The 56,044-nt window shown below is 69.4% G+C and carries 52 protein-coding genes and 4 pseudogenes; 15 read left to right on the forward strand and 41 right to left on the reverse strand.

The window, feature by feature from the left end; translation table 11 throughout:
* Positions 1 to 273: 273 nt before the first annotated feature.
* Positions 274 to 888, forward strand: a complete 615-nt coding sequence (locus tag ABZ192_RS29560; protein ID WP_356927532.1) for a methyltransferase domain-containing protein — start codon at positions 274 to 276, stop codon at positions 886 to 888.
* On the opposite strand, the gene ABZ192_RS29565 is transcribed toward ABZ192_RS29560, so the two are convergent.
* The 6 genes and pseudogenes from ABZ192_RS29565 to ABZ192_RS29590 form a co-directional block, all read right to left on the reverse strand.
* Complete coding sequence (locus ABZ192_RS29565; RefSeq protein ID WP_093600738.1) at positions 885 to 1,535, reverse strand: DUF3159 domain-containing protein; 651 nt, start codon at positions 1,533 to 1,535, stop codon at positions 885 to 887. The two genes, ABZ192_RS29560 and ABZ192_RS29565, sit on opposite strands and share 4 nt — an antisense overlap.
* Positions 1,532 to 1,894, reverse strand: coding sequence for a hypothetical protein (locus ABZ192_RS29570; protein WP_356927533.1), 363 nt, complete (start codon positions 1,892 to 1,894; stop codon positions 1,532 to 1,534). Before ABZ192_RS29570 ends, ABZ192_RS29565 begins: the two co-directional genes overlap by 4 nt.
* 621 nt (positions 1,895 to 2,515) lie before the next feature.
* Entirely contained in the window at positions 2,516 to 2,902 is a 387-nt protein-coding gene (locus ABZ192_RS29575; protein ID WP_356927534.1) for a hypothetical protein, read from the reverse strand.
* 514 nt (positions 2,903 to 3,416) lie between these two features.
* A pseudogene (locus ABZ192_RS29580) lies at positions 3,417 to 3,779 on the reverse strand (hypothetical protein); the annotation flags it as partial.
* Positions 3,780 to 3,858: 79 nt separating this feature from the next.
* Positions 3,859 to 4,302 (reverse strand): hypothetical protein, encoded by a 444-nt coding sequence (locus ABZ192_RS29585; RefSeq protein WP_356927535.1) that lies wholly within the window; start codon positions 4,300 to 4,302, stop codon positions 3,859 to 3,861.
* 441 nt (positions 4,303 to 4,743) lie between these two features.
* Positions 4,744 to 5,148 (reverse strand): annotated as a pseudogene (locus ABZ192_RS29590) (mobilization protein); the annotation flags it as partial.
* 57 nt (positions 5,149 to 5,205) lie between these two features.
* Between ABZ192_RS29590 and ABZ192_RS29595 the strand changes: the two are divergent.
* Positions 5,206 to 6,102, forward strand: coding sequence for an IS982 family transposase (locus ABZ192_RS29595; protein ID WP_356927536.1), 897 nt, complete (start codon positions 5,206 to 5,208; stop codon positions 6,100 to 6,102).
* 21 nt (positions 6,103 to 6,123) lie between these two features.
* Here ABZ192_RS29595 and ABZ192_RS29600 read toward each other — a convergent pair.
* From ABZ192_RS29600 to ABZ192_RS29640, 9 genes and pseudogenes are all read right to left on the reverse strand, one after another.
* Positions 6,124 to 7,467 (reverse strand): annotated as a pseudogene (locus ABZ192_RS29600) (relaxase/mobilization nuclease domain-containing protein); the annotation flags it as partial.
* Positions 7,464 to 7,772 carry a mobilization protein gene (locus tag ABZ192_RS29605; RefSeq protein WP_356927537.1) on the reverse strand — a complete coding sequence of 103 codons (309 nt, stop codon included), beginning with the start codon at positions 7,770 to 7,772 and terminating at the stop codon, positions 7,464 to 7,466. The pseudogene ABZ192_RS29600 and the gene ABZ192_RS29605, both read right to left, overlap by 4 nt.
* A 317-nt stretch (positions 7,773 to 8,089) precedes the next feature.
* Entirely contained in the window at positions 8,090 to 8,323 is a 234-nt protein-coding gene (locus tag ABZ192_RS29610) for a hypothetical protein (protein WP_356927538.1), read from the reverse strand.
* A gap of 85 nt (positions 8,324 to 8,408) precedes the next feature.
* Positions 8,409 to 8,600: a hypothetical protein gene (locus ABZ192_RS29615; protein ID WP_057608355.1), complete on the reverse strand. Its 192-nt coding sequence runs from the start codon at positions 8,598 to 8,600 to the stop codon at positions 8,409 to 8,411.
* Positions 8,597 to 10,237, reverse strand: coding sequence for a hypothetical protein (locus ABZ192_RS29620; protein WP_356927539.1), 1,641 nt, complete (start codon positions 10,235 to 10,237; stop codon positions 8,597 to 8,599). Before ABZ192_RS29620 ends, ABZ192_RS29615 begins: the two co-directional genes overlap by 4 nt.
* Positions 10,234 to 10,875, reverse strand: a complete 642-nt coding sequence (locus ABZ192_RS29625; protein ID WP_356927540.1) for a WhiB family transcriptional regulator — start codon at positions 10,873 to 10,875, stop codon at positions 10,234 to 10,236. The genes ABZ192_RS29620 and ABZ192_RS29625 overlap by 4 nt, the downstream gene beginning before the upstream one ends.
* Before the next feature lie 160 nt (positions 10,876 to 11,035).
* Positions 11,036 to 11,752, reverse strand: coding sequence for a hypothetical protein (locus ABZ192_RS29630; RefSeq protein ID WP_356927541.1), 717 nt, complete (start codon positions 11,750 to 11,752; stop codon positions 11,036 to 11,038).
* A gap of 2 nt (positions 11,753 to 11,754) precedes the next feature.
* Complete coding sequence (locus ABZ192_RS29635; RefSeq protein WP_356927542.1) at positions 11,755 to 12,651, reverse strand: helix-turn-helix domain-containing protein; 897 nt, start codon at positions 12,649 to 12,651, stop codon at positions 11,755 to 11,757.
* Positions 12,648 to 12,794 (reverse strand): hypothetical protein, encoded by a 147-nt coding sequence (locus ABZ192_RS29640; protein ID WP_210964443.1) that lies wholly within the window; start codon positions 12,792 to 12,794, stop codon positions 12,648 to 12,650. The genes ABZ192_RS29635 and ABZ192_RS29640 overlap by 4 nt, the downstream gene beginning before the upstream one ends.
* A 747-nt stretch (positions 12,795 to 13,541) precedes the next feature.
* Between ABZ192_RS29640 and ABZ192_RS29645 the strand changes: the two genes are divergently transcribed.
* From ABZ192_RS29645 to ABZ192_RS29660, 4 genes are read left to right on the forward strand one after another with little or no spacing between them, the layout of a single operon-like run.
* Positions 13,542 to 13,973 (forward strand): helix-turn-helix domain-containing protein, encoded by a 432-nt coding sequence (locus ABZ192_RS29645; protein ID WP_356927543.1) that lies wholly within the window; start codon positions 13,542 to 13,544, stop codon positions 13,971 to 13,973.
* 34 nt (positions 13,974 to 14,007) lie between these two features.
* On the forward strand, positions 14,008 to 14,520 hold the full coding sequence (locus ABZ192_RS29650) for a hypothetical protein (RefSeq protein WP_356927544.1): 513 nt from the start codon (positions 14,008 to 14,010) through the stop codon (positions 14,518 to 14,520).
* Complete coding sequence (locus tag ABZ192_RS29655; RefSeq protein WP_356927545.1) at positions 14,517 to 15,725, forward strand: MAB_1171c family putative transporter; 1,209 nt, start codon at positions 14,517 to 14,519, stop codon at positions 15,723 to 15,725. Before ABZ192_RS29650 ends, ABZ192_RS29655 begins: the two co-directional genes overlap by 4 nt.
* Positions 15,722 to 17,128, forward strand: a complete 1,407-nt coding sequence (locus ABZ192_RS29660) for an amidase family protein (RefSeq protein WP_356927546.1) — start codon at positions 15,722 to 15,724, stop codon at positions 17,126 to 17,128. The genes ABZ192_RS29655 and ABZ192_RS29660 overlap by 4 nt, the downstream gene beginning before the upstream one ends.
* On the opposite strand, the gene ABZ192_RS29665 is transcribed toward ABZ192_RS29660, so the two are convergent.
* Both ABZ192_RS29665 and ABZ192_RS29670 read right to left on the reverse strand, forming a co-directional pair.
* Complete coding sequence (locus ABZ192_RS29665; RefSeq protein WP_356927547.1) at positions 17,125 to 18,783, reverse strand: hypothetical protein; 1,659 nt, start codon at positions 18,781 to 18,783, stop codon at positions 17,125 to 17,127. The two genes, ABZ192_RS29660 and ABZ192_RS29665, sit on opposite strands and share 4 nt — an antisense overlap.
* Before the next feature lie 43 nt (positions 18,784 to 18,826).
* Positions 18,827 to 19,656 (reverse strand): annotated as a pseudogene (locus ABZ192_RS29670) (IS5 family transposase).
* 464 nt (positions 19,657 to 20,120) lie between these two features.
* On the opposite strand from ABZ192_RS29670, the gene ABZ192_RS29675 reads away from it, so the two are divergent.
* Together ABZ192_RS29675 and ABZ192_RS29680 are read left to right on the forward strand one after the other, a co-directional pair.
* Positions 20,121 to 20,993 (forward strand): hypothetical protein, encoded by an 873-nt coding sequence (locus ABZ192_RS29675; RefSeq protein WP_356927548.1) that lies wholly within the window; start codon positions 20,121 to 20,123, stop codon positions 20,991 to 20,993.
* Positions 20,990 to 25,270, forward strand: coding sequence for a caspase family protein (locus ABZ192_RS29680; RefSeq protein WP_356927549.1), 4,281 nt, complete (start codon positions 20,990 to 20,992; stop codon positions 25,268 to 25,270). The genes ABZ192_RS29675 and ABZ192_RS29680 overlap by 4 nt, the downstream gene beginning before the upstream one ends.
* A 5-nt stretch (positions 25,271 to 25,275) precedes the next feature.
* Here ABZ192_RS29680 and ABZ192_RS29685 read toward each other — a convergent pair whose 3' ends face one another.
* From ABZ192_RS29685 to ABZ192_RS29695, 3 genes are read right to left on the reverse strand one after another with little or no spacing between them, the layout of a single operon-like run.
* Complete coding sequence (locus ABZ192_RS29685) at positions 25,276 to 25,842, reverse strand: class I SAM-dependent methyltransferase (RefSeq protein WP_356927550.1); 567 nt, start codon at positions 25,840 to 25,842, stop codon at positions 25,276 to 25,278.
* Between the two features lie 29 nt (positions 25,843 to 25,871).
* Positions 25,872 to 26,075 (reverse strand): hypothetical protein, encoded by a 204-nt coding sequence (locus tag ABZ192_RS29690; protein ID WP_356927551.1) that lies wholly within the window; start codon positions 26,073 to 26,075, stop codon positions 25,872 to 25,874.
* A gap of 41 nt (positions 26,076 to 26,116) precedes the next feature.
* Positions 26,117 to 26,353: an NUDIX domain-containing protein gene (locus tag ABZ192_RS29695; RefSeq protein ID WP_356927552.1), complete on the reverse strand. Its 237-nt coding sequence runs from the start codon at positions 26,351 to 26,353 to the stop codon at positions 26,117 to 26,119.
* On the opposite strand from ABZ192_RS29695, the gene ABZ192_RS29700 reads away from it, so the two are divergent.
* Positions 26,343 to 26,672, forward strand: a complete 330-nt coding sequence (locus ABZ192_RS29700; RefSeq protein ID WP_356927553.1) for a hypothetical protein — start codon at positions 26,343 to 26,345, stop codon at positions 26,670 to 26,672. The two genes, ABZ192_RS29695 and ABZ192_RS29700, sit on opposite strands and share 11 nt — an antisense overlap.
* Before the next feature lie 225 nt (positions 26,673 to 26,897).
* Here the strand turns inward: ABZ192_RS29700 and ABZ192_RS29705 are convergent, their stop codons facing one another.
* The 21 genes from ABZ192_RS29705 to ABZ192_RS29805 form a co-directional block, all read right to left on the reverse strand.
* Positions 26,898 to 28,166, reverse strand: coding sequence for a M15 family metallopeptidase (locus tag ABZ192_RS29705; RefSeq protein ID WP_356927554.1), 1,269 nt, complete (start codon positions 28,164 to 28,166; stop codon positions 26,898 to 26,900).
* On the reverse strand, positions 28,163 to 29,653 hold the full coding sequence (locus ABZ192_RS29710; protein WP_356927555.1) for an NUDIX domain-containing protein: 1,491 nt from the start codon (positions 29,651 to 29,653) through the stop codon (positions 28,163 to 28,165). Before ABZ192_RS29710 ends, ABZ192_RS29705 begins: the two co-directional genes overlap by 4 nt.
* 57 nt (positions 29,654 to 29,710) lie before the next feature.
* Positions 29,711 to 30,799 carry an NUDIX hydrolase gene (locus tag ABZ192_RS29715; protein WP_356927556.1) on the reverse strand — a complete coding sequence of 363 codons (1,089 nt, stop codon included), beginning with the start codon at positions 30,797 to 30,799 and terminating at the stop codon, positions 29,711 to 29,713.
* Positions 30,800 to 30,908: 109 nt separating this feature from the next.
* The gene (locus ABZ192_RS29720) at positions 30,909 to 32,849 is read right to left on the reverse strand and encodes an ABC transporter ATP-binding protein (protein ID WP_356927557.1); all 1,941 of its coding nucleotides are present in this window, start codon (positions 32,847 to 32,849) and stop codon (positions 30,909 to 30,911) included.
* Between the two features lie 234 nt (positions 32,850 to 33,083).
* Positions 33,084 to 34,196: a hypothetical protein gene (locus tag ABZ192_RS29725; RefSeq protein ID WP_356927558.1), complete on the reverse strand. Its 1,113-nt coding sequence runs from the start codon at positions 34,194 to 34,196 to the stop codon at positions 33,084 to 33,086.
* A 4-nt stretch (positions 34,197 to 34,200) separates the two neighbouring features.
* Complete coding sequence (fxlM, locus tag ABZ192_RS29730; RefSeq protein ID WP_356927559.1) at positions 34,201 to 36,240, reverse strand: methyltransferase, FxLD system; 2,040 nt, start codon at positions 36,238 to 36,240, stop codon at positions 34,201 to 34,203.
* Between the two features lie 36 nt (positions 36,241 to 36,276).
* Positions 36,277 to 37,347 (reverse strand): lanthionine synthetase C family protein, encoded by a 1,071-nt coding sequence (locus ABZ192_RS29735; protein WP_356927560.1) that lies wholly within the window; start codon positions 37,345 to 37,347, stop codon positions 36,277 to 36,279.
* On the reverse strand, positions 37,344 to 39,383 hold the full coding sequence (locus tag ABZ192_RS29740) for a lantibiotic dehydratase family protein (RefSeq protein ID WP_356927561.1): 2,040 nt from the start codon (positions 39,381 to 39,383) through the stop codon (positions 37,344 to 37,346). Before ABZ192_RS29740 ends, ABZ192_RS29735 begins: the two co-directional genes overlap by 4 nt.
* Before the next feature lie 88 nt (positions 39,384 to 39,471).
* The gene (locus ABZ192_RS29745; protein WP_142157630.1) at positions 39,472 to 39,660 is read right to left on the reverse strand and encodes an FxLD family lanthipeptide; all 189 of its coding nucleotides are present in this window, start codon (positions 39,658 to 39,660) and stop codon (positions 39,472 to 39,474) included.
* Positions 39,661 to 39,792: 132 nt separating this feature from the next.
* Positions 39,793 to 40,260, reverse strand: a complete 468-nt coding sequence (locus tag ABZ192_RS29750) for a DUF6082 family protein (protein WP_031103939.1) — start codon at positions 40,258 to 40,260, stop codon at positions 39,793 to 39,795.
* A 74-nt stretch (positions 40,261 to 40,334) separates the two neighbouring features.
* Positions 40,335 to 40,910, reverse strand: coding sequence for a DUF6624 domain-containing protein (locus tag ABZ192_RS29755; RefSeq protein WP_356927562.1), 576 nt, complete (start codon positions 40,908 to 40,910; stop codon positions 40,335 to 40,337).
* Complete coding sequence (locus ABZ192_RS29760; protein ID WP_356927563.1) at positions 40,907 to 41,536, reverse strand: hypothetical protein; 630 nt, start codon at positions 41,534 to 41,536, stop codon at positions 40,907 to 40,909. Before ABZ192_RS29760 ends, ABZ192_RS29755 begins: the two co-directional genes overlap by 4 nt.
* 17 nt (positions 41,537 to 41,553) lie before the next feature.
* Positions 41,554 to 42,045, reverse strand: coding sequence for a DNA-binding protein (locus tag ABZ192_RS29765; RefSeq protein WP_356927564.1), 492 nt, complete (start codon positions 42,043 to 42,045; stop codon positions 41,554 to 41,556).
* 128 nt (positions 42,046 to 42,173) lie between these two features.
* Positions 42,174 to 43,427, reverse strand: a complete 1,254-nt coding sequence (locus ABZ192_RS29770; RefSeq protein ID WP_356043871.1) for an acyl-CoA dehydrogenase — start codon at positions 43,425 to 43,427, stop codon at positions 42,174 to 42,176.
* 86 nt (positions 43,428 to 43,513) lie between these two features.
* On the reverse strand, positions 43,514 to 44,155 hold the full coding sequence (locus tag ABZ192_RS29775) for a GAF domain-containing protein (RefSeq protein WP_356927565.1): 642 nt from the start codon (positions 44,153 to 44,155) through the stop codon (positions 43,514 to 43,516).
* Entirely contained in the window at positions 44,155 to 44,742 is a 588-nt protein-coding gene (locus ABZ192_RS29780; RefSeq protein ID WP_356927566.1) for an ATP/GTP-binding protein, read from the reverse strand. Before ABZ192_RS29780 ends, ABZ192_RS29775 begins: the two co-directional genes overlap by 1 nt.
* 52 nt (positions 44,743 to 44,794) lie before the next feature.
* Positions 44,795 to 45,208, reverse strand: a complete 414-nt coding sequence (locus tag ABZ192_RS29785) for a DUF742 domain-containing protein (protein WP_356927567.1) — start codon at positions 45,206 to 45,208, stop codon at positions 44,795 to 44,797.
* Positions 45,205 to 45,720 (reverse strand): roadblock/LC7 domain-containing protein, encoded by a 516-nt coding sequence (locus ABZ192_RS29790; RefSeq protein ID WP_356927568.1) that lies wholly within the window; start codon positions 45,718 to 45,720, stop codon positions 45,205 to 45,207. Before ABZ192_RS29790 ends, ABZ192_RS29785 begins: the two co-directional genes overlap by 4 nt.
* A gap of 35 nt (positions 45,721 to 45,755) precedes the next feature.
* Positions 45,756 to 47,270 carry an ATP-binding protein gene (locus tag ABZ192_RS29795; RefSeq protein ID WP_356927569.1) on the reverse strand — a complete coding sequence of 505 codons (1,515 nt, stop codon included), beginning with the start codon at positions 47,268 to 47,270 and terminating at the stop codon, positions 45,756 to 45,758.
* 127 nt (positions 47,271 to 47,397) lie between these two features.
* A complete protein-coding gene (locus ABZ192_RS29800) occupies positions 47,398 to 49,335 on the reverse strand; it encodes a glycoside hydrolase family 15 protein (RefSeq protein WP_356927570.1) in 1,938 nt (645 codons plus the stop codon).
* A gap of 233 nt (positions 49,336 to 49,568) precedes the next feature.
* Complete coding sequence (locus ABZ192_RS29805) at positions 49,569 to 49,952, reverse strand: DUF6415 family natural product biosynthesis protein (RefSeq protein WP_356927571.1); 384 nt, start codon at positions 49,950 to 49,952, stop codon at positions 49,569 to 49,571.
* Between the two features lie 300 nt (positions 49,953 to 50,252).
* On the opposite strand from ABZ192_RS29805, the gene ABZ192_RS29810 reads away from it, so the two are divergent.
* The 6 genes from ABZ192_RS29810 to ABZ192_RS29835 all read left to right on the forward strand — a co-directional run bounded on the left by ABZ192_RS29810 (position 50,253) and on the right by ABZ192_RS29835 (position 55,833).
* Positions 50,253 to 51,641: a Tat pathway signal protein gene (locus ABZ192_RS29810; protein ID WP_356927579.1), complete on the forward strand. Its 1,389-nt coding sequence runs from the start codon at positions 50,253 to 50,255 to the stop codon at positions 51,639 to 51,641.
* Positions 51,642 to 51,714: 73 nt separating this feature from the next.
* Positions 51,715 to 52,197: an SAM-dependent methyltransferase gene (locus ABZ192_RS29815; protein WP_356927572.1), complete on the forward strand. Its 483-nt coding sequence runs from the start codon at positions 51,715 to 51,717 to the stop codon at positions 52,195 to 52,197.
* Between the two features lie 289 nt (positions 52,198 to 52,486).
* Entirely contained in the window at positions 52,487 to 52,954 is a 468-nt protein-coding gene (locus tag ABZ192_RS29820) for an NUDIX hydrolase (protein WP_356927573.1), read from the forward strand.
* 159 nt (positions 52,955 to 53,113) lie between these two features.
* Positions 53,114 to 53,239, forward strand: coding sequence for a helix-turn-helix domain-containing protein (locus tag ABZ192_RS29825; protein ID WP_356927574.1), 126 nt, complete (start codon positions 53,114 to 53,116; stop codon positions 53,237 to 53,239).
* 36 nt (positions 53,240 to 53,275) lie between these two features.
* Positions 53,276 to 54,286, forward strand: a complete 1,011-nt coding sequence (locus ABZ192_RS29830) for a hypothetical protein (RefSeq protein ID WP_356927575.1) — start codon at positions 53,276 to 53,278, stop codon at positions 54,284 to 54,286.
* A 1,373-nt stretch (positions 54,287 to 55,659) separates the two neighbouring features.
* Positions 55,660 to 55,833, forward strand: a complete 174-nt coding sequence (locus ABZ192_RS29835) for a helix-turn-helix domain-containing protein (protein WP_356927576.1) — start codon at positions 55,660 to 55,662, stop codon at positions 55,831 to 55,833.
* Positions 55,834 to 56,044 lie beyond the last annotated feature (211 nt).

Here is a 56,044-nt window from a genome sequence, read left to right on the forward strand (position 1 = left end):
TCGAACCCACGAGCTCTACGAACAATTCGCGATCTTGGATGGTTGTCGAACTACCTTGCTGCATACCCGCCCCCTTGATCGGTGATGCAAAGTTCCAACAGTGTGACCGAGTGCACCATGAACTGTCCATATGTGCTGAGTAGTTCGATTATCTGAGATCGGAAGTGCACAATGATGCGGGAAGTTCACCGGAAAGATCTCGATCGCTCACGGCAAACGATCAGAACCGGGCGGGGAACCAGGGAGTTCTACGCAGATGTGTTCGGTTTGGAAGTGGTGGACCGTGCGGGTCCGATTCTCGACATCGGCGCCGGCGACTCACCCTTCGGGCGTGAGCGGCTGGATGTCGTCCGAGTCGACCCCGCGTACGCGGACGAGCCCCCGGCGGGTTCGAGGGCGGTCGCCGCGCTCGGGCAGGCCCTGCCCTTCGGTGACCGCACGTTCTCCGTCGTCCTGGGTAGCTTCGTCGCCCAGCATGTACGGGACGTCGACGAACTGCTGACCGAGTTGCTCCGGGTGCTACGGCCGGAGGGCTTGCTCGCGCTGCACCCGGTCTGGCGGTCGTCCGCCGGGCGCCGCGCGGTGAACGAACTGGACGGGCATGCCCGCTTGTTGCCGTCTGCCGACATCCGGGCATCCTGGTACGGCGATCTGCGCCTGCCCCCGCGACGGACGCGGTGGAGGACGCTGCCCTCCTTGGTCCTGCGCCGGCCACTGCACGGGTCGCCGGGGGAACTCGGCCGGATCGCGGAGACGATCGCCCTGAGCCGCGCACTCGTCCCCCCTGCCGTCATCGCCGTACCGGCGCGCTGGGGCATGCGGGCCCTGGTCCACGCAAGGGGCACGACACGGCTCCCCCTGCCCGGCAACCGGGACTCGACTCCCTAATTCCCGGCAGCCTTCGGCGAGTCGGTCTCCGCCTTACGCTGCCGGGCAGCGCCGTGAGCCAGGACGGCGAGCGTCACCGCAGCGCAGGCGATCTGCAACGGCGCGCGCAGCACGAAGCGCGCCACGAGCAGGACATCGGTGTCGCCGCGCAGGTACAGGACGGTCATCACGACGGCTTCCGCGGCGAACCGTGCCGCCCACAGCAAGGTGAGCAGTGCGTGCGCCCGCTTCGAACCCGGAACCCGGAACCGCCATCGCCCGGCGACGGCGCGCAGCACCACGCCGATCAGGGGCCGCCGCAGCGCCACGCTCGCCGACAGCACCACCGCGTAGAGCGCGTCGATGAGAATACCCGGCAGGAAGTAGTCCTGAGCTCGGCCTGTGAGCGCCGCGAGAGCCACAGAAAGGGCTAGCAATCCCAGGGCCGCCAGCATCTTCCGCGCATGCCCCAGGCGAGAGGCGATCAGCGTGGCGGCACAACCGACTGCCAGGGCGACGCAGGCCGCCACGGCCAGGGACGCCGATGCGAAGCGCCAGGCGCCGTACCAGACGAGGGTCGGTGTGCCGACCAGAGCCACCAGGCAGGCGTCGCGGGCCATCACCGAGCGCCGCGACTGCATCGGCTCCGTCGAATCCGGTGACGTCACGGCAGAGTTGCCCCTCTTCTATCCACTGACGCGTTCCATTCGCGGTCGTGCGGCCTCGAAGGGGCCGGCTCCCCGAAGAGCAGCATGCCGAGGAACAGCACGCCCACGATGCCGCCCGCGACGGCTGCCGCCTGTGTCCCCGACGTCATGAAGACCGCCAGGAGGAGCCAGAGGACAAGGAACATTACCGACGCGATCATCAGAGGGAAACCGAGATCGCTAGGTTTGGCCCGGGCGAGGGCCGACAGATTCTCGGCGACCTTCGCGACGATCGCGAAGAGGATAATGCCGCCCAGAATCACGCTGACGACGGTCGTGGCCACCGTCTGACTGCCGTCCGCGAGCCGCACGTACTCCACCGATGCGTCCCCCCTTCCCGCTGCCAGTTAGCTTCTCGATGCCGGCCAGTATGGAGGGATCGATCGCCACGCGTCGACATCAGAGGCTTGTTACCCGTTTCGTGACCGAAGGAACTCGAAGCGTTGCCGCAGGAGTTGGTACGGGGCATCGAGGCAGACGATCGAGCGTGAGGAAGGCGTGTCGAGAGCGCGCTTTCTCCTCGTTGGCTTGCCGTTACTCAGGCTGAACTCGTAGAGCTTGTGGGGTCGTGATGGTTCGGGGCGGTGCGCGCCCGGCGGTCTGGGTACGCGGTCAGGGGAACGGCCGCCTCTCCGGGACAGCTGAACAGCGAACTTGCCCCCTCTTTCCGGACTGGCCACCATCAAGACGACCCATCAGATCCCATGAGTCGCGGTACTGCTCCATCTAGCCCAGCGCGGCCTCAGCCACGGGGAAGTTGTAGGCCGGGAGCAGACGTCTCATCCTGCTGTCCTTGTGTGCCGCTCGTTCCCACAGGTCGACCGGGACAAGATCAGCAGACACCCGACAGATCCTGCCGACACAACACCCGACTACCAAGCCCCACAACGACCTTCATGCTGAACGATCAGTTAGGGCTTCCTATCGGTAACGCGGCGCTGTTAGCCGATCATGTGGTCGTTGTCGAAGTACTCGTCGCCGCGGCAAGCCGAGCAGGTGTCCATCCATTCGCTGGTCCGGGTATTCCACGAGCATGGCCTCACCTTGCACCCCTCGCAGGTCGGAGAGAGTGGCCGGGCGTAAGCCTCCCGGAGCCCTTCATGGTAGCGACGGACTGCGAAGACCTGTTGGACGAGCGACAGGCCGTAGACCGTGGGTATGGCGATCAGCACGGCCGCAGAACCCAGGGCCCAGTTGGTTTCGACGTTCCACGGGGGCCTCGACATGTCCCAGTAGGCATAGATTCCGAACGGCGTGAACCACACCTGAAGCGCAGCCCAGGCCAGCCACTGGGTAGGTCGCACCGGCTTGGGTGCATTCTCATGCATGACCGCCTTACCCCCTAGGCGTGCGTGATCTGGTGCAGCTTCACCGAAGGAACCTCAGCGCCGTTGGAGAAGCGGACAGTAACGAGCCCGTGGAAAAGCGACACCGAAGAGACCGTTCCGCGCATGCCTTTCGTGACCCCTCGGCCCAGGTCGACCAGGGCAGTGACCTGGTCCCCGACAACAAAGTTCCTACCCATGCATGCCTGCCTGCCTCATCAGCAAGGAGCGAGGGGGATGGGCTGCGGGAAGCCCTGGCGATCCCCCGGTGGCCCCGAAGGTCCACGCGCGCCCACCGCGTCGCCGGACGAAGAGCTGTCTAAAGAGTCTGACATAGGGGGATCGGGTCTGTGTGTGGATCAGGGCAAGCGCGTTGGGGACGTTCTGTCGGCGGCGCCTGCGAACCTCATTCCGAAACGATCAATTAGAGCCAGAGTGCCCACTTTCGTCACACAGCGTAGCCAGCACGCTAGTGGAGACCGCGAACTGGCGACAGTTGAATACGCGAGCCCACCAGTGAGGAGCTGCCGCCGTAGGTGAAGTCCGCCTTCGCCTTGTGCGGGAAGGCGAGCGTGCCGCCAGTCGCCGCATCGCCGCCCAGCTCGCTCAGGGCGGGGCAGCCGATGACGGTGACGTCGTCGTGCTGGGCCGGACGCTCCGGCTTGGGAAGGTAGCCGCTGCCGAGGTCGCGCGGGTCGAGCAGGCGGGACTCGAGCGCGGCCGAGGAGAGCGCGGCCGGCTTCTGGACGGCGTCGGCCGGCCTTCCGGTGCGGGAGGAGGGGGTCTGGTGCTTGGACCCGGTGGTGTCGGTGGAGCAGGCGGGCACGGCGAGGAGGGCGGCGGTGATGCCGAGTACGGTGGTGGCGACGCGAACGCGCATGACGGAACTGACCCCTTGGTGCTAGGCGACGGGTGGTCAGTGCGGGCCCGCGGGCCCGGTGGGGTCGTAGGAGCGGTGGTCAGTGCCCGAGGTGGCGCAGGCAGTCCTCGAACGTGGCGTGCGTCGCGTCCGCCGGCCCGGAGTGCCGGTTGTACCAGGCGGTGTCGATGCGGGTCTCCTGCTGCTGGTGTCCGGCCCTGCAGCGCAGCCAGATCTCACCGCGGGTGGAGAGGATGAGCCAGTCCCGGTATGCGCCGCACTCGGTGCAGGCGGCCATCTCGCCGTCGAGGACGAGGGGCTGCTTCCAGGGCATCATCTTGCCTTCAACCTGGTCGTGGCTCGGCACCCGCAGTTCCGGCGGGAGGAAGTCGTCCACGATGGCGGCTGGCTCGGCGGACTCCGGCTCAGGCGCCGGCACTCCGAAGCCGGGCGGGACTTGGCCCTGCAGCTGCACGTACAGCTCGGCGAACTGTCTTTGAGCTTCGCTCGGTTCCTTGGCCCTGCGGCGTATCCGGTGAAACACCTTGGCGTCCTCCTCTACCTCAGCACCTCGTCCTGCGCGTTTCATGATCGTGCCCCACGCCCCCGGCGGTTTCAATTCACAAAGTCCACAGTCACCTCCGGCCAGGTCAGCAGAGGTCTTCGGCTTCTCGGCTGCCCAGATGACGAGTTGGCCACGATGCGTGTCTCCGTGCGCCGGGGTGGCCATGCCAGGGTGTGCCCGATCACACGCCATCGTCTCCCTCGACCGCTCAACTTCGCGACGCCTACTGGCTCGACTCGCCCCACCTGCGCCACGCCCGTCCGTCCTGCGGGTGCACGGATGCCGACAGCCTCCACATCGGACCTGGTCGCCACCGAGGTTCGATGTGGCGCACGACCATGCTCTGGATTGCGGGCGAAGCGGTGGCGCTGCCCCTTTTCTCGGTGATGCACTGAGTCCGAGTGCAGGCACCCGGCGGGCTCACAGGGTCTTACGTGATGTGTCCTCTCCGCTGCGCTGCCTGCCGGGCGCGGAGGGCGGCCTGGTGGTCGTCCCGCGCGTTGCGGACTGGCGCCCTGCGGTGCTGGTCTCGGACAGGTGGGAGGCGTCGGCGGGCAGATCGGCGGTCCGCCGCATCCGCCACACGAGCACGTCGCTGACGGAGTCCGCGGTGCCGAGTTCGCGGCGGCCGGCAACGTCGGACAGAAGGACGGCCGTGTCGTGGCCGGCGGCTTCGGCTTCCGCGATGGTCGCCGCCAGGGCGTACCAGCCGGGTTCGGCGAGGATCTGCTCGGCCAGCTCCGGCAGCGCCTCGCGCAGCAGCACGGTCTGCCGCTGGAGCATCGGTCGGCTCAGGCGTCGGCCGCGCTGGTAGAGCACGCCTAGACGAGTAGTTCCGATTGCGGGGTTCACGAACGGAGGGAGGGTGTCCAACATCGGGTTGTGACGACCGATTTAGACACCCTCTTGACGGCACTGTACGTGCATGTCGATGACCGTTTGAAGACCCCGCGGTGGCGTGGACGTCCGCCGCGGCTGACTGATGCCGAGCTCGTGACCCTGGCGGTGGCCCAGGCCGTGCTGGGCTTCCACTGCGAGGCCCGATGGCTGCGCTTCGCCCACGCGCACCTGCACCGCATGTTCCCCTACCTGCCCCAGCGCCCGGCCTACAACAAGCGGCTGCGAGCCGCTCTGCCCCTGGTCAAACGGGCCATCCGGTCGCTGGCTGCGGACACCGACCTGTGGCTGGACGATGTGTGGATCGTGGACTCCACTCCCGTCGAGTGCGCCCGTTCCCGCGAGACCGTCAAACGCTCCGACCTGGCCGGCTGGGCCAATTACGGCTACTGCCGGTCCCATTCCCGCTTCTACTGGGGCCTGAAGCTGCATCTGGTGTGCACCCCGGCAGGCCTGCCCGTCACCTGGGCCCTGGCCGACCCCAAGGTCGACGAACGGCAGGTCCTGGCCGCGCTGATCGACGACGAACCGCATCTGGCAGCTGCCCGGCCGGGGCTGATGATCCTTGCGGACAAGGGCTACATCGCCGCCGAACTCGACCGTTTCCTCGCCGCTCGCGGCATCAGCCTGCTTCGGCCGTCCTACCGCAACCGCGGCACCCCACAGCCCGCAGAAGCCCTGCTCAAGACGGTCCGGCAGCTGATCGAGTCGGTCAACGACACCCTCAAGGGCCAGCTCGACCTCGAACAGCACGGCGGCCGCACCATCGAGGGCGTCGCAGTCCGGGTGGCCCAGCGGATCCTGGCGATGACCTGCGCGATCTGGCACAACCGAGCCATCGGCGCACCCATCACCAGGTCACTGATCGCCTACGACCACTGAGCCACTTCGGAACTACTCGTCTAGGGGCTGGGCGGCGGCGGCCTGGTAAGCGGTGCGCAGGTGCGCGGCGGCCCGGGTAGCGGCCTCGGCCTGCTGGGCGTGCCCCTTCCTGGCGTGCCAGTGCGCGGCGGCGGTGATGAGGAAGAACAGCATGTCGATGGCCATGGCCGTGGTGGCTCCGTCCTCGCCGCGGCCGAGGGCCGGGCCGCCTTGGACGAGGTCGCGGGCGGCCTGCCGCAGGGCTCGATCGTGCCCGCGCACGGCGCGGACGTGAGAGCGCGAGGCCCGTTCGAAAGCCGCTGCAGCGTCGCGCAGTTCGCGGCGAGTGTGGGCGGCGGAGGTCTTCGCAAGGGCATCCAGGACCTCGCCAGCCGCTGCGATGTGGGCGGCGGCGACCGCGTCCTCGCCGTGCTCGACGACGAGCACGGCCTGCCACACGGCCGACGCCGTCCCGCGGCGTGCGGCGGCCGGACTGCCCGGCCCCGTACGGATCGCACCCTCCCGCCGGGCAGCCGCAACGTCCTGCGCGTCACCGGCCCAGCGCTCGCGGATGCGGGGCAGCGACAGGTCGGGGGCCAGGCGCGCGCCGGGGTAGAACACCGGCTCGCCGTCCTTGTTCAGGTCATCGGGCAGGGCGACCTTGTATCCGAGGAGGTCGCCAGAGGGAGCGGCGCGCTTGCGGATCAGGAGGCCGGCGGTGGCGAGCCGGTCGAAGAACTCCTCGTCGCTCCTCGCGCCGGCCACCGCCCGTCGTACGGTTTCGCGCAGTTCCTCGCGGGCGGTGCGCTCGCGACCCTGCCGCTCGGCTTTGTGGCGTTCGGCGCTGGTGGGCCGTTGGGCTGCGGTGCCGTCGCCGGGTGCGACCTGGTGGAGGCCGAGTTCCTTCTCGATGAGCCGGGCTTCTGCCTGGGCGCGGGCGCCGGAGCGGTAGTCGTCGGGGCGGTGGCCGTCCTCGGTGACGAGGGTGGCGACGATGTGGATGTGGTCGTCGGCGTGGCGTACAGCGGCCCAGCGGCAGCCGGGCTGTCCGTCGCCGGGGTCGATGCCGGTGGCGGCAACGATGCGGCGGGCGATGTCGGCCCACTCCTCGTCGGACAGGATCCGGTCGCCGGGGTCGGCGCGTACGGAGGTGTGCCACACGTGCTTGGCCGGGCGGGCGTGCTTGGCGAGGGCCATCACGGGCTGGTCGAGGAGCTGCTGGAGGTCTGTGAGGGTGGCGCTCGGGTGGCGTCCGGGGTCGGGGGACATGCCGTCGAAGGAGGCGACGAGATGGGGGTCGGTGTGATCCTCGTACTTGCCGGTCTCGTAGAGGTAGTAGAGGAGACCTCTGGTGTCCGACCCGGACGGGTTGACGCTGGGGATCATGAGCCGTGGTGCTCGATCAGCCGTGTGGCGGCTTCGTGGGCGGTGTCGGCGGCACGCCGTACGGCGGCGACGGCCGCTTCGAGCTGAGGAACGTCTGCACCGGAGTTGAGCGCCTTGACTGCCTGGTTGAGATTACTGCCGGCCCAGCCGAGCCGACGTCGGCTGTCGAACAGGGCTGTGATGACTTCGCGTTCGTCGGCGATCTCGGCACTGGCGCGGTTGAGGTCGCGGGCGGCGGCGAGCGCGGAGCGGGCGAGGAACCCGGCGACGGACAGATTGCACTGGGCGGCGGCGGACTTGATCACGGCGAACTCATCATCATTGAAACGTGTGTTGGGCTGGTGGAGGCGCTTCTTCTCGGGCGACTGGCGCGGACGCTGGCGGGCGCGAGGAGCGCGCTGTCGGCGTACACGCGGTTCAGTCTGCTTCTCCTCCTGCCCTGGCTTCGATCCGCCCCCGGTCGAAGCCTCAAGGACCTGCGCCCCCCGGCGCAGGTCCTCTCCCGCCCCCGAGGGGGCGGGTTCGGCGGAAGCTACGCTTCCGCCCCAACTTGCTCGCCCCGAGACCGAGTTGGAGTCGGGATCAGGTTCCGGGGTGGTGCCGTTCTTGCGTGCGTTCGTCATCAGGATTCGGGCCTCGTAGAGCGGGTGCGCTGCTGGATGGTTGCGGCCAGCGCGAGGACACCGGCTGGGCTGGCAAGGACGCGGACCGGCCCGTCGGGGCGGTCCTGGACGAGCCACTGCCCGGTCGGCGTGAGGACGACGGCGTGTAGGAGTTGCCGGCGGACCAGCACGTCCGCCCAGGCATCGGCCTCGGCGACGGTGGGCTCGGAAGAACGAGGGGGACGCCAAATCACGGCGTACCTCCTAAGCGGGGCGGTGGCCCGGCACGGAGCCGGGCCACCTTTGCGGGCACGGGCTTTGAACTGGGGCTTTGCCTGTTCAGCCGCACTCGGGGCAGCGCCCGACGTGGCTATTGAGCGCGCGAGCCATCCGCTGTTTCGCCGAGGCAGCTTGCTTCGCGCTGGACTTCGCCGCCGGCCTGCCCGCGTGCCGCTCGGAGTGAGCGAGCATGAACCCGATCTCTCGCTCGTACTCCGCGCGGACGGTGTCGAACTGGTGGCAGGTCTTCATCGGGCGGTGCTCCTCGTCGTCGTGATGTCCTCGTTCCGCAGCTCCTGGAGGACGAGGCCGAGTCGGTCGTTCCCGACACCCGTCAGGCCCTGGCGGCGGATGATTTCGCGCAGCTGCACCCGGGTGATCGCTCCGTTGCCGTCCCGTTCGAGCAGGGCGGGAACATGGGGGCGCACTTCGTGGACAAGCTGGCGCTCGGACTCGCCCAGCTCGCGTGCCGGGCGTTCCGTCTGCGGAGAGCGGGACCGGGCACGCTTGTCCTTGTTCTTCGTCCCGGACTTCCTGGCCGGCTTCCGACGGAGTGGGACCTTGTGTCCTCGGTCCTGGGTGGTCTCGGTCCCGGACTCGGTGGCGGTCGGTCCTCGGTCCTGGGTGGTCTCGGTCCCGGACTCGGTGGCGGTCGGTCCTCGGTCCTCGGTGCTCTCGGGCCCCGACTTCGCGAGGCCCGGTCCCCGATGAGAATCTGGGTCCTGAGCTGCTACTTCTCGCTTGTTGAGGTCGGTCCTCGTGGCCGCTGTGTCCCGCGCTGCGGCTTCTGGATCGGCGGGTTCGGTCCCCGGGACCGCGCCGTCTTCCGGGGGCTTGGTTCCCGCGGTCGTTCCAGTTTCGTCGCCCTCGGTCCCCGCGCCGACCTTGGCTTCCGGGTCCGCCTCCTCGGGGACAGGTCCCCGAGGAGTCCTCGGTCCTCCGTCCGGGACCGGCTCGTCGGAACCGTCGGGACCGGGGACGGGGACCGGCACATTCGATGTCGGCTGTGCGGGGACCGTTGCCGCCGATGCGCTGCTGTGCGCAGGGGACCAGGGAGAAGGGAGCGGGACCGTGGCGAGCGCGAGTGCGTGTCGCCGGGCGGCGATCTGGTCGAGCAGCTGTGCCCGCTGGAGGGGGTCGGTGCCGACCGAGGCCCTGCCGACCGCCTTCGACAGGCGTCGCGTCAGCCGCCGGCCTCGACGGTTCCGCTGCTGCTCGGGTGTGCGCTCGGCGAGGCGGGCGGCGAGGGTGACCGCACGGGCGGTGGCTCGGTCCCGGGTGATCTGCGCAGCGTCGCGGTCTCGCGCGGCGATGCCCAGGCGGGACATCAGCCGCTCACGTGCCTCCCGGCCCAGGACGGCGATCAGTCCGTTCGAGGCGGCGCCGGGTGTGCGCAGGCGCAGTTCGATGCCCATGGCCAGGTGCCACAGCATCGCCGCCATGACCGGTCCGACGAAGGCGCGGACCGTGCCGCCGATGGGGCCGCTCTCTGCGTAGGCGGGGATCACCTGCACAGTCGTGATCACCCAGACCAGCGCGCCCGGCAGGCCGGGGACGCCCTGGACGGCGAGGTTCTGCCGTGCCATCAGCGCGGTGGCAAACAGTGCGAGTTCGGCGGCGGCGAACATGCCGGCGCGCTCGGCGGTGCCGGCCATGTCGAGGTAGTCGGCCGCGAACCGCCACGAGGTGTCGGCGCTGTAGGCGGTGCAGCCCAGGGCAGCGACGGCGGCGACCTTGACCGCCGGGCCGCCGAGACGTTTCTGCGCGCGGGTTCCCCGGCGCCGGATAGTCCAGGCGGTTAGCACGAGCGCAAGGGCGGCGGGCACGACGGCGGCGAGGAGGAGAGGGAGGTCCGAAGTAGCACCGAAGGCGAAGACGGGGTGGGTCATGCTGCCTTTCCGAGAGAGGCGTGCGCCGGGGTCGACGTTGCCGGGCGGCCTGCCGGCTGCTGAGTGCCGGGAGCTGCGGGGCCGGGGGTGCCCTTGGCCTTGGAGGTCTTCTTCCGCTTCTTCTTGGAGCGGGGCACGCCGTAATTGCGGTCGCGGTCGAGGACCTTGTTGGCCGCTTGCCGGAGCAGGTCGCGGGCGTGCTTGTGGCTGATCTGCAGGGCGGCGGCAAGCCGGTCGGGCCGCCAGCCCCGGACGTAGGCGTGGTCGATGACAACCTGCCGCTCGGCCTCGGTCAGGTGCACGTCGCGTCCCTGGAAGAAGGCCGTCACGCGCCGGTAGTCCAGGCGCCGGTGCAGTCCGTCGTGCAGCGGGCGCCGCTCGGCTTCGGTGAGCCCGCCCCAGACGCCCTCCTTGAGGACGTTCTCCAGAGCGAAGTCCAGGCACTCGTGGCGTACGGGGCACCAACCGCACAGCTCCTTCGCCTCCGCGATCTCCTCGTGGTCCCGGGGCCCGGGGAAGAACACGGCGTCGGCGTCCTCGACGTCCATGCCGTGGCACGCTCCGCGGACGTGCCAGCTGGTGTCTCCGATGCCGCGCAGGCCGGTGGCCGGCGCGTCGTGGGTAGTGATGTGGCGCAAGGCGAGTCTCCGATGTGCTGCCGCGCCGGCCGGCTAGGGCGGTGCTCGGCGGGTGCGGCGTCGGGTGCCAGCTGCGGCGCAGGGCGTGCGACGCAGCCGGTGCGGGACGGTGATGTTGCGGCGGTGCAGCGGACGGAATGCACGCGCCGGAGGCGCCGGATCAGGCCAAGGCGGGCTGCTGGGCCTGCTCGGTGCGCTGTGCCTGCTCGGCGGCGGCGAGGTCGAGACGGCCGGGGTGCGGAGTGGCGCGCGGGGCGGTTCCGCGGGCTCCACCATCGGGGCCGATCCTCCGGCGGCGGCACGGCTCGCCGGGCTGGGCCAGGCACCACTCGCACCGCACGCTCAGGGCATCGGGCAGCCCCTGCGCGACAGCGGCCTCACGGACTGCGCGGGCGGGCCGGTAGGGCGCGAGGGCTGCTCGGGCGGCGGGCGGTATGCAGGAGCCGATCTCCCGCAACCGCGCCTCCAGCTTCGGGTCGACTCCGTCGCGACCGCTGGTGATCGCCCGGGCCTGCGCGGGCTGCGCGGTACCGGCGGCGACGGCGCGGCGGGTGTCGACCAGCTCGGCGGTCCAGGCGGCCTGGTCGTCCGGGTCGACGGACGGTGTCGGGTCGGAGTGCCTCGCCAGGCGGTCGCGCCGGTAGCTCTCCCAGGGACGGGCCAGGTCCGCGGGCAGGATCTGGTACGGCGAGGTGCGGATGTGCTGGCGGGCGGCGACGCGGACGTCCCAGCCGTGCGGGGTGGCCATCGGCACGTCGCCGAGCAGCTCGTGCCACTGGGCGAGCTGGTCGCGGGCCTCGCCTTGGTCGGTGTGGATGGTGCGGGGGTCGAGTCGGCCGATGTAGGCCAGCAGGGCTGCGATTTCGCGGCGGTCCACGGTCAGCCCTCCGTTCCGGTCGGCTCGTCGAGGGCGGCAAGCAGGGCGGCGGTGTGCGCCTCAGTCCGCGTCATGCCCCCCGGTACGGCGGTGTTCTTGCCGGGCACGGCGTAGAGGTTCGGTCGGCTGGGAGCGTGCTCCCGGGCGACCCAGGAGCGCCAGTCGGCAGCCCAGGCTTCCGCCGCCCTCGGAGCATGGCCCGCCCGGTGCGCACGCCACTTCGCGTCGGCGGCCCGCAGGCCCTGCTCGCCGAGGCGATCGAGGTGTCCCTGCTGGCGGGCCCAGGTGTGGGTGGCGGAGTCGACCTGCCACTCGGCAGCCGGGAGGACGGCAGCACCACTACTGCTGTACCTCCGGTTCAAATCAGGTTCACTACGGTTCTGTGTGCCGGTAGCCGGTACATCGCTGTGCCGGTGGCCGGTACGTCGCTGTGCCGGTTTCCGCCTCGACCTGCCGGTTTCCGGTACTGCCGGATTCCGGACCCTCGCGAGGGATTCCGGCACCTCACGCGGGCGGATTCCGTACCGCCGCAGAGCCGAGAGCCGAAGCTTCGCGGGGCCCGCGGGCTCGTCTGCTGCTGTGTCGCTGTCTTCCTGCTCCTGCAGCTCGCGCTGGGCCTGGGCGACCACTTCGGCGGCGAGAGGCATGCGGTAGACCGTGCTGCGCTGCGGGCCTACGAGGTCATGGAGCTGTTCCAGCTCGCCGGACAGGAGCAGGCGCTCGACGGCTTCGCGCACCGTGGAGACCGAGGCGCGTGTGCGCTTGGCCAGGCTGGACAGCGAGGCCCAGGAGATGCACTGCTCGTCGGCCACCCGGTCGGCGATCGACAGCAGGACCAGGCGCGCGGCCCCTCGGCTGGAGCTGTGCTCCCACACCCACTCGCGGGCTTCGCTGCTCATCGGCCGCTCCAGACGAGCGGGCGGGTCCGGCTGCTCGCCGGGGCCAGGGTCGTGCGGTCCGGCTCGGGGCGCTGAGGCGCCGAGGCGGTGGTGGCTGCCGCGCAGGCCAGGCGGAAGGGCCTTTTGCGCAGGGCAGGAGGCATGCGATACTCCCCTTTGCAGTGTTGCCACGCTGACGCGCCCCTCGGAAGGACTCAGCGTGGTGATGGTGGGCAATCTCCGCCCTTGCCGGGGCGGGTATGCCGCTTAGCGTTCGGCGTCCGTGAGTTACCGCTCTCGGGCGCCGTCGCTGTTCGCGGACCTTCGCGGTCCGGTCCGTGCTCGCGGTCTCCTCACGTTCGTCGCCGCAGGCGGGCTGCCCGGGGGACGACGAACATACGCATGGACCGGTGTCAAGATCCAGACTTGGTTCTTAAACTCTGTACTGGTTGCAGAGAGTCACCGAGCGGTCGTGTGCCGGAGTCGTCCGCAGAGAGCCTGGCGGGGTCCGTCCTCGCGTCGAAGTGCACCGTTGCCGCGGTTGCCTCGTGCGCCAAGAGCCTGCCATTGTGCCCGAGTTGGAGCGGGAGTCTGGTATTCCCGGCAGCGGAAAAGCAATGTGGATGAGGAGTTTCCACGGTCGCCTCCGCGCTTTCCGATCGAAGATCAAATACGGCCTGTCAGACGTGACGTATGCGGCTGGGCGAATATGGCTTGCGCCACGTCGCCCGGCGTACTCCAGCCGGTAGAAACGGACAGGTCGACCTGAAGCAGGCGGTACGCGCCACACGGAAACGTGCTGGTGGGGAAGAACTTTCCATACGTGTGATCGGCGCGTCAAACTGGTGTTTATGGCGGGGTAGGGTGGCTGAAGTTGCGAGGAAGCCCGCCCTGGAAAGGATCATGAAAGAGTGGCCGAAGGTCAGGTGAGCCCCAAGGGGCTCATGGATCGCCTAAACCGCCTGTTCGACACTGTGCACCCGCCCGATCGCGGCCCTTACAGCAACGCTGAAGTGGCCGAACTGATGGAGAAGCGAGGGCTGGGCAAGCTGTCGGGGCAGTACCTGTGGCTCTTGCGGACCGGGCGGCGCGATAACCCGACGAAGCGTCATCTCGAAGCGCTCGCAGGGTTCTTCGGTGTGGATCCCGCCTATTGGTTCGACGATGCTGTCGCCGAAAAGACCGTGCAGGAACTTGAGTTGCTCGCGCTGCTTCGCGACGCGAAGATCAAGAACGTTCTTCTTCGCCTGTCCGACGTCTCTGCAGACGGAAAGGATGCCGTCCTGGGGATCGTTGAGAGCGTACGAAAATCCGAGGGGTTGCCGCCCTCAACTGGCGCGTAAAAGGCTGCAGTTCAGTAAATGATCAAGGAAAGCAATGTGGTCTGCACGTAGGCTGCGCCGGCCTGACCTCTTGGCCGAGCTGAAGCTCCCGCACGTCACCAATATCCGCGACCTCAGCGACGAGGTCTCTCGCCGCACGGGACGGACGGTGGTCCTAGAGCCCCGGGAGCAGGCGCCCTCGGTGTGCGGGGCATGTGCCGTTACAGAGAGTGCCGTCCACGTTTTCTACGACCCGTGGACCAGCGTCCTGCACCAGGACCACATCATCGCCCACGAGTTCAGCCACCTACTGCTCGGCCACCACGAGAACCGACCGGTCTCCGCGCTGGCTCAGGCCTTCATCACCAGCGTGGACCCGGCCACCGTGCAGATGATGTTGGGGCGCACCAAGTACGACGAGGACGAGGAGCGAGACACCGAACTCCTGGCATCGCTGCTCCAGCGCCGGATCATCGACCGGTGGTTGCGCAGCGACGAGTCCTCCGGGGACGAAGTGCAGGATCGGGTCACGCACACGCTGCTGCGCCGACGGGAGGCCCGGCCGTGAAGGACCTGCTCCACCCGATCAGCCTCGTCGTCGCGACGCTCGGCTTCCTCTGCCTCCTGCGGGACGTGCCCACGCGGCGCCGCGACCCCGCCTCCGCCGCGCTGGCCGCTGTCTTCCTGCTGTCAGGACTCTCGTTCCTGTTCTCCATCACGCCGATGTGGAACTACCTCGACCGCGTGCTCGGCACCGTCAACATCTCCGTGCCCCTCGCGCAGGGCTGCGTGGTCGCGCTCCTGGCCTGCCAACAGGTGGTCCTCACCTACTGGGGATCCCCGCCCGAGGTAGCCCGCCGGCGCAGTCGCCGCTGGCTCTGGGCCGGCTTCGCGGTGATCGCCGGGCTGCTGGTGCTGTTCGCCCTGCTGACGCCCAACGCGCCGCACCCGATCGACTTCACGCTCTACTACGCGCACGACGACTGGTACGCCGCGTACCTCACCCTGTACGTCACGGCCTACACCATCGGCGAAGTCTTCCTCGCCCGCGCCTGCTGGCGCCTGGCCCGCCGCAGCACTCGCGGGTCCGTCCGTGTCGGCCTGCTCATTGTCGCCCTCGGCGCGACCGTCACCCTCGGATACAGCGCCGTCCGCATCGGCAACGTGGTCGCCGAAGCCTTCGACACCTCCCTCGCGGAATGGGAGGGCTTTGCCTGGACCTGCGGCGATGTCGGCGCCATGCTCACGCTGATCGGCTGGCTCGTGCCCACCATCAGCGACCAGGCCCAGAGCGTCCGGTACCGGATCAAGCAGTACCGCAGCTACTACGGCCTGCGCCGCCTATGGCTGGCCTTCTATAGGGAGGCACCCGAGATCGAGCTGCCGATCGACAGGGTCGACCCGGCCCAGCGGCGCCGCTTCCGTCGCATCTCGATCCGGCTCTACCGCCGAGCCGTCGAGATCCGGGACGGCCGGTTCGTGATCCGCCAGTACCTCGACGCCGCCGTCCGCGAGGCCAGCGAAGCCCACCACCGGGCCCGAGGACTCCACGGCCAGGAGCTGTCCGCCGCTGTCACGGCCGACCAAATCCTCGCCGGAATCGCCGCCCGGGCCGAAGGCACCCGGCCGGCGCCCGACCAGCTCACCGAATTCGCCGACTCCGAACGCCAGACCAGCGGGCCCATGGACGACATCGACGCTCTCCTCGATGTCGCGCGCCACCTGCCCCGCCAGCCCGCACGAGCCCCCCACCTTGAGCGAGTCTTCGCATGACGAACGACCTCACCCACCAGCCCGCCCACGTCCAGCTCCAGGCACTGGACCGCGGCGAGATCTCAAGCCGCGAACTGCTGGACCTGCACCTCGCCCAGATAGACGCCAGCCAGATCAACGCCGTCGTCACCCGCGACGATGGCGCGGCCCGAGCCGCCGCGCACGCGGCCGACGAACGCCGCGCTGGCAACGAGAGCACTGGCATCCTTGACGGCCTTCCCCTCACGATCAAGGACAGCTTCGAGACGGCCGGCCTGCGCACCACCAGCGGCGCCGAAGACCTCGCCGACCACGTCCCCACACGCGACGCCGACGCGGTCGCCCGGCTTCGCCACCAAGGTGCCGTCATCATGGGCAAGACCAACACTCCGGCGTACTGCCAGGACCTGCACACCGACAACGCCCTGTTCGGCCCCACGCTCAACCCGCACGACCCCAAGCACACCACCGGCGGCTCCTCCGGAGGCCCTGCCGCAGCAGTCGCCGCACACCTGAGCCCCGCCGACCTCGGCAGCGACCTCGCCGGCTCCCTGCGGCTCCCCGCCCACTACTGCGGCGTCTACGGCCTGCGCCCCACCCACGGACTCATCCCAGCCCGCGGCCACATCCCCCGCCCGCCGGGATGGATCACCAGCAGCGACATGGTCACCCCCGGCCCCCTGGCCCGCCACCCCCGCGACCTTGACCTGCTCCTCGCCGCACTGACGACACCGTCACCCGACGAGAACAACCCCTGGAGCGTCACGCTGTCCACGGCGCAGCACCCGATCGGCCAGCTCCGCGTGGCGGTGTGGGCCGACGACGCGAGCTGCCCCGTCGACCGCAACATTGCCGATGCTGTCGCCGCCCTCGAAGGGACACTCGCCTCCGCCGGCGCCAGTGTCCACCGCACTGCGGGGTCGGTCCGCTTCGCCGAATCCCTCCGCCTCTTCGAGCAGCTCCTCCACGCCACCACGACGGCCGCCACCGACGATGCCGCCGGCGCGGCCGAACTCGCCGCCGCCCGTGACCTGCACACGGACGACGCGAGCCCACGGGCCGCCATCCTCCGCCACCGCACGCAGACACACCGCGCCTGGCTCCGCGCCAACGAGGAGCGCCTCCGGCTCCAGCAGACGTGGCACCGGTTCTTCGCCGACGGTCAGTACGACGTCCTCATTACGCCCGCCGCTCCCACCGCGGCGATCCCAGCCGGGAGCCGTTCTCTCACGGTCGACGGCGTCGAACGGAGCTTCTTCGACCAGACCGGCTGGGCCAACCTCACCAGCCACGTCGGTCTGCCCAGCTTGATGGTGCCTATTGCGCACGGCATCGACGGCCTCCCGATCGGTGTGCAGCTCGTAGGACCGGCCTATTCGGACCGGACCCTGCTCGCCATGGCCGAGCACCTGCACCGGCTCTAGTCCAGCTGGAAACGAAGGCGAACGTCGTCTGCCCACTGCCCTGTGTCGGCGTCGCCCTCCTCCCACCTTCCTGCGTCCCAGATAAGCGTCCGCGGCCCGAGCAGGACTCGTGGGAACAGGGACCGGCTCGGCGCCCGGGGGAGTACCTCGATGGTGCCCACGCGGAAGGCGGGCACCTGGAATCCGCACAGATCACCGTCATGGAACAGCACGGATCCGTGGCCGGAGAACCAGATGACGAGGCTGGAGTGGGCCAGGTTGCAGACAACCGGGATGCGAATGGTCCCGGGCGCGGTGTCGCAGTCCTCCTCCTCTACCTCCGGCGCCGCCAGGAGGAGTCCCCGGGGGATGGGCGGGGACTGCGGGTCTGCTGCCGCGCCGAGGGACATCAGGGAGTTCTGGGATTCTGGGCTGGCCATGTCTTTGACCATTACAGGCACCGCGTCCCAGCCGGCCAGGCTTTGAGCATCGCGGTAGGCCGCCGCACACTGGGCCAGATCGCCCAAGCTCTTGAAGTACGTCACATCGAGAGGCGGTCCGTCGCGGTCGTCGAAAGAAAAGACCGCCTCGGGGTGGCAGGTGGTGAGGAAGTCAAGTAGGGCCGGGTGGTCGGCAAGGAGAGCGTCGCTGTCCGGGTCGGCGAGCGCCCGCATCAGGTGCACGTACTGACCGCCCTTCTCGACCCGGGCGGAAACGGTCAGGGCGAAGCCTGCAGGGTAGACGTAACCGAAGTGGTGCTCATTGGCGGTACGTAGCACCGGCAGTTCTGCCGACGCGGAAGTGGTCTGGACGCACACCCTGGTGGGATGGTCCATGACGAAACCAGCCAGCACATATGGCTGGGGGAGGTGCGCCAGGCCCCTCATGACCTTGCCTCTCAGCGCGAGCGCGCGCATTCTCTGGTCACGTCGCGCCGGTTCACCAAAGGTGGCCAGGTAGAGCGCCTCCTGCTCAGCGCATGTTCCTTGCTCGAACCACGCGTACAGGTCCAGGGATGTGATGAGGGTTGCCTGGCTGTCGGCATCGCGGTGGATCTGGATCTGCACTGGTCCGGTGATCGGTTCGGCAATCTTCCGGGCAGCGTCGGCACGCACCTGCTCAAGGTAGCCGGGGGCGCTGACCTCCCCCACCGCGTCCCGGATCTCCGCCACGGGCCGCATGTCCTTGGGGGTGAAGTGCATGGACTTCTTGGCGGACGCCAGAAATTGGGACAGCTCCACGATGAAGGCGGCGTCCATCATCCGGAAATAGACGGCCGCGGACTTCGGCCCGTTCAGCTTCACCAGGGCAAGACCGGTCGGGAACTGGGCTGCCAGCAGACACTCGGCATCCGCCTGGTTCAGCCGGATCCGCCCGTCGTCCCGATCCGTCGCGCGGACGCTGAAGCCGACGAAAACTCCGGATACCGGTCCTGTCCCGCCGAAGTCCGCAGCCAGGTCCGGCTGGCACAGGAAGTCGATCCCGAAGTCGTGTTCGACCTTGTTGGAGATGATGAAGTTCTCCTGGCAGGAGAGCCGGAACCGATCCTCTCCGATCGCCCCGATGCGCTGGGCGGCGTTGCGTTTCTTCGGCACGGTCCCCGGATCGCATGTTTCTGTCAGGCGGGCCGGGTGCGTCTGCTGCTCCCACGGCCGCATCTGCCGCTCGTTCCTCATTATCGCAGCCCACCGGGGCGCCCGCACAGATATTTGGTCACCGCTAAGACCGTGTCCTACGTGGTGAGGCGACGAGCCTCTTGTAGCAGCAGAGGGCGGCGGCCAGACCGAGAAAGGCCAGATAGTTGCGGGGATTGCGTTCATAGCGGGGGCTGAGTCGGCGGTAGCCGGACAGCCAGGACATGGTCCGCTCGATGACCCAGCGACGGCGCCATAATCGTTGGCTGGACTCGATGCCCTTGCGGGCGATCCGCACTCCGATCCGCTTCCATCGGAGCCATCTGCGCAGGTCGGCACGGTCGTAGGCTTTGTCCGCGTGCAGGCGCTGGGGCTTGAAATGGCGGCCGCGGTGGGGGTCGTGTCTCGTTTGGTGACCCTCGACCATGGGCTTCAGCCCCTCGCTGTCGTGGGTATTGCCGGCCGAGACGCCGACGAGAAGGGGTAGTCCGTTCGCGTCCGACAGGACGTGCATCTTGGAACCCGGCTTGCCCCGGTCCACGGGGCTCGGACCTGTGTGTTCGCCCCCTTTTTAGCCCTGACGTGGGCGGTGTCGAGGACGACGCGGGTGACGTCGATGAGGCCGGCGTCGTCGAGGCGGTGCAGCACGGCTTCGTGCAGACGGCCCCAGACACCGGCTCAAGACCAGATCACGAACCGACGGTGGGCAGTCGACTTCGATACCCCGAAGCAGGGCTGCAGTTGGCGCCAGGCGCATCCGCTGACCAAGACGTAGATGATGGCAGCGAACAGCGTCTCATCAGGCGTGTCCTGCGTTCCGCCGCCCTGCGGCCGCACCTTCGACGGCGGGATCAGCGGCTTCGCGATCTCCCACAGCCCGTCCGGAACAATCCGGCTCCACCTACCCCGCCCCATGCCGAGCTCAACGACGCCTCACCATGTAGGACACGATCTTAGTACGTGGTCCGCCAGGTCCAGGACGTCGGGCCAGACCCCGGCGTGTGTCTTCGAGTCCACGCCGGTCAGGGGCGTCAGCCACAGGCCGGCGTGCGACTGGAGCAGCTGCTCGGCCGGCCGGTACGGCCAAGGATCCCGTAAGTCTGTCACCGTGTGAGCGCCGAGCCCCCCTTTCGCTCTGCCTCCGGCAGCCGCATACTCGCTTCGCTCAATTCGCGCGTCCCCGGGCGAATTGAGCGTAGAAGGGATATTGACAGTGCAGAGCCCTCTCGCGGACCTCGATTGCTGAGGCGGCTCGCTGCCCGTGAAGTGTCAAGCTCTGGCTCCGATGGAGTGTCAGGCTCACTGTTTTGCCTTTTCCGCGGCTGGACGGGCTCTACAGTGCTGGACAAGCGTTTGGGGCGAAGTCGGGGGCACGGGGCATGGCGCGCGTGGTGGCAGTGCATGGAATCGGCAAGCAGACGCAGGGTGAGGAGACGCTGCGCTCAGAGTGGCTGCCGAGGCTTAACGACGGTCTGAAGCACGCTGGTGCCGCGCACCGTCTGTCGGAGGCGGAGGCAGGGGTGGCCTTCTATGGCGACCTGTTCCGTGCCGAGGGTGAGTTTCTTGCGGTCGGTGAGCCGCCCTACACGGCCGCCGACGTTGAGGAAGGCTTCGAACAGGAACTGTTGTTCGCCTGGTGGAAAGCTGCCGCCGCGAGCGACCCTGGTGTGGTGCCACCCGACGCCGACACCCTGGCGTCGACTCCGCGGTCGGTACAGGCCGCGCTGCGGGCCCTGTCGGGTTCATGCTTCTTCGCCGGGCTTGCCCTGCGCGCGATGGTGTTCGACCTGAAGCAGGTGCACCGCTACCTCACCGACACAGACCTGCGGGCGCAGGCGATGGCCCGTGTCGTCGATCAGATCGGCGAGGACACCAGGGTCGTTGTCGCCCACTCCTTAGGCTCCGTCATCGCCTATGAGGCGTTGTGTGCACGTCCGGGCCACCAGGTGCGGGCCCTGGTCACCCTGGGCTCACCTCTAGGCATCCCGAACCTGATCCTGCACCGCCTCCAGCCCGCACCCTTGCTGCTCGGCGGCCGGCCACGGGGCGTGTGGCCGGGTAGTGAAGAGCGCCTGGTGTGGACGAACCTGGCAGATGCCGGGGACGTCGTAGCCCTGGTGAAAGACCTGCGGCCGGGGTTCGGGGAGCGGGTGCGGTGCGCGATCGTGCACAACGGCGCGCATGCGCATGACGCGGCCGCGTACCTGACGGACAAACGGTGCGGGCAGGCGATCATGGACGGCCTCGCATGACCGGCCCGCAGGAGGACATGGGGCCGCGCCGGTATCTGATTGCGGCCGCCGTATCCCGCTACCCCAAGTGCGTAGACTGGGACCGGCCTGGACTGGTCGAAGCGCGTGAGCAGATCATCGAATTGTTCTCGCAGAAGCTCGGCTACCGGCACGAGACCGCGCTGGGTCTCGATCCGACCCGGCAGCAGCTGACCGATCACCTGAGGGCGTTCTGCACCTCGGACGAGCGTAGCGAGGACGACTTGGTGGTCGTCTACCTTTGCGGCCATGGGGAGATCCTCGAGGACGGCAGCGAGCACGTCCTGCTGATGGCCGACACCGACCCCGCCGATGTCACCTATACGTCGCTGCCGACAACGGACCTAGTGCGGGTCTTCCGCGGCACCCGTGTGCGCCAGCTTCTGCTGATTCTGGACACCTGCTACTCCGGGCAGGGCGGCAATGAACTCGCTTCGGCCGCGCTCGAGCGCCTCGGCAGGCAGTGGGCGCAGACCACGACCAGCACAGGCCTGCTGATCGTCTCCTCCGCCCAGCCGCACCAGCGGGCCAAAGCGGGGATGTTCCCGCGACTACTCAGCCAGGCCGTCAACAGCCGGGCGACTGCCGGTCACGCGCCGACACACCTGTCGGTGTCTGCCGTGGTGCAACAGATGAACCAGCACCCCGAAAAGCCCGGCTACCAGCACATCAGCCTGTCCCTGCTCGGGCTCACCGGCGAACCACCCGACTTCCTCACCAACCCCCGCCACGACGTCCGCCTCACCGATGTCGACCTCGCCCTGCAGGACGCCGCTGAATTCGACGCCTACGCCCTGCAGAGAGAAACGGAGTTCACCTCCCGCCTCCTGGTCCGCGCCATGGGCTACCACGGGGATGCCGCGCACGGCTGGTGGTTCTGCGGCCGTCACCGAGCCCTGGCCGACCTCACAGCCTGGCTCAACGAGGACCGCGACGCCGGACAGGAGGAGCTGCTTCACAGCGCTGTCGGTGCGGGCGAGTGCGTGCGGGTCGTCACGGCCGGCCCGGGCTCGGGAAAGACGGCCGTCCTTGGCCTCCTCGCCACGCTCACCATGCCCGAACGCCGCCGCACCGTGCCCGTCGACGCCCTCGGCCTGCAACCCGACTGGATCCCGGATGAAGGCAGCATCGACGTCGTCATGTACGCCCAGAACCTCACCGACAACCAGATCCTGTCCGGCCTCGCGGCCGCCGCCGGCTTCAGATGCGCGACCGTCGGCGAGTTACTCGACGCCCTCGAGCAGCGAAACGACGGCCGTAACCGACCATTCACGGTCCTCATCGACGCCCTCGATGAGGCCGCCACTCCCGACACACTGTGCTCGCAGCTATTGCGCCCTCTCATCGAGCACTCCGACGGATGCATCCGTCTCCTCCTCGGCACGCGTCCCTACCTGCTCGACCGTCTCGGCCTCCTCAACCGCCCGGCACAGCGCGACGGCATGGTCATCGATCTCGACAGCCCCCGCTACGCCGACCGCGATGCGCTGCTGTCGTACACGATGCGCAACCTTCTGCAAAGCCGCAGCAGTTCCCCCTATCGGTCAACCCAGCCCAGCCTGCTGCGAGCCGTCGCCCAGGCGGTCGCCGACGCGGCGGGTAGGTCCTTCCTCGTCGCCCGCTTCGCCGCCTACACCCTCGCCTCCGCCGACACCACCGTCGCCGACCCGTACAGCCCACGCTGGCAGGCCGGGCTTCCCCGCCACGCCGGGCAGGCCATGCGCAATGACCTCACCAGCCGCCTCGGCCCCGACGCCGAGCGCGCCGCGGACCTGCTGCGTCCCCTCGCTTACGCTGAGGGCCAGGGCCTGCCCTGGGAAGACATCTGGGCCCCCCTCGCCTCCGCCATCTCCGGCCGCACCTATACCGACGAAGACCTCCTGTGGCTGCGCCACCACGCCGGCTCCTATGTCGTCGAAGCCACGGAAAGCGGCCGCTCCGCCTACCGCCTCTACCACCAGGCCCTCACCGAACACCTTCGCGAAAACACCGACCCCATCGCCGTCCACGCCGCATTCGTCGACACCCTCTCCGACTGCGTCCCCTACCGCAGCGACGCCACCCGCGACTGGTCCCGTGCCCACCCTTACACCCTCAATCACCTCGCCACCCACGCTGCAGCCGCAGGCCGCATCGACGACCTCCTCGATCACACTGAATACCTGGTGTACGCCCGCCCGCACAGCCTCACCCCCCACCTGCACCAGGCGTCGAGCAACCAGGCACGCCTCACCGCCGCCGTCTACCGCAGCTCCTTCGGCCTGCACGCAACCGCAACCCCATCCGTCCGCCGCAATCTCCTCGCTCTCAACGCCGCCCGAGCCGATGCCGCCGCCCTACTCGAACAACTCAACAGCTCCGCACACGCCGACGAATGGCTTCCCGCTTGGGCCACTGGCCACGACTTCACCCCTGCACTCCGCCACACCCTCACCGGACACCGCGACCCCATCAGACGCGTGGCGTGCACCGTCCTTGAGGGCCGCCCCGTGGCCGTCGTCGGCACCTTCAACGAGGTGTATGTGTGGGATCTGGCAACCGGACAGCCCATCGGCGAACCCCTCATCAAGGTCACCGAGGACGTGTTGGCGCTGGCATGCACTGTCCTCGACGGCCGCCCCGTCATCGTCATCGCCACATGGCCCGACACCGTATCTGTGAGGGATCTGACGACCGGACAGCCCATCTGCAAACCCTTCACCGGGCTCTACGGCGTGCACGCGTTGGCGTGCACGGTTCTCGACGGCCGCCCTGTCACCGTCAGCGCCGCTGACACCGAAACCGGCGGCCGGGTGTATGTGCGAGATTTGGAGACCGGACAGCCTATCGGCAAACCCCTCACCGGGCTCGACGGCGTGCACGCGTTGGCGTGCACGGTTCTCGACGGCCGCCCCGTCACCGTCATCGGCATCGGCACCGGCGAAGGTCACGTACAGGTGCGGGATCTGGAGACCGGACGACTCATCGGCAAACCACTCACCAAGCTCGACATTGACGTAGGGGCGCTGACGTGCGCTGTTCTCGACGGTCGCCCCGTCATCGTCATCGCCACCGGCACTGGCTTATTCGGGGGCCGGGTGTATGTGCGCGATCTGCGGACGGGAGAACACATCGGCGAACACCTCACCGGGCTCAACGGCCGGGTGTACGCGCTGGGGAGCACTGCTCTCGACGACCGCCCCGTCATCGTCACTGTCGCCGCTAACAGCACAGTGCGTTCCTGGGACTTCTCGGAAAGCTTTCTAGACATCTTTTTGGCCTCCGGTCCTGACGACGACTGGGTATACGCGCTGGCGTTCACTGTTCTCGGCGACCGCCCCGTCGCCGTCATCGCTACCGGCAGCGGTCTCGACAGCTGTGTTTATGTTTCCGATGTGGCGACCGGACAGCCAATCGGCGAACCGCTAGGCAGGTTGGCCGGAAAGGTGCGTGCGTTGGCGTGCACGGTTCTCGACGGCCGCCCCGTCACCGTCATCGCCACCGGCAGTGGTCTCGGCGAGGTTCAGGTTCAGGTTCAGGACCTGGTGACCGGACAGCCCATCGGCGAACCCATCACCGGGTTGGACGGCTGGGTGGACGCGCTGGCATGCACGGTTCTCTATGACCGTCCCGTCACCGTCGCTCACATCACCAACAGTTATGTTGGCACCGCTACCTACGGCAGATGGGTCTATTTGTGGGATCTGGCGACGGGACAGCCCATCGGTGCACCCCTCACCGAGCCCGGCAGCCAGGTGCAGGCACTGGCGTGCACGGTTCTCGACGGCCGCCCTGTCACCGTCATTGCCACCGAAAGCGGCCTCGTACAGGTGTGGGATCTGACGGCGGGGCAGCCCATCGGCGAACCGCTAAGCAGGCGCGTCGGCAAGGTGCAGGCGCTGGCGTGCACGGTTCTCGATGGCCGCCCCGTCACCGTCATCGCTACCGAAAGCGGCCTCGTACAGGTGTGGGATCTGGCGACCGGGCAGTCCATCGGCGAACCGCTAAGCAGGCGCGTCGGCAAGGTGCAGGCGCTGGCATGCACCGTTCTCGACGGCCAACCCATCACCGCCATCGCCACCCTCAACAGCGATCTAGACGTAATCACCACGGGAAACAGCGACCTAGACGTATGGGACATGCGAACGGGGAAACTATTGCAGCACCTCGTAATCGAAGGTCTGCGGGATGTTCAGTTCTCCCCTGACGGCAGTCTCGTAGTAGTGATGGGCCGCGATACCGCAGTCCTTCGACGCCAGCCGGGCAGTCTAGTTGTGTAGGTGGCCTACGAAGACGCAAGGACGCAAGCGGTTACGGACCCGAGGTCGTGTCCGCAAAGTGGCCGGTGCGTTTTCGTGGGCGATGGGGTTGCGGATGGCTGAGTAGACACCCCTCGCGAAGTTTCCTGCACCGTCGTGGCGGTTCGGCGGGCCACCTGCTGTTGCCGCACCGCCTGCGGCGCCCCCAGCACAGGGGCGGGGCGGGCGGTCTGTGCCAGCGGTCTGCCGATGTCCGCGCGCGCCTTCCAGACGCTGATCTGCTCCTGCTGGCCGGCGTACGCCGTCAACGTCCCAGTGGGCGGCGACGGCGCGTTCGTGCTGGGTCGGGACAGCTCGATGCCGGTGACGCGGGCTCCGTGAGCCTGGGCGAGATGGACGGCGTGGTGGCCGGCTCCGGACCCGATGTCCAGGACCCGGCGGCTGGCGATGTCACCGAGGACTTCTGCACCCGGCCCGATCCCTTCCCAGGGCGTCCAGCCGAGCTGGTCGGGGATGGGCGGGGCGTGGGCGCGGGCCAGTTGTCGCTGGCCGTAGATCTGCCAGGCCCGGGTGTTGGTGTCCTCGGCGGGCACGGTTGCCTCCTGGGTGGGGGTGCTGGGGATCAGGTGTGCGTGATCAGGTAGGTGGGGCCCTCGCCGCGCCGGGCTCGTTCGATGGCGTCGAGGCGGGCGAAGGCGCGCGGCGCCATCAGCTCCTGCCAGGTCGCGAGGTCGTGGACGGCCCACATGTCGTGCTCTGCGGGATCGAGTCGGATCCGGCCGAGCTGGTCGGCGGTCAGCTGGCCTCCGTCGAAGATGAGCCCCACCTTGTTCAGCGGCAGGCGCGGCCCGGCGTGCAGGAAGTGCGTCAGGAGCAGCTTCGGCGTGTCCAGACCGAGTCGAGGCCCGTCTCCTCAACCGCCTCTCGCCGGGCGGTCTGCAGCGGGTCCTCGCCTCGGGCGTCCAGGTTGCCGCCCGGGAACTGCCAGAGTCTCGAGCCGTAGACCGAGCGGAGCTGGATCGGCCGGTCGTGTTCGTCGCGGATGTACAGGCAGCCGTACACCGTGTGGTGGGGGACGGCCTGGGTGTACTGCGTGGGCGTCATCGGCATGGGGCGGCCGGGCCGGGCGGTGGTCGAATGCGAGGGCGAGAACGCCGAGGGCTTCCTTGGCCGGCGGGTAGATGCTGCGGAGGTTGGCGAGCAGCTCTCCGGGCGGCCCGTCTGGGTCGATGCGCACGGTGTCCTCCGAGCTGAGCAGATCATCGAAGGAGTGGTACGGGGTGATCCGCTTAACGATGACGTCGAGTTCCCGCCCGGTGTCCCGGTCGTGGAAGACGACCGTGTCACCGACTGCGACGGCGCGCTTCTGCGGGGTGGCCCCCTCACTTCGATCGTCTTGCGGCCTGCTTCCACTTGGCGGTAGTACCGCCCGAGCAGGTGCATGTGGTGCTCTTGTGGTTCACCTCCGGTCGCCGGACTCGGGACGGCTGGGATCGCCTGCTGGGTGTCGTCAGGCACATGTGCCTCCGTTCGATGCGTTCCGTCCGGTGCGGTCTTGGGATCGCCACCCGGCCAGGGCGCGGTGGCCGCGCTCCTGTGTTTCCGGATCGGCGTGGGTGGCAAGGAAGTGGACGAGGATGCCGGCGCGCTAGGGCAGTTCGATCGGTCCGTAGCGCGCGTGTGGCTCCTGCCGCATCAGCGCGTCGTACCGGTCCGCTGTCGAGAAGTGCCAGAACTCCGTTCCATAGTTCGTAAAACCTGCGCTCTCCATGGCGTTGAGCAGCAGCGTGCGGTGGTGGCGCGCGCGATCGCTGAGGTTCGGGGCGTGAGTGAAGCAGGCCCCGTCGCTCTCCTCGGGGGAGGCATTGACGCGGGTGTCGAGGGCGAGTTCGTGGCCCTCCTGGTCGGCGAGGGTTACATCTACGGCCGCGCCCGCGGAGTGGGGCGCGATCTCCGGCGGCGACACGTACCGGCTGGCGGCTTGGTGCAGCTGCTCAGCTGTCCAGCCGGGGTGAGCGGCGGCCAGCTCGTCCCGGTACTCGGTGAAGTAGCGCTGCTGTAGAGCCAGCGGCCGGTAACCCTCGACGAACAGCAGGTCGGTGCCAGCGGGCAGCAGCGAGCGGGCGTGCTCCAGCCGGGCTAGAACGCCCTCGCGGACGTGGGCGAACGCACCCAGCGGATCTTGCTTGCGGGGATCGACCCGGAAGCTGTGATCACGCACATCGACGAGCGGCTCCCCGCACTCGCGCACCGGGATCGCGGCGACCCGCGGATCGGACATCAACACCAGACTGCTCATCGAGTCCCCCTGTGACGGCTTGCACTGCGGTGGCGTGATTGGAGAGGCAGAGGCCAGATCGGTCTCGCGCAGGATTCGCGCGACAGTGTCCTGCAGCGTGCTGTCGGCCGGGATCACGGTCTCCAGACCGCCGGGCAGCAGATCCAGCTCGCGGTACCAGGAGGCGAGGTGGTTGTTGGTGACTTGCGCCAGGTACGCGGCATCCGCCTTCGACGCGTGCCGGACAAACGTCGTTTCCAGCGGCACGTCAAGGTAGTAGCAGCAGGAGACGCCGCGGTGGTCCCGGACCAAAGACGTGATCATGTGGCTGTAGCGATCGGCGTACAGGATCCCTTCGAGCACCACGTGAAAGCCGGCGTTCAGTGCTTCGCGTGCGATCCTGCCCAGCAGGGCGATGTTGGCGCCGCGCGCGGTGTCGTGTTCCCTGAGCACGTTCCGGCGGATCACGTCCTGGCCTACGATCGCGATACCGCGGCCGTAGTGTTCTCGCAGGCCCTGGGCCACGCTTGACTTGCCTGACGCCGAGTTGCCGCGAATCACCACGAGGCGGGTGTCCTCACGGCCGGCCGCAGTTGCAGCGGACAGACGACGGTGTGCGCCGCTCGGTGTGCCGGTCATGCGGGCCAGCCCGTCTCGCTGTACAGATCCCCGTTCTGGATCTTTGCGATGGCTTGGCGGGTGTAGGAAACGAGGTTGTCGGGCAGCGCGGCGGGGTCCCAGAACTTCCACTGGGTGCACTTGTCCGGCTCGCGCAGTTCCGGCTCGCCGCTCCAGGCGCGGGCGCGGAAGAACAGGCCCATGCGGGGCCGGTCCCCGGCGCGGTCGATGTGATGGACGACGTGGACGAGTTCGACGTCCTGCCGCTCGATGTGCAGGCCGGCTTCCTCCCGTGCCTCCCTGATCAGGCAGGTGATGGCGCTCTCGTGCTCGCAGTGGCCGGCCAGGACGTGCCAGGTGGACGGCGCGAACGCGGAGTCGGGGTGGCGCAGCCCGAGCAGCACCGTCCCGTCGGGCCGCTCCAGGTAGAGGTGGACGCCAATGACGTTGAGGACCGTGCCGTGCGGCGCAGCTGGGCGGCGCTCGTGCGATGAGAGCCCGCTCCGCGACGCAGTGCTGGGAGCGCTGGCCGGGCGGCTGGCGGCGTGGCGCCGTACGAGGTCGCTGGTGGTGTCTGCGATGCGCAGGCGGTGGAGGTCGTCGGGGGCGAACCAGGCCAGCATCACCCCCTCCGTCAGGCGGAGGTCGCGGGGGTCGCCGTTCCAGCGGCCGGCGTAGATGGCGATGGGCACGGTCGCGCAGGCGTCATCGGAGGCGTACTCAGTGCCGAACGGTGTCAGGTCGGCGATGTCGAGGCTGGCTTCCTCGGCCAGCTCGCGCCGCACAGTGTCTTCCAGGGTGGCGTCCTGGGGCTCCCGGCCACCGCCCAGCAGGGACCACATGCCCGGCTCCCAGATTTGGTCGGGGAAGTAGTCGCGCAGGTGGAGCAGGTACTCGCCGCGGTCGTTGTAGATCAGGGCGGAGGCGTTGGCCGTACCCGGTTCGGTCTCCAACGGGAGCTTGAGCAGCTTCTCGCGCAGGGAGGGGCAGGTCACCCTGTCCACGGGCCGCCACTCGATCCCGCCGACCTCTTCTTCCTGCCGCACCACCGGCGCCTCGGCCGCGGTGTGCAGGCGGAAGAGGAACCGGAGGTCGAAGTGCTGGTGGCCGGGTTCGCCTTTGCCCGGGTGGGCGTCGATGTCGTGGATGTCGATGTCGAACGGCACTGCCTCATAGCCGGGCCACGGCGCCACGGCCTGGGGCGGGATCCCGGTCTCCTCGTGCAGCTCCCGCAGCGCCGCTGCTGCCAGGGACTCGTCGGCGGGCTCGGGGTGTCCGCCGGGGGCGAGGACCTTCCCGCTCGCCAGGTGCAGCACGTGCAGGACGCGGCCGAGCGGGTCGACGACGATCGCGCCGCAGGTGACGTGTCCGGTGAAGGTGGAGCGGCTGGCGATGTTAGTGGGACGTTCGAGGGCGTCCAGGAGGCCGCCGAGCTGCTCGCGCTCGTGAGGGTGGCGAGCGAGGTAGGTCTCGACGGTGGTGCGGATGTGGTCGTGCGACAACGGCATGGGGCTACCTCAGAGGGCCGTAGAGCGGGAGGAGTCGAGGTGGGGTGCGTGTTCGGGTCAGCTCAGCCGCATCCCCTCCGCAGGGGTCTCCTCGATGGGGGCGGAGCGAGCGGTGGGCAGGCCCCACCGCTCGCGTGCCGTCTCCGCCGAGAGCTGGGATTGCCGCGCGCCGGGCGGGCCCCAGCCCAGCAGGGCGGCTGCCTGGGCGGGGGTGGCGAGCAGGCGGGCTAAGGGGTGGCCGGTGGCGGGGTCGACGGCCGTCGGCCCGATGGCGGTGACCCGGGCGGCCAGGCGGAGCCGGGCGTTGGGCCCCACGCCGCCGTAGACCTCGCCGGTCTCGTCCAGCACCCAGCCCAGTCGCACCGGATCGGTCAGAGTGAGCTGGGCTTCCTCGGCGGCTTCGCGGTGCAGGGTGTCCTCGGGCGTCGCGTCGGTCTTCTCCACGGTGCCGCCGGGCAGCATCGGTAGCGCGCCCCGCGGGCCGGGGTCGGCCACCAGGATGACCCGGCCGTCGGGGATGAAGCACCACGCCCAGGCTTGCTGCACGGGCAGCGGCCCGGGGACGGGGCCGCGGTTGAGAGGGCTGTCCCACAGAGGCCGGTACCGGACGTGGACGTCATGGCGGTCCAGCGCCGGGACGTCGAGGATGTGCCGGCCATCGGCGAGGTGAGCGGTGGCGGTGTTCCCGAGCCGGGCACGGTAGGCGGCGAGCATGATCTGCCCGTCCACGGGCCGCAGCCGCTGCACCGCGTCCCGGGTCTCCAGGAAGGCGTACTCGGACAGCTCCTCGCGCGGCAGGCGGATCGCCTCCACCTGGTCGGGGCGGAGGGTTCCCCCGTCGAAGACGAACCGGATCTCGCCGGGGCATGCCGTGGCGGGCTGGAGGTCGGGGTGGTGCGGGGAGAAGGAGTGGACGGCGAGCACGGCCGACAGGGGTAGATCCAGGCCCAGTTCCTCGGTGATCTCGCGCCTGCAGGTGACGTGCGGGTGTTCGCCGGCTTCGACGACGCCTCCGGGCAGCAGCCACGAGTCGTCCTCGCGGTAGGTGGGGTGCACCAGCAGGACCCGGCCGACCTCGTCGGTGATGATCGCGGCGGCGCCGAGCCACGCCGCATGCCGGGATGCGGCGTACTGCGCTGCGGGCAAATCGGCACGCGGTGAGACGTGATCCGAAGGGGAGACGGGAGAGGTCACGTATCTCTGCCTTCCGAGACGGTGGACGGGGGAGTGGGCAGCGCGGAACGGCGAGGGGTGATCAGGGGGTGTCGCCGCTCATCCGGCGCTGCAGCTCCCACAGGGTCCGGAAGAGACCTGACTCCTGGGTGAGCTGGGCGTAGGTGCCCTCCTGGACGATCCGCCCTTCGTCCAGGACCACGATCCGGTCGGCGACGGCCACGTTGGTGAGCCGGTGCGTGATCAGCAGGATGGCGCGGTCCTTGGCCAGTTCGCGCAGGCCGGCGAAGATCCGGTGCTCCGCGCGGGCGTCGAGGGCGGCCGTGGGTTCATCCATCACCAGCAGCGCCGCCTGCCGGTGGAACGCGCGGGTGAGGACCAGGCGCTGCCACTGCCCGCCGGAGAGCTGCTGTCCGCCGAACCACTCGCTGGTCAACAGGGTGTTCAGGCCGGAGCGCAGGCCCGGCAGCATCTCCGCGGCGCCGGACGCCTCGCATGCGGCGAGCAGGGCCGCGTCGCTGGTGTCGCCCTGCCCGAACGTGATGTTGTCGCGCATCGTCAGCGGCAGGTACGTGAACTTCTGCGGCACCAGCGCGACGTGCTCCCACGACCCCCACGGGTTCAGGTCCGCGGTGGAGGCGTGGTCCCAGGCCACGTCGCCCTCGGTGGGCAGCAGCAGCCCGCACAGCAGGCGCGAGAGGGTCGTCTTGCCGGAGCCGTTCTCCCCGACCAGCGCCACGATCTCCCCGCGCCGCACGTGCAGGGAGACGTTGCTCAGGCTGTCCTTCGGGGCGCCGTCGTAGCGGTAGGTGACGTCGCGGACCTCGAAACGCTCCGGGGCCGCGGTCACGGGCGAGGTGCCGCGGGAATCGGTCATGGCCTGGCCGTGGGCGTTGTCGAGGAAGTTCTGCCAGTCCTGCACGTACCAGCCGGTGCGCACCAGGCGTGCCCCACCGTTGATGATGCCGCGCACCGAGCCGGTGGCGGTCTGGAGGGCGAAGACGGCGCCGCCGCCGGCCGCCAGGCTCAACCGCCCGGAGGCCAGGAGCCACAGCAGGGCCGCCCACACCGCGGTCGAGGCGATCCCGCCGGCTGCTGCTCCTGCCAGCCCCATCCAGGCACCGGTGTTCGCGGCCTTGCGTTCGGCCGCGTTGACCGAGGCGGCCAGCCGCCGGTACCGGCCGATCAGGAAGGGGCCGGCCAGGCAGGCGCGCATCTCCTCACTGGACTCCTGATAGGCCATGTGCCAGCGCAGCTTGCCCAGCATCCTGCGCCGCCCGGAGGTCTCCAGCCCGGCGAGGTAGATCACGCGTGCGGAACGGACGTAGGCGGCGGCCTGCGGCAGGCAGGCGAGGAAGAGCAGAGGCAGGAGCAGGGGGTGCAGGACGGTCAGGATGGTGGCGCCGGCCGCGAGTGTGGCGGTCGCCGCGAGGACGTCCTGCGCTTCTTCGACGAGGTCGGGGGTGACCTGGGCGCCGCGGTCGGCGATGTCGTAGGCGTCGTTGTAGCCGGGCTTGTTGTTGGCGGCCAGTTCCGCGCCGAGCGCGGCCTCGATCATCGTCAGCTCCGCTGCCCGGCCGAGCACCGGGCGCAGACGGCCGGTCAGCCAGACGACGGCGATGCCCAGCAGCGCGCGCAGTCCGGTGGCGGTGGCGATCACTGCCAGCTGCGGGGCGGCGTCCCACAGCCGCTCGGTGATGTCGCCCGAGGAGATCAGCGCGGTGATCGTGCCCGTGACGGCCAGGAGGCCGAGGGCCGCGAGGACGCCGGTCCCGATCTGGCACACCAGCAGGCCGATGGTCGCGCCGCGGTCCACGCGCCATGCCATCTGCACCGAGCGCCGCACGAGCGAGGGCAGGCGCCGCGCCATGGTGCGGGAGGTCAGCAGGGAGCCGGCCTGGAGCCTCGACTCGTCGCGGTAGAGGTATTCCTCCTCTCGAACACCGGCCTCCTGCGGTTCGTCGTCCGGCGCGGCCCCCTTTGGCGGTTGCGGCGGCTGGTCCTGCGTAATGGCCGAGGTCATCGTTCCCCCTAGGACGGTCGCTGCGGCAGAGTCGTGAGGTCTAACGACACGGCTGCGATATCGAACACACGTCATTCGGTCGTGCTGAGGAGCCTGCTATTTCCTGCGTCAGGGAACCCCGCGGGCGCGGGATCCCTGGTCTGGCTTGGAGCGGCCGCGGGCAGGAAATGGCCGAAACGCCGACACCGCCAAACAGCGTGGGCAGCACGGCGGGCCCATCCCGGTCGCCCTCTCTTAACCGGGATCTGGTTCGGCCTGCAGCAGCCTTTCCAGCTCTGTCTCGGCGTGGCCGACCGCGCCCGTCAGAGCCTCATGGTGGTGGGCGGACAGGACGCCGGATCCCAGTCCGGCCGCGGCGATCACCGCGTTCAGCGCGTCTGTCGCCCGGTCGTCCAGGGCGGCCGCGGCGACGGGGTGGTGCAGTGCGTCTCGTGCGGCGTAGGCGTCGAGTCGGGCAACGCTGACGAGGGAGTCGAGTACGCGGGCGACATGGCGTCCGGTGCGGTCCAATTCCAGGGCTGACAGGCCCGTCCGGGTCTGGAAGGCAGCGGTCGGCGGATCGGGATGGTCGAGGAGCTGGACGGCTGCATCAACGGTGCGGTCGAGGTCGGGTTCAGGGACGGGGGTGTCTTCGGGCCGACAGTGGGCGTGCAGGAGGAGGGCGATGGCTCTCTCCCAAGGCTCCGTGGGCTGGGTGGTGTCGATCAGGTCGCGGGCCTGCTGGTCCAGGCCCTGCTCCATCAGGGCCATGATCTTGATCTGGCGACCGTCGAGGAGCCGGTTGCCAATGCCGCGATGCCGGGCCATGGCGTCGGCCGCGTCGGTCCACCGCCCGATCTGGGCGAGGGCGCGGGCGCCGTCCACGAGCAGGGTGACGTACAGCTCCTGGCACACCGTGCGGTGGTCCTCGTCCGTGCCGGTCAGAGCAGACAGGTCGACGGTGCGGCCGTCGATGTCAGCCTTGTTCCGATGTCGGGCAGCGTCGTTGAGGCAGTACAACAAGCCGTAGGCGAGTTCGCCGTGGCCGGCGCGAGTCTGCAACCGGGAGAGGTTGACGAGCGGCATCAGCGACATGACGGCGACCCGTCCGCTGAGGCGTCCGGCGTCGGTGAAGACCTGGTGCTGGCGCCAGCACAGATCCTCGGCCAGGCCGGGCAGGCCGACGTCGGAGGCGATGAGCGCGGCGTAGTTGAGGACCCCGCAGGCGCGGGCCACCAGGTCATGGTGGCTCGCACCTGCGGGCGCGACGGTCAGCCCGGTGAGGTGGTTGATGCGCTCCTCCAAGGGGAGCGCGGGCGCCTTGGTGCGGCGGACCAGGGGGATGCGGCTGGCTATCGCGGGAATCATCGGCTCAGCCCTTGCGCGCCCAGTCGACAACCAGTCGGCTGTAGGGCTTGTCGACGACGAAGCGGGCGTCGTCCGCCGTCAGCCGGTCACGCGAGTCCGCGACGGCCATCCGGAAGCCCGGCTCGGGGGCGTCGTTGCCGCCGGTCGCGTCCCAGGCGCGGATCTCGCTCACGACGCGCTCGGCGAGGTCGGCGCCGCCCTCGCCGTGGCCGATCACGCCGACCTCCCAGTACCGGCCCTTCTCGTCCTCGCCCTCGCGGATGGTCAGGTACGCGAGCGACCCGGCGTCGAGGGCTGCCATGGAGCCCCACCCGAAGTGCGGGGTGAATCCGGGGCGCTGGCCCGGCAGGCGGGAGAGGCCGTTGGGCAGCACGCACGCCAGGTACAGGTACAGCCACTCCCACGCCGATCCCTGCCGGAACTTCACCCCGGTGTAGAGCTTGGTCTGCTGCTGGTCGAGGACGCAGCGGAGCGCGTCGCGGTCGACGTCCTGCTCGCTGAACGTCTCCAGGCGCACGTTGCCCTCGCCGGCCATCGGCACGAGGGTGTACACGTCGTCGCAGACGCCCTTGCGCAGGGGGATGAAGGTGGCCATCTCGCAGGAGACGGTCTTCCACGTGTCGCCGTCGCGTTCGAAGGCGAAGGAGCGGGAGATGCTGCCGCGGATGCGCATCGGCAGGACCAGGCGCCCGCCGGGGGCGAGCTGGTCGAGGATCTTCACGGGGACGTCGCCGGCGCCGACGGTGAAGATGATCCGGTCGTAGGGGGCGTGCTCGGGCAGCCCGGCCGCGCCGTCGGCCATCACCGCGGTGGCGTTGTCGACGCCTGCCTCGGCGAGGTGCTGGCTCGCGCCGGCGACGAGGTCCTGGTCGACGTCGAGGGTCCACACCTGCCCGCCGGGGGAGACGATTTTGCCGAGGAGGGCGGCGTTGTAGCCGGTGGCGGCTCCGGCTTCCAGGACCTTGTGGCCGGGCTGGGTGCCGAGCTGTTCGAGCTGGGTGGCGACGATGGACGGCGCGGAGATGCAGGAGATCATCTCCCCGTGCTCGTCGTGCTTGATCGGGACCGCGTCCTCTTTGTACGCGCTCTCCAGGTCGACGCCGGGCAGGAAGGCGTGCCGGTCGGTGGTGCGGAAGGCGTCGATGGCCGCCTTGCTGCGCAGGTGGCCGCTGTCGACGAGCCGCTGGGCCAGGGATTCGCGCAGCTGGTTGGGGTCGGTGACGGGTGTCATGGTGGGCTCCATTCGAGGGAGGCTAGGGTCCGCCGGGGCGGACTTGCGGGTGGACACGTCAGCTCCTTCTCCGGTGGAGAAGGCGACGTGACGGCCGAGCCACGCGGTGGCGGCCTGCGCTTCGGCAGGCACGCCTGCGCGGTTGAACGCGAAGATCGCGTGATGGGCGATGACGCCCCGGATTCCGCGTATCAGTCGGCCGTCAGCGGCGAGCCGGCGCAGGCGGCGGCCGGCATCCTCAAACGCGGCGACGCGCTCGACCCAGCCCGCTTCCGCGTCTGGGCGCAGGGAAGCGTCCGCGTTCATCAGCCGCCGCATCGCGGAGACGGCTCTCTCCAGCGCGGGCCCCTGGGGCGGGGTGATGGGGGGCCGCAGGGCAGCCCACCGGGCCCATGCATCTCCGGCTTCGAACGGGTCCAGTCCCGCCTCGCGGATCATGGCGGACAGCAGCATCACGCTGCGCTCACGGGCGCCGGGGGTGCCGGCGAGCGCGGCCGGGCTGTCGGCGCAGAACACGTCGTGCGCGACCTCCATGCCCTCGGGGCCGCCGAAGGCATGGATCTCCGGCTCGTAGATCCCGCCCGTCCAGCCGGTGATCACGCGGGCGGCGACGAGCTGGTCCAGCAGGCCGGTGGCGGGCTGTTCGGTGCGCAGACGCACGCCGGCGTCCTTGCGCAGGAAGTGGAAGCGGCGCCCGGACAGCGCGGTCGCCAGGGCCCGGGCGGCGTCCGCATGCTGGTTGGGGAAGGCCACGGAGGCGTGCCACCAGGACGTGTCCGGGGGGATCGGCAGGTTCTCGTCGTCGAAGGTCATGGGCAGAAAACTCCTTGCGAGGCGGCGGGGAGAGGATCAGGTGAGCAGGAGGACGCGGGTCCAGCCGGTGGTGTCGGTGGCGTTCAGGGCGAGTTGGGCTCCGGCGCGGCCTTCCATGAATCCGGGTTTGGGCAGGCGCTCCCAGTCGGCGGCCAGCCGTCGGTGCAGGTCCTGGACGATCGGGGTGAAGCGTGCGGGTGCGGCGCTGTCGGCGGCGACCGCGCGGGTGAGGGTCAGCAGGCCGGCCCAGCCGTGGCAGAGGGTCGAGTCGGTGATCCGGGCGAGCCGCAGCGGGTCGGTCAGGATGGTCTCGACGATGTCCTCGGCCGCTTGGCGCCGGGCGGTGTCGCCGAGGGCGAGCGCGGCGAGCTGCTGGGCGCGGGCGATGCCGGGCTGGCCGTAGCACCAGGACTGGCGGGCCGGTTCCGCTGCGGGCGGCTGGTCGGCGTCCAGGTGTGCTGCGGTGGACCAGTAGTGGGCGCCGTGCCGGTCGAGCCAGGTGGCGAATGTGCCGACGGCCTCCTCCTGCCCGGGGACGCTGACTCCGGCGCGCAGGGCGAGGGAGAGCACGGCCAGTGGCCCCGCGATGCCGTGGGCCATGCCGTTGTTGCCGTGGCCGCCGGCCATCGTCTTCCCGTCGGGGCCGACCGGCGACCACCACCCGGGCAGGATCCGGCCTTCACTGCGGGCGGGGTGGGCGAGCGCGACGAGGCAGGCGAGCACGTCGGGCAGCCGGGGCGTGATCGGGCGGCGGGACAGCAGCAGTGCGGCGATTCCGGTCAGGCCGCGGATGAGGTCCCATTCGGCGAGGTGGGGTAGCGCGCCGGCCGCCTGACGGCGGTGGGCGGCGGCGAGCCGGGCGTCCACGACGCGGTCGACGGCCGCGCGGACGTCGTCGCCGGCCCCGTGGGCGCGGGCGAGGACGAACTCCAGGGCGGGTGCGCCGTGGAAGAGGCTGGCATTGCTGCCGGTGCTCACCCCTCGGACGGTGGCCTGAGCGAGGTGGCGGCGGGCGGTGGCCAGGTCACGGCGCTCGATGTCGAGCAGGGCCATCCCCAGGGCGCCTTCGGACAGGTCCTGCGTACGGGGCACGATCGTCGCGGTCATGAGCGCCTGGCCAGGGGGACGACGATGCTGTGAGCCCGGCCGCCGATCCACCCGTCGGCGTCCAGCGGGGGCGCGTCGTGCAGGGTGGCGATGCCGAAGGGGCTGGCGTCCAGGTGCGCGCGCAGGAGGTCCAGGTCGACGTCGCGGCAGAGGTCGAGGGGCAACTGCTGGTCGTCCTCAGCGAGCAGGACCCGCTCCGGCACCCGGAACCGGGCACGCCAGGCGTGGAGTTGGTCTGCCCACTGCTGGAGTGGTGCGGTGCGGGCGGGCAGCGTGCGGCTGCGGATTTTCCACCGGGCGGCGGTGAGAATGGTGCGTCGGTAGGTGAGGGCCGGGGTGAAGGGCAGGGTCCAGGCGGCGCCCCAGTCGAACCAGGTCACCTGCGGGGATGCGGCCCGGCTGATCTCGCCGAGGAAGCGGGCCATCGGCGGGGTGTAGTTGTTCCACAGGAAGTTGATGGCGGTGGGGGCCAGCAGCTCCAGCGGCTTGCCCGTCGCGGACTCCACCAGCTGGGGGCGGCCGTCGGCGACGGTGACCGACAGGTCGCGGGGGAAGAGGACGTGCGGGGCGGGGCGGCGGAATTCGCCGACGCTGACGACGCGGGGCAGGGCCTGGGGCGCGCGGGTGAGCAGGTCGGCCGGCACACGTCCTGCGTGGAAGGACAGCTGTGCCAGCTCCGCCTCCGCATCGATGGTGGGCAGGTGTGCGTACGTTGCCTCGGTGCCGGGGAAGAGGTGCCAGAACCGTCCGGTCATCGAACCGGCCGAGCGGGAGACGGTCAGGACCCGCAGCCGGAAGTCCCCCCGGTTGAGGGCCTGGACGGAGGAGGCGTGCACTTGAGCGGCCAGTTCGAGATGGGGCGCCGGAAGGTGTGGCTTCTCGCCGGCTGCCGCTTCCAGCTCCTCGATCATCGCGCCCGTCAGGGCCACCGTGCGCCTGCCCTCGGCGGCGGCGGTGCCGGCCAGCTCCAGCAGCAGGCGGTCGCGCCGGGACATCGGCCGGGGCGGTTCGCTCACGGTGACGAACCCTTCCGGAAAGCCCACGCCCCGGTCGGAGTCCGTGGCCACCTCCACCGGAACGGGGACGTTCTCGCCGTAGCGCTCGGTGAATTGCTCGATCCACCGACGCCAGGTCGGTGTCCCGTTGGGATGAGTGGCCAGGCGGGCCAGCACGGTCGCTGTCGTCCCTGCCTCGGTCAGCACTTGTTCGGGCAGCCGCACGTCGGCATCCAGCCGCAGGTCGCATGCTGGCCGCAGCCGGTCTGCCTGGGCGCGGACCGCGTGCGGTAGGGCGTCTGAGGGGTCGACGGCGGTGGCTGGTGCGCGCAGCGAGGAGCGCAGCAGCCGTACCCGCAGCAGTTCGCCCATGAGCCGGTGGCGCGCTGCGTCGCTCACAGCCGGGTACTCCGCGGCGAGTTTGTCGGCCAGCTGGCGATATTCGATCGGGGAGCGGGCCAGGTTGAGTACGAGGCGCAGCGCAGGGTTCAGGGCGAGGCGGAACTCGGCGTCGCCCTCGGACGGCACGTGGATGTGCTCGTTACGCTGCCGGGCCAGCGTGTTGACGCAGACCGCCGTGTCGGCCATGCGAGTGCTGTCGCTCTCCCAGGCGTTGAGCATCTCGTCGAGACCGGCCGGATCGGGGCGCACGACGGCCTGGTGGTCTTCTCCGAAGCGCACGGATGTCGACTGGTCGAAGCCGAGCAGGGCGACGCCGGCGAACAGGCCGTAGGGGGTGGAGCGGTGTGCGTACCGGATCGCGTAGCGGGCCGTGGCCAGAGCAGCACGGCGAACCCGGCGCGGCTTCGGCGTGCGGCCGTCGATGATGGCCTGCACCTGTCCGGCGAGGACGGGGCTGGCGTCGGTCACCGTCTGCCGAAAGGCATCGTCGGACCAGACGCTGCTCAGCCACGCGCGCCACGGTTCCACCGGTGCCGTGGATGCCGGCCAGGGTGGCATGGCGGGCTCGGTGAGGTGCACCGCGGCGCGCAGCATCGCCTGCCCCGCGGTCTGGTACAGGCTGGGACGTACCCGTGTCATCACCGCTCTCCCTTCTTCCTTCGTGACGGGGCGGGGTGCGGGCCGGACGGGAAGCCCCGCCCGGCCCGCGCTGCCGGATCGGACCGGCTTACGAGGTGGTGCAGGCGCTGGGGCAGGAGCTGCCGCAGGTGTCGCCCGTGCTGCACATCAGGACCGTCTCGGTCGCCGGCGTGCCCTCGATGAAGGCGATGTCGAGCCCGAAGGGGTCGGTCTCGTCGGTGGTTGCGAGGTCCGGCTGCGCGGGGGCGGTCGGCCTCTCCGTCTGCACGGCGGTCATGCTTGCCTCCTAGTGGCGATGGGTGGTGCGGGATCCCGGGCCCGGTCGGGACCCGGAACTTGGTGCCAGACGGTGGCGGGGCGACGATGTCGCCTGCTCCAGGGCGTCTGGGAGTCGGTGTGAGCCGTGTCGTCAGGCTGCTGCGGGCTGCGCCCGCGAGTGGGTCTTCGCAGCCCTGTCCAGGACCTCGGTGAAGTGCTCGGCGCGCTCGTCGCCCTCGGCCTCCTGGGCGCGGAGGTCTCCGAAACGGGCCCAGTACCGCCTGCAGACGTCGCTGTTCATGAGCATCGAGGCGTAGAAGGGCAGTTGTCCGTGGCGAACGAAGCCCAGCCGGTCACGCAGGCTGAGGGTGCAGATCTGCTGGTTGGCATGGAGCAACTGCATGTATTCCTCGACGTCGATGTCCTCGGGCGTCCAGAGCTTGGCGAGGTCGGGGTTGGTGGACATCTGCGTCAGCCAGTCGAGCTGGTTCCGCGCGACGGCCACTTCGTTTCGCTCGGCCTGGTGCCGCGCGTCCTGCCTGAGCCGGGCGGCTCCGACCACGGCGGTGGTGAGGGAGACGGCGGCGCCGGCAGCGAGGACGGCGGTAGTGAGCTTCATACTTCAACGGTCCTTTCAGGTAAGGGGGTCTGCGGAAGAGCGTTGGGTCTGTGGAGCCTGTGGGGCCCGCTGCGTCATGCGGCCCCCGCGAGCACGACGGTCGGGGAGTCGCCGGCATGGCGATCCGGGGCGTACCGACGCCGCACCTTCTCCAGGGCGACGGCGATCGGCGGCAGCCCGACGGCGGCCCTTAGCTGGTCCAGGGACTCCGGTGCGCGCAGCGGGCACAGCTCAACCCCTGCTGCGTTGAGGACCAGTTGGGTCCCGAACTCTTGTGGTCGCCCGCTGTTGACCAGGGCACGGTCGTGAAGGTGGGCCCAGTGCTGGATGCGCGCGTCGTCGTCCTGGACTGCGCGCTTCAGAAGGGTGGTGGCCGCCCGTTGGAAGTCGGGCTCGCCGTCGGCGTGAAGAGCGATGCTCCAGGCGGCACGTGCCGCCTCGGGGCCGACGAGGCGGTGGCCGGGCCAGTCGTGTTCGGCCAGGATGCGGCGCAGCACTTTGGTGTCGGCGTGGTCGGCGTGACGGTCCTGGCCGAGTTGGACGGCGTCGAGGTGGTTGCGCACGCGCTTGGCCCGGCGCGCTGCCGACTGTGCGGCTCGGACGAGGAGTTCGCGGGCGAGGTCCGGCCGTAGCGGTTCGGCGGTCCTCACGCGATGCCCCGCTGGTCTGCGGCGGAACGCGGCTCGTGGACCCGGCAGCCGATGAGCGCGCTCAGCCCAGGCCGGCGCTCTGCGGTGAGTTCGAGGCGAGCGACTCGCTCATCGTGCTGCCCGGTGCCGGATCCTCGCAGGTCCCAGCCCATGTCGGTGAGCCGATGAAGGAATGTGGCGATCGGATCAACGTCGAGAGGATGGCGGGCCAAGACCTCGGCCCGCACGAGCGGTACGCCGAGCCGGGCGGCGAAGTCGGAGACCCACAGAGTGATCAGCCGGACGGTGTCGTCGGAGCGGGCGGGCAGGGTGTGGACGCAGCCCAGGAAGAGGCACGGGCCCTCGCCCCATCGGAGGTGGGGCGAGGGCTGCGGGATCATGCAGGCCAGCAGCAGCCCGTCCTCGAATAGTCCGGCCGGCTTGGCCTGCGGGTCGCGGAACAGAGCCGGGATGTCGGCTCGGGCGGGTACAGGCATGCCGCGCATGGTGAGCCAGCGTTGCCGGTCCTGGACGAGTGCGGCGGCCTCGTCTCGTTCGGCGTCGGTGCACAGTGTCCGCATCTCGTACACGGCCGGTAACGCTGTCGCGCGCCGGTGCGGGGAGGCGGGGAATGGCTTGGTGGCCACAGAAGCGGGTGACGCGTTCACTGGCTCGCTCCGCTCTCCGTCGTGGCGGCTGGCCTGGTGCCCAGTAGGCCCCACGAGTGGGCAAGGACGACGAGCTGGGTGGTGTTGGCCGCCCCGGTCTTGTCGAGCAGTTCGTCGTGTGCCGCTCGGACATCGGCGGGGGCGATCTTGGCGGCGACTGCGATGTCGTGGGGATTGCTGTGCTCAGCGACGGCCTGCAGCAGCAGTTGCTGCTCCGGGCTGAGCTTGGGCGTTGGCCTGTCCGTTGTGGGTGGGGCGACCTGCTGGGCAGCGAACAGGCGGTGCACGATCACCGGGGGCTTGCAGCGGGGCGGGCAGTGGAGGCTCTCCCGGATGTCGCCGACGTACTGGCGGACGGTAACGGCCGACAGCCCGGTCCTCGTGGCGATTTCTCGGGGGGTGAGGTCGTCAGCGAGGTGCTGGGCGACGCGCTGCAGGGTCGGCGTCAGGGGTGTGATCGGTGCGCTGGTCGTCACGGGCGGGGTCACGGGTGTCTCTTTCTCGGCTGAGTGGACGGTCACCGGAAGGGGTGCCGCCGGCCCCCGCGGGGGACGGGGGCCGGCGACATGGGCCCGTGCGCGGCGGTCTGGATTCACGGGATGCCGCGCACGGGGGCTCATGCGGCGGTGGGGTCGGGTCGTGCCCAGGCCGCTTCGGCGGCGAGGCGTTCGGACCACTGGATGTGGTCCTCGTCGAAGGCGGCGTCGGCCAGGCGTATGCGCTGGACTTCGCCGGTTCCGGCCGGTGGATAGGTGTGCTGGATGTCGCGCCACAGGCGCTGGAGGACGTAGTCGCGGTCGAGGGCGTGGGCGCCGTGCAGTTCCATGGCGTCCTGGGCGGACTGCATGGCCCACTGGTGGCCGAGATACTTGGCGTTGATCAGGTCGGCGTCGCAGGGCAGGCCCTGGTCGAGGAGGTGCACGGACTGGTAGGCCAGGATTCGTCCGGCGCGCAGGCGAGCCTCCATGTCACCGATGCGGTCCCGCAGGACCGGCAGATCGGACAGGGCGCCCCGGTAGCGGGCGCGCGCCTTGAGGCGGGCAGTCGTGGTGGCCACGACCGCCTCGTGGATCCCGAGACTGACCGCGGCCAGGTTGGGACGGCCGTACAGGATGCTGCTGCTCTGGGCCACGCTCAGCCCCTGGCCGATCTCTCCGACCACGTTGTCCTCGGGGACGCGGACGTGGTCGAGGTCGAGGCGGCCGGCGGAGAAGCCGTGCAGGCCGAGGCCGGGACGGTGGTCGGAGACCGATAGCCCGGGTCGGTCGGATTCGACCATGAACGCGGTCAGCGCCTGGGAAGTACGTACGCCCGCCTCGGCGGTTCGGGCGACGACGAGGTGGGCTCCCGCGAGATGGCTGTTGCCGATGTGGACCTTACTGCCGGTGATCACCCATTGATTGCCGGCGCGTTCGGCGGTGGTTTCGATGCCGCCGATGTGTCCGCCGGCCCGCGGTTCGGTCACGGCGATCGACAAAAGAAGTGAACCGTCCGCCACCCGCGGCAGCCAGCGGCCCTTCTGCTCATAAGTGGCGAAGTGCAACAACCCGCCGACGGGGATGAGGGTGGCCTGCAGGATGGCCGCGGCAGCCGCCGACAGGCAGGCGACGCGGTGGACCAAGACCGTCTTGGCCACATGGCCGGCGCCAAGACCGCCGAAGGCGGCCGGGACGGTGACGGCGAACCAGCCCCGTGCGGCCATCAGGTCGGCGACCTTGCGCTCCACCCTGCCCGGAGCGGCCTCCATACGTGCGGCGCGCGGCGCGATGTGCTCTTCCGCGAAGGCGTCCGCCTCGTCCCACAGCAGCTCGTGGCGGGCGGTGAGGTAGGGACGCAGCGCCGGTGGTGGCGTGGTGGGTGTGGCGGGCATGGTCGTCTCCCTCTCCCTGGGTGAAGGTCGCACAGTGGAGCTGCCGGGGATCGCCTGCGGCTCCCGGGTGGGGGTGGCGGAACGGCCTAGCGGACGGGCGCGTGGGCGATGTGGTCCATCACCTGGGCGCCGGCGTTGATGACGATGTCTCTCAGCCGTCGGGCCTCGCTCAGGGGCCGCTTCTCGGGGTCGATGACGCACACCGTGCCCAGCACGGTGCCGCTGCCGTGGATGAGCGGTGCTCCGAAGTAGGAGCGGATTCCGACCGCGTCGACCACAGGGTTGCCGCTGAAGCGAGGGCTGGCGTGCACGTCGTGCAGCGGGAGGGCCTTCTTGCGGGCCATGACCTCGGGGCACCAGCCGTGGTTGCGGCTCATGGTGCGGCCGACGATGACGTACCCGCTGTCCGCGGGCGGCTGGTGCAGCCCGACGAAGGTCTGCTCCTCAAGGAAGAGATTGACGAACCCGTACAGGAATCCGGCCTGCGTGGCCATATCGCGAGCCAGCTCGTCGAAGTCCTCACTCGCCACGGTGGAAACCCCCAGGCGTTCCAACAGCTCATACCGCTGCGCCAGCTCGGTCGCCTCCTGGGCCGGCAGTCCGGTGCCGGCGGCGCTGCCCGGGTCGGACGGCCCGCGGGCGGCGTCCCGCAGGTTGCGGCGCGGCAAGGACAGTGCGGGCGGGGTGGTCCACGGTGCGAGGTAGGGGTCGCTGGAGTGCTGTGACATCAGGCGTCCTGGAGGGTGGTAGGGCTCACGTGGCGAACGCGGCTCGCGGATGTGTTCTGCACGGCGTGGTCGACGAGGGTCAGCAGGACACCTGCGACGTGGTTCGGGTCGCGGGCGTCACAGGTGACCACCGGTACGGAAGCGGACAGTTCGAGGGCGGTGCGGACCTGCTCGGGGTGGTAGCGGTGTGCTCCGTCGAACTGGTTGATGGCGACGACGAAGGGCAGGCCGATGTGTTCGAAGAAGCTGACGGGGGTGAAGCTGCCTTCCAGGCGGCGGGTGTCGACCAGGACGACCGCGCCGACGGCTGCGCGGGAGAGGTCGTACCAGAGGTCGACGAACCGGTCCTGGCCGGGCGTGCCGAACAGGTACAGCTCCAGGGGCACGGGTGCGTCGGGCAGGCTAAGGCGGCCGAAGTCGAAGGCGACCGTGGTGGTCTGCTTGGCTTCGATGCCCGCCAGGCTGTCCACGTCCGCGCTCGCCTCGGTCAGGTACTCCTCCGTGCTGAGCGGCGTGATCTCGCTGACGGCGCCCACGGCGGTCGTCTTGCCCGCGCCGAAGCCCCCGGCGATCACGATCTTCAGCATGGTCGGTGCACCGGCGTGCGGGTGCGGCGGAGTCCGTAGCACCATGGCTGGGTCATCCTGCCTGGGGGTAGGCGATGGCATCGGGCCACTTCCTCTTCAGGCCCGCTGAGAGGGCCGCCAGCAGTTGTGGGGTGGGGCCGTCATCCGCGTCCGGGTCGGATGCGGCATGGGGGGAGGTGACGGGGACGACCAGGGCATCAGCGTCCAGGAGGTCCGAGACGAGGATCTTCACCGCGGTGACGGGGCGGCCGAGTCGGCCCGCCAGTTCGGTCACCGAACGCCGGTGCTCTCGGCACAGGGCGAGGATCTCCTTGCACTCCTCGGCCTGGCCCGGGCCGGGTCGCCCCGGGCCGGCGTCCAGCACGGTGTCGAGAGCGAGCAGGTGCCGCGGCTTGGTGCGCCCGCGCGTCAGGGTGTAGGTCCGAACGAACGTCGACTCCTCGGCCACGCGGCCGTGCGTGTTCACCGGACCTCTCCGCCCGTGCCGACGCGAACGGGGATCAGCATGTAGGGGGCGAACTTGCCCACCAGCCGGGCCGTCTCGTACCCGACGGCGCCCGCGTCGGCGTCCGTGGTGGCGATGACAGCCAGAATGGTGTCCACGACGCCGCGTTCGTTGGCAGGGTGGTTGTCGAAGGCGGCGCTGCGCCCGGCGCTTTGGACGAAGAACAGACAGTCGTCTCGCTCGATGATGACCTGCCTGGCCGGCCGCTGTTTGTGGCTGGGGCCGGTGACGTGTTCCGCGAGGGAGGCCACTCCGCTGAGCGCGGCCGACAGTTCGTCCGCCCAGTCCTTGTCAACGTCGCTGTCCAGCAGCCGCAGCCCGTCGCGTGACAGCAGCACGGCGTGCGTAACGCCCGGCGTCTCGGAGGCGAACTGCCGCAGCAGCCACGCCATGTTCTCCCGCTGTCCGCTCGCTGTTGTCTCGGCTGCGGGTGTGGCACTGGCCGCGTTGTTCATCTCAGGGTGGGTGCTCATAGAGCTCGCTCCAGAAGGGGGGGAAGGGGCAAGGGTCAGGGCTTGGGCTGCTCTGCCGCGGACGGAGATGATCCGGCGGTTCCGCCGGCCTGGAAGCCATTGCGGAAGGCGGCTGCGAGCCCTGGCGTCGCCCCGGTCACGGGGGCTTGCTCCCGCTCGTGTGGCGAACGGAACGAGCCGGCCTGACGTTGACGCGTGGGAAGAGCGGGCGCAGCGGAGTGACCTGCCTCTGTGGCGCCCGGCGTCCCTGCCGTGCCGGGGCGCGCCTGCTCCGTCCTCGGGGTAGCTGGAGGCGTGGCAACCTGCTGCGGTTGCCGTGCGGAGGGGCGGGCTTCCTTGGGCAGGGCGCCCGCGTCGTCGACCGAGGGAATCGCTACCAGGAGCCGTGCTGGAATGACGACGAGGGCGGTGGTGCCTCCTGTCACGTTCTCCTGCAGGAGTACGGACAGCCCGTGCGACTGGGCGATCTTCGCGGCGACCAGCAAGCCGAGTTGGCCGGCTCGGACTTGGCCGCTGACGTCGACCTCGTCGGGGGCTTTGAGGAGCTGGTTCATCTGTGCGCGTGTCTGCTGATGCATGGGGATGGCCCGGTCTTCGACCTCGATGGCCAGCCCGTTCGCCACCCGCTGCGCCCGCACCATCACCTTCGTCGCCGGATCGGAACACTCACAGGCGTTCTCGATCAGCTCGGCCAGCAGGTGCGTCAGGTCCGGGCCCACATGGCCGGGGAGACCCAGCTCGGCGCCCACCGACCCGGCCGCGACGGCCACACGCGGATACTGCACGACCTCGGAGACCGCGCCGCGCAGCGCTGTCGCGACGGGAACAGGGCGGCGCACGCTGCGCAGGGACTGCCCGCCCAGCACCGCCGTGCTCTCGACCTGGCGACGCATCCGCGTCACGAGGTGATCGATCTCGAAGATCTTGGCCAGTAGCTCCGGGTCGTCGGTCAGCATCTCTAGCTGGCTCAGTGCCTGAAGTGCCTTGCCGACCAAGGCGTGTTCGCGCAGGGCCAGACGGCGCAGGACTTCCAGAAGGACGACGGACTGGGACTCGTCGTGCACGCGTATCAGCGAGGCGATGGCCTGCACCTGCAACGCGCTCAGCGCCTTGTTGATCTCGGCGTTCGGACTCGCCGACTGCGGCGTCTGCAGGTCCGGCAGCGGTGGGCGTCCCCCGCGGCAGAGCTCGTCCGCCGACCACATCACCGACTTCTCGACGGCCGCCGCTGCCCCCGCGACCGCTGTCAGCGTCGCTGCCCGGGCTTCCTCCACGACTGCCTGCACGCCTCCTGCGGCCGTGCGTGCTCCACGGTCCGCCACCAGCGCGATGCCGGCCAGCCCGCAGACGAGGCCGGCCAGGAGCCAGCCGGGTTCTATCGCGGACGTCGACCAGACGGTGAAGGCGGCTCCGAGCAGCGCGGTAAGCAGCAGCAGGGGCAGGGCCACGGCACGGCGGACATGATGCAGGGTAAGCGCGTCGGTCCGTGGAGGCCGCCGTCTGCGGTGGCCTGCCGGGACCGGTCGGTGCGGGAACGCACTGTCAGACATGGGGAACCTCGTCAGTGGGGGAGGGGCGGCTAGAACGAGCTGCGACCCTGGGTCTTCACACATCTGTTGCTGTCTTCGCGATGCCGGAACTGGGCGGCGCATATCGCTCCATCGCGTATGGAGCGGATCAGCTACTCGCATAGGCGTAAGGGCTGTCCGCGGCCTGCTGGTCGAGGTGGACAGCGCTGCTGAAAGGCTGAAGCGAGGGCTGGGTGCGTGCGGGAGGAACCGGACAGCCCGCCGCGCTGCTGCGGGAGGCGCAAGGCGTGGACAGCAGGTCAAGAAGCCGAGCGCTCTGGATCAGACCCATGTGGCTGAACGCCTGCGGGAAGTTCCCGAGTTGACGCTGCTGGACGGGGTCGTACTCCTCGGCCAGGAGCCCGACGTCGTTGCGCAGCGCGAGAAGTCGTTCGAACAGGGCGTGGGCCTCGTCGAGGCGACCAGTGAGGGCCAAGGCGTCAACCAGCCAAAAGGAGCACAGGATGAACGTCCCCTCATCCCCGGTCAGGCCGTCAACGCCGGTGCGCTCGCCGATAGTCGGGTACCGGCGCACGAGCCCATCTGACGTGGAGAGTTCACGGCGCACCGCGTCCACGGTGCCGACGACGCGAGGGTCGTCGGGCGGCAGGAAGCCGACGCGGGGAATCAGCAGCGTGGCGGCATCGAGTTCCTGCGAGCCGTAGGACTGGGTGAAGGTGTTACGCACGGGGTCGAAGCCCTTGGCGCAGACCTCGTGGTGGATCGTCGCCCGCAGCTCGATCAGAGGGGCCACATCGATGTCGAGGGCGCCGGCCTGGGCCAAGCGGATGGTGCGGTCGACCGCCACCCAGGCCATCACCTTGGAGTGGACGAAGTGCCGGCGTGCCCCACGGATCTCCCAGATCCCCTCGTCGGGCCTCTGCCAGCGCAGCGCCAGGTGCTCGATGAGTCGCTGGTGCAGCACAGCGGTGTCGGCGCAGTGGGCGACACCGCACTCGTGCGCGAGGTACAGGGTCTCGATCACTTCGCCGTACACGTCGAGCTGGAGCTGGTCCGCCGCTCCGTTTCCGACCCGTACCGGGGCTGAGCCCTCGTACCCGGGCAGCCAGGGCAGCTCCCGTTCACGCAGATCGCGCTCCCCGGTGATCCCGTACATGATCTGCAGGTTCTCCGGGTCACCGGCCACGGCACGCAAGAGCCACCGCCGCCATGCCTGCGCCTCCTGCCGGTACCCGGTCCCCAGCAGCGCGGCCAAAGTCGTGGAGGCGTCACGTAACCAGGTGAAGCGGTAGTCCCAGTTCCGGTTGCCGCCGATCTCCTCGGGCAGCGACGTGGTCGGCGCCGCGACGATCCCTCCGCTCGGCCCGTACGTCATCGCCTTCAGCGCGATCGAGGAGCGGATCACGGGCTCGCGGTAGGGCCCGTCGTAGGTGCACTCCTGCGTCCAGTCCTGCCAGAACGTGAGCGTCTCGGCCAGCGCAGCCTCCGGTTCGGGAACGTCAGGCGCAGCCGCATGGGACGGACACCAACTGAGCACGAACGCCACGCTCTGCCCGGCGGCGACGGCAAAGGCACTGACGACGACGCCGTCCTCCTCCACCTGCGGGACACAGGTGTCCAACCACAGAGCGTCCGCGCCGGCCTCCGCGACCATCCGCCCACCGACCTCATGGATCCACGGGCTGACACTGCCGTATCCCGGCCGCGGACGCATAGCCGAGACCATGGGAACCTCGCCCGCCAGGCCCTCGACGATCCGAATCACCTGCGGTGCCCCATCACGCGGCGGCATGAAGTCCAGGACCCGGACCGAACCGGCCGGGGTGCGCCACAACGATTCGAGAACGAGCGAGTCACCGCGATACCGGCGCTCGGCCACCGCTTCGGAGCCGGATCGGCCAGCAGGCGCGGCGGGAGCGATCCGCCAGGTGCCGTGTCTCTGCGTGCCGAGCAGGCCGGCGAAGACGGCCGGCGAGTCGAAGCGGGGCAAGCACAGCCAGTCGATCGAACCGTCGTCGCAGACGTGAGCGCTGGTCTGCATGTCGCCGATCAGGCCGTACTGCTCGATACGTGCAAGGCGTTTCATCGTGTGTGGATCTCCGTAGGCCCCGCTGGTCTGGGGGTGGCGTCAGGGCCGCCGCAGCGGCCGGGGGACAGGCAGTGAGTGAGCGGCCGGCGGTCATCGGGGTGGGGGAGGCTCGACCGGGGGTGGCATGGAGTCCCTGTCTGCTGGACCAGGAGCAGTCGCGCGAGCGCCTCGGCAAACCAGCCACGCCGTCGGGACGAGGATCAGGCCGATGAGGACTGCTCCGGTGAGGGTCATGTCCGAGGCGCCGAAGCGGCCCACACCAGGCAGGCCAGGGTGACTGCGTAGACCGCACCGCGCAGCACTTTCATCCGCGGCTTCCGCCAGGGCCGTCTCCGCGCCGGTCGCGTCGCTCCGATGCCGTCACGCCGCACCTGCCCGATGAGCTCCTGGGTCCTTTCGGCGAGTTTGACCAGGTACACCCTGCTGGGCAGATAACCCTCCGGGAGGCCGTCCGAGCAGAGCTGCCGCGCACGGAGCAAGGTCGGCTCCGCCGGGGACGTCAGGGCTCCGAGCTGGCTGACGTGCCCGCGCAGTCGCAGTGCGAGGTCCTCCACATCGGCGGCAGCCTCGGGTAACGGCGAGTCCTCGCCCAGCACGAGCGTCACTGTCTCCATGGCGGCCACCGCATCGTCCCGCCACACACCCGGCTCACCGAGGATGTGGCTTCTCCTGTCCTGACCACTGCGTTGGCAGGACGCCCGGTGTGGGGCCAGCGAGAGACGCATGACACAACTCCTATGTGGATCAGGCCAAGTTGAGTGATAAACCCCGTGCATCGCGGTCGACTGACGTGCAAGGTGAGTGATCCGGCCGCTACGTTGAGCGAACCGCGAATCCCCGTCGAGGGGTATGCCTGCGTGGCCCTCAAGGCCGTCAAAGGCGTCAAAGATCATTTCGGAATCGGGGGGCAGCCCATGGCCCGTGAGCGCAACGTCGCCCTCGCCGCACTCCTGCGCGAAGCGGGCTGGTCTCAGCCCCAAGCAGCCGCCGCAGTCGCTCGCGTGGCCGCCGAGAGCGGCGCCCGCGAGTTGGCGGCCATCTCCCGCTCGCACATCGCCATGTGGATCCAGGGCACGAAGCCCAGCGGACGGGCGCCTCATATCCTGCGTGAGACGCTGTCCCGCAGGCTCGGCCGCCACCTCACCCTCGCCGAGCTCGGGCTGGAAGACAGGCCGACAGGCCCGACCGACAGCAGTTCTGACTGGAGCGTCGACCCTCTGACCGTGCTGGCCGAACTGGGAAGCGACGACCTGGACATGCATCGACGCAAGCTGCTGGCGACCGCCGCGTACTCGGCCGCCGGTCTCGCTCTGCCCGCCGCTTCGTGGTGGGCAGCTGCCCCGGCCGAGGCGGCATCGCGCCCAGCAGTCTCCTCCCGGCTGGTGGCTCAGGCCGACATCGACGATGTCCGCAACCTGACAGCCTTCTACTCCGCGCGGGATCAACAGCGCGGTGGAGCCTCGGGGCGCTCGGCCCTGGCCGGCCATCTTCGCGACGAAGCGGTGCCGCTGCTGGGCAGCAGGTTCCGCACGGAACAGCACCGCCGGGACACGTACTCGGCCGTGGCGGAGATGACCTACCTCGCCGGCTGGATGGCGTTCGATGCCTCTGAGCACCGCACTGCCCAGCGCTACCTCACCCTTGCCGCACGCATCGCGGCCGAGGCCGGAGACGGACCGCTGGGCGGCCACATCCTGCGCGCTCTCGCCCACCAAGCAGTCGACCTCGGGCACCCACGCAGGGCACTGGACCTGGCGGACGTCTCCATGTCCCGTACCCACTACGGTCAGGCCAGTTCGCGTGAAAAGGCCCTGCTCGCGATCGTTCACGCCCGAGCCCTGGCTGCCGACGGCGACCGCCCCGGCACCATCGCGGCTATCAGTCGAGCGGAGCGGGATCTCGCACGCGCCGACAACGAGGACGCCCCCGGCCGCGTCGGCTTCTTCCAGGAAGCCTCCCTGGCCCACGAGACCGCCTGTGCCCTCCGGGACCTGGGCCGTCCTCTCGAAGCGGAGACCCATTTCCTGCGCAGCGTCGCTACCCGCCGCCGGCAGCAATACGCGCGCACCCACAGCGTGACGCTTGGCTACCTCGGCGCCGTCCAGGTCCAGCAGGGACGCCTCGATGAGGCGTGCGCCACCTGGGGACAAGCTCTCGACGCCATGGCCGGCGTCCAGTCCGGCCGCGCCCGCGAGGTCATTGTCCGCATGCAGAGCGACCTCTCGCCCGTCAGGCGGCGGGGAGGCCGCCACGTCGCCGAGCTGGACCGTCGGGCGCGGGAAATGCTGCGCGTCATAGGCTGACCACAGGGCAGGCCCGCGCAGCTGCGGACGGCGGCTGCCGAACATCGACTTGGTGGGAGAGGAACGAGCGCCGATGGCAACGTATGAGGTCGAGTCGATTGCAACGGTCGTCGGGGGCCATAGCCGTGTTCAGGACGACTACCAGGGCGGGGTCGAATCGGTCATCCGACTGAACGCCGCCTTCCCGCTCGAAACGCTGCAGGGGATCGAGGAGTTCTCCCACCTGACGGTGACCTGGCGCTTCCACCTGGCGCGACCCGAGGACGTTCAGCTCCACGCGCGCAGTCCACGGGGAAACCCGATCTGGCCGGCGACCGGTACTTTTGTCCACCGAAACCACCGGCGTCCCAACCAACTGGCGATCAGCTACCCGCGGCTGCTCAGGGTGGACGGCCGGGACCTCGTCGTCACCGACCTGGACGCCGTTGACGGAACACCCGTCCTCGATATCGCGCCGTACTTCGAGCAGATGGGCCCCCGGGGCTCGATCCGCCAGCCAGCCTGGCCGGGCGAGATGCTTGCCACCTACTGGCTTGATGCCTCGACGCGTCCGTAAGCCGACTGCCCGCAGCCCCTCGATCAAGGACTTACCCGCGGGGACATGGAAGGGGCACCCTGATCGGCGTGCGTGCCGGCGGCCCCAAGGAACTCGTCGCGTCAAGGACGGCTACCGCGAATCGGGTGAGTCCAACGATTCACCGGTCTTGACTCTTACTCGGAAGTCGTCGGGGCCCCGGGTAAAGCGACTGATCGTCCGCTCGGGCAAATCGCCTAGCTCAGGCGCACGTTGTGCGCACCGTGCTACGTTCCGAGAGCCGGGACCACACCTCAGGATGATGACCGCGATGACGTACACACCGCCCCTGTGGCCTGTCTCCGTGAAGGGCGTTGCCCTCGACGCGCAGAATCGCGTGCTGTTGCTCAAGAACGAGCGCGAGGAGTGGGAATTGCCTGGCGGGCGCCTGGAGATCGGGAACTCCGCCGGAGTTGGGCCCACTGATGACAGCCCGGAGTCGGCGGTGGAACGAGAGATCCACGAAGAGACCGGCTGGGTGGTGAAAGCCGGGCCTCTGATCGACGGAGGCGTGTGGATCTACGAGCCCATCCCCGGCCGGAAGGTCCTGATCGTCACCTATGGCTGCACGGTGCTCACACCCGACCAACCGCCCGTCGTCAGCCATGAGCACAAGCAACTCGGCATGTTCACCGCCGAGGACGTAGCGACTCTCAACATGCCAGAGGGCTACAAGCGGGCCGTGGCCACGTGGTACCGCCGCGACGCCGTCGGCCTGGACGACTACGAGCGGATGTAGCCAGCGATCGTCGGGGGAGAGCTCGCCAAAGGCCCAAGCCGTGACGCCACCGGATCCCGCCCGTCGGCGGAGCACGCCCAGTGGCACTGGGCGACACCACAAGCCGAACTCGTACTGGCGACAGGGGATCTGGCTCCCATCCTGCGCTTCTACCGGCGGGTGCACAGACTGAACCAGACCGAGCTCGGTGAACTCCTCGGCTACGACAAGACCTACATCTCCGCGCTTGAACTCGGGAAGCGCAGCCTGGACGACGTAGGCTCCCGGCGCCGTATCGGCGAGTAGCTGCGCCTGCCGCCGCACGTCCTCGGAGTCACGGACGTGGCCGACACCGACCACCGGGCCATGGTGCAGTTCGGCGAATCCACCGTTCGGCTCGCCGAGAGCGCCAGGCAGTCCGGACACGCAGCGGAGGCCGTCTCCGAGCTCTGGCCGCTGGTCGCCCGGCTCGAAGCCCGTGTCGAGGACGGGCACACCGAGCGAGACGTCCTCCACCTGCTCGCCCGCGCCCGAGTCGGGCTCGGAGTCGCGCTGGGCAACGTCCTCCCGGAAGAGAGACTGAGTACGGCGGCCCGCTGGACCGCCAAGAGCCTGGATCTCGTGGAGTACTTCGAGGAGCCGGCACTGACGTCGTACGCACTGCGGATGCACGGGAACGAACTGCGCAAGGCGCGTCTCGCCGGTGCCGCTGTAGAACGTCTGTGCCGCGCCGCTGCCCTCGCGCCGGACAACGACTCCCGTGCTGCCGCTTTGCCGTTGCTGGCCCGGGCGGCCGGCGCGTTGGGCAACGCAGAGCTGTTCGGCCGAGTGATGCGTGAGACGGAAGACCTGCTCTCCTCGGTGGATCACACCAGTCTGTTCAATCCCTTTTCGCTGCATGAGATCCGCCTCCGAGGGCTGATCGCCACTGGACAGGTCGACACGGCCATACGGCTGGTCGAGCACAGCCCGGTGCTCACAACGACGGTTGCGCCCCAGTGGCGGGTGATCGAGCTGGTGACCGTCGCTCACGTGCAGCTGCTTGCCGACGATCGCGGCGGCGCGGAGGAGTCCTTGGACGTTGCCCCCTTACCGATACGGGCACCATCCCGATTGACAGCCACACTCCCCAGGACCACAACCGTGCTCGGCCCACTGTCGGCCGGGGTGGGGCATCAGGTTGAGCGGCCCGAATCGTCCACCCAGAAGACCATCGCGGTGCAGGAGGCGGTGGTGCAGAGGCTTCCGCACCAACTTCAGCGCATCATGCGAACGGCCACGGGCCGCCTGCCCGAGATCCACGACACCGCTGCACAGGCTCTGGATCACATGCGCTGCGAGATGGCGGCCTGACCTGATGGCGCGCTCGCTGGCATCAGCACGTGGGTCCAACTATCTTCAGGCGTTGAAAGGAGACGCCTTCCTCGCGGAGCAGGATGCGCAGGCCCTCGTGGCTGATGTCGTCGACCACCCCCTCGGCGACCGGGAACTCCGCCTGCGGTACTCAGTCACGATCACAACAGGGCGAACGTTGCCTGATGCGGCACTAGACGCGGCAAACACCCAGGTGCCGGTCGTGGACATCGGCGACGATTCGCTCGCGCCGCCAGGGCCCCAGCTCACGAGCAGCGCCGTCGGCAGACACAAGGACCCCGACCGCGAACCCCGCCGCAGCGCCGGGCCACCTACAATCGCTACGGCGGAGTGCGGCACCTGTTCCGTCACGGTCCTTTGTCGTTTGGAATGTGGAATCCCAGACAACCGGGCCAACTCCTGCGTTCCCAGAGCAGAATTGCCGCCGCCAGGCTGGCTGAACTGGAGCGCTGGAAGAAGGCCGGAGTCGTCAAGGCCGTGCCGGACAAGGCCCAGCTGCCGGTACGAGCACGCGCCTTGGATGAGGGCACCGCCTCACAGGCGTGGAGGAGTGCCAGCCCGGTGACGGCTGGGCTGGTGGTCCGGGCGGTGTCGGCTGCCTGGCACCTAGCTTCGCCCCCCCCGATGACCCACCGTGGCGCGGTCCGTTCCTCCGTCGGGCATGGAGAAACGCACCAGGCTGCCGACGCGCCCCTACTCGGTGACTAGGGGTTGCGATCTTCTTGAACGCCTGCCATTGGGCTGGTTGGGCGACAGAACAGCTCGGTTACCGGGGCCCAATCGAGCCGTCAAAGGCATACGTCACGCTGCTGAAGGAGCCCTACCTCAGCCCGTGCCGGACTTTCCGTCAAACAGTCCCGACCCGATCGCGTGGGTTGCCGAGCCATCTAGGCGGCGTTGTCCCTGTCCGGCGGTGATCGCGTGTAGTTGCGGTGGTGGAAGCGAAAGCCACGCTCGGTGGGAGCACAGGTCTGCGGGCATGACCGGGTGCGTCGTGAACGGCGACCTGCGAGTTGGGAGAGTCTACTTGATGCTGCCACTGAACGTCGCCCGGGCCACAGGTGGCTCTCGTCAAGCTTGAGTTGAGTTCCCGTCACTTCTGGGCACGGCTCGGTTGGCGGGCTGCCTCGCGGGTTCAAAACGCAGTCGAGGGCCGGTGTGCGCGTGTGACGCGAGCGCAACATAGCCGAAGATCGCCGGTTGGGCAAACCGGCGACGCTGCGGAGTATTGGTTGCAACACCTGAGGTCAGTCAGACATCGAACCCCAGATGTGGCTTTCGAGTCGATGTAGTACAGCTGCAGCCTAGAGATTTTCTGAGGGATTATGCGAGCGCCTGAAACAGTCCGTTTCATGGATGTCAAAGAAACTGCTGAGTATTTGAATGTGTCCACTTCCTGGCTGTACAAGAATTCCGCCCGATCGGGATTGGTGATGTACCGGTTTGGTGTAGGAGTGAACGCCAAAATCCGATTCAAAGTGTCAGAGGTTGAAGCCTGGGTCAAGCAGCAAAGAGTACTGGGCTAATGAAGCGATCTCCGACTCGCGGCCCCCGGCGATGCCGCCGCTGGTGCCATGGTTCGAAACACGCAGTATCGTTCGGAACTTTCCAGTTGTGCAGGACGTGGATCTTGACGAGTTCGTTGGTTCGTGGGATGGGGTCGTTTTTCAAGGAGTGTGAGCATCCGCGGTCGCGGTGGTCGAAGTGTCCTCATCCGTACAAGGTCCGGTATCGGTC

The organism is Streptomyces sp. NPDC006235, assembly GCF_040613735.1.
Taxonomy (GTDB): Bacteria; Actinomycetota; Actinomycetes; order Streptomycetales; family Streptomycetaceae; genus Streptomyces.

Excerpts from the sequence above, each read along its gene's own strand:
- ABZ192_RS29805 (WP_356927571.1), bottom strand. The coding sequence starts at position 49,952 with ATGGAGACAGTGACGCTCGTGCTGGGCGAGGACTCGCCGTTACCCGAG.
- ABZ192_RS29770 (WP_356043871.1), bottom strand. The coding sequence starts at position 43,427 with ATGCCCGCCACACCCACCACGCCACCACCGGCGCTGCGTCCCTACCTC.
- ABZ192_RS29665 (WP_356927547.1), bottom strand. The coding sequence starts at position 18,783 with ATGAGGAACGAGCGGCAGATGCGGCCGTGGGAGCAGCAGACGCACCCG.
- ABZ192_RS29820 (WP_356927573.1), top strand. The coding sequence starts at position 52,487 with ATGACGTACACACCGCCCCTGTGGCCTGTCTCCGTGAAGGGCGTTGCC.
- ABZ192_RS29695 (WP_356927552.1), bottom strand. The coding sequence starts at position 26,353 with ATGACGCCCACGCAGTACACCCAGGCCGTCCCCCACCACACGGTGTAC.
- ABZ192_RS29680 (WP_356927549.1), top strand. The coding sequence starts at position 20,990 with ATGACCGGCCCGCAGGAGGACATGGGGCCGCGCCGGTATCTGATTGCG.
- ABZ192_RS29790 (WP_356927568.1), bottom strand. The coding sequence starts at position 45,720 with ATGAGCACCCACCCTGAGATGAACAACGCGGCCAGTGCCACACCCGCA.
- ABZ192_RS29620 (WP_356927539.1), bottom strand. The coding sequence starts at position 10,237 with ATGACCCACCCCGTCTTCGCCTTCGGTGCTACTTCGGACCTCCCTCTC.
- ABZ192_RS29800 (WP_356927570.1), bottom strand. The coding sequence starts at position 49,335 with ATGAAACGCCTTGCACGTATCGAGCAGTACGGCCTGATCGGCGACATG.
- ABZ192_RS29810 (WP_356927579.1), top strand. The coding sequence starts at position 50,253 with ATGGCCCGTGAGCGCAACGTCGCCCTCGCCGCACTCCTGCGCGAAGCG.
- ABZ192_RS29795 (WP_356927569.1), bottom strand. The coding sequence starts at position 47,270 with ATGTCTGACAGTGCGTTCCCGCACCGACCGGTCCCGGCAGGCCACCGC.
- ABZ192_RS29710 (WP_356927555.1), bottom strand. The coding sequence starts at position 29,653 with ATGCCGTTGTCGCACGACCACATCCGCACCACCGTCGAGACCTACCTC.
- ABZ192_RS29835 (WP_356927576.1), top strand. The coding sequence starts at position 55,660 with ATGGATGTCAAAGAAACTGCTGAGTATTTGAATGTGTCCACTTCCTGG.
- ABZ192_RS29725 (WP_356927558.1), bottom strand. The coding sequence starts at position 34,196 with ATGATTCCCGCGATAGCCAGCCGCATCCCCCTGGTCCGCCGCACCAAG.
- ABZ192_RS29815 (WP_356927572.1), top strand. The coding sequence starts at position 51,715 with ATGGCAACGTATGAGGTCGAGTCGATTGCAACGGTCGTCGGGGGCCAT.
- ABZ192_RS29735 (WP_356927560.1), bottom strand. The coding sequence starts at position 37,347 with ATGACCGCGACGATCGTGCCCCGTACGCAGGACCTGTCCGAAGGCGCC.
- ABZ192_RS29780 (WP_356927566.1), bottom strand. The coding sequence starts at position 44,742 with ATGCTGAAGATCGTGATCGCCGGGGGCTTCGGCGCGGGCAAGACGACC.
- ABZ192_RS29650 (WP_356927544.1), top strand. The coding sequence starts at position 14,008 with ATGTGGTCTGCACGTAGGCTGCGCCGGCCTGACCTCTTGGCCGAGCTG.
- fxlM (WP_356927559.1), bottom strand. The coding sequence starts at position 36,240 with ATGACCTTCGACGACGAGAACCTGCCGATCCCCCCGGACACGTCCTGG.
- ABZ192_RS29740 (WP_356927561.1), bottom strand. The coding sequence starts at position 39,383 with ATGACACGGGTACGTCCCAGCCTGTACCAGACCGCGGGGCAGGCGATG.
- ABZ192_RS29675 (WP_356927548.1), top strand. The coding sequence starts at position 20,121 with ATGGCGCGCGTGGTGGCAGTGCATGGAATCGGCAAGCAGACGCAGGGT.
- ABZ192_RS29720 (WP_356927557.1), bottom strand. The coding sequence starts at position 32,849 with ATGACCTCGGCCATTACGCAGGACCAGCCGCCGCAACCGCCAAAGGGG.
- ABZ192_RS29775 (WP_356927565.1), bottom strand. The coding sequence starts at position 44,155 with ATGTCACAGCACTCCAGCGACCCCTACCTCGCACCGTGGACCACCCCG.
- ABZ192_RS29750 (WP_031103939.1), bottom strand. The coding sequence starts at position 40,260 with ATGAAGCTCACTACCGCCGTCCTCGCTGCCGGCGCCGCCGTCTCCCTC.
- ABZ192_RS29615 (WP_057608355.1), bottom strand. The coding sequence starts at position 8,600 with ATGAAGACCTGCCACCAGTTCGACACCGTCCGCGCGGAGTACGAGCGA.
- ABZ192_RS29575 (WP_356927534.1), bottom strand. The coding sequence starts at position 2,902 with ATGCATGAGAATGCACCCAAGCCGGTGCGACCTACCCAGTGGCTGGCC.
- ABZ192_RS29660 (WP_356927546.1), top strand. The coding sequence starts at position 15,722 with ATGACGAACGACCTCACCCACCAGCCCGCCCACGTCCAGCTCCAGGCA.
- ABZ192_RS29745 (WP_142157630.1), bottom strand. The coding sequence starts at position 39,660 with ATGACCGCCGTGCAGACGGAGAGGCCGACCGCCCCCGCGCAGCCGGAC.
- ABZ192_RS29635 (WP_356927542.1), bottom strand. The coding sequence starts at position 12,651 with ATGAGCAGCGAAGCCCGCGAGTGGGTGTGGGAGCACAGCTCCAGCCGA.
- ABZ192_RS29640 (WP_210964443.1), bottom strand. The coding sequence starts at position 12,794 with ATGCCTCCTGCCCTGCGCAAAAGGCCCTTCCGCCTGGCCTGCGCGGCA.
- ABZ192_RS29705 (WP_356927554.1), bottom strand. The coding sequence starts at position 28,166 with ATGACCGGCACACCGAGCGGCGCACACCGTCGTCTGTCCGCTGCAACT.